Below are 55,184 nucleotides of genomic sequence, written 5' to 3' on the forward strand. Positions count from 1 at the left end.
AGGGCGGCAGAAAAAGCCCCATTCGGTTTTCCGCAAGATGCAGGCGAAGTCGCTTTCCTTCGAGCAGCTTTCGGATGTCTACGGTTTCCGCATTCTGGTGGACGATATTCCGGCCTGCTACCGGGCGCTGGGCATCGTGCACACCCGGTGGCGCGTGGTGCCGGGTCGCTTCAAGGATTACATCTCCACGCCGAAGCAGAACGACTATCGCTCCATTCACACCACCATCGTCGGACCCTCGCGCCAGCGTATCGAGCTGCAGATCCGCACCAAGCGCATGCACGAGATCGCCGAATTCGGCATTGCCGCCCATGCGCTCTATAAGGACGGGGAAAACGGGGAGGGCGACCTGCTCTCTCGGGAAAGCAACGCCTATTCCTGGCTGCGTCACACCATCGAATCGCTGGCCGAGGGCGACAGCCCGGAAGAATTCCTCGAACATACCAAGCTGGAACTGTTCCAGGATCAGGTGTTCTGCTTCACGCCCAAGGGCAAGCTGATTGCGCTGCCGCGCGGTGCGACCCCCATCGATTTCGCCTATGCGGTGCACACCAATATCGGCGACACAACGGTTGGCGCCAAGATCAACGGGCGGATCATGCCGCTCGTGACCCGGCTCAACAATGGCGACGAGGTGGAGATCATCCGCTCAGGCGTGCAGGTGCCGCCTGCCGCATGGGAAGAGGTGGTGGTGACGGGCAAGGCTCGTTCGGCCATCCGCCGCGCCACCCGCATGGCCATCCGCAAGCAATATTCCGGTCTCGGTTATCGTATTCTGGAACGCACCTTCGAGCGCGCCGGCAAGGCCTTCTCGCGCGAAGCGCTGAAGCCCGTGCTGCATCGCCTGGCGCAGAAGGATGTGGAAGACGCGATCGCTGCCGTTGGGCGCGGCGAGGTTTCCTCGCTCGATGTGCTGCGTGCGGTCTATCCGGATTATCAGGACGAGCGCGTTACGGTGAAGATGACCGGCGACGACGGCTGGTTCAACATGCGCAGCGCCTCCGGCATGGTCTTCAAGATCCCCGGAAAGTCGCGCTCCGTTCTGGAAGATGACGGCGCGGCCGAAATGCTGGATGGACCCGACCCGCTGCCCATCCGCGGCCTTTCCGGCAATGTCGACGTGCATTTCGGAGCGGCCGGCGCCGTTCCGGGTGACCGCATCGTCGGCATCATGGAAAAAGGCAAGGGCATCACCATCTATCCCATTCAGGCGCCGGCGCTGCAGCGTTTCGATGACGAGCCGGAGCGCTGGATCGATGTCCGCTGGGATCTCGATGAGGCGAACAAGTCGCGCTTCATGGCGCGGGTGATGATCAATGCGCTGAACGAGCCGGGCACGCTCGCCTCCGTGGCGCAATCGATCGCTACGCTTGATGTCAATATCCGAGGGCTCAACATGGTCCGCATCGGCACGGATTTTTCCGAGCTGGCGCTGGATGTCGAAGTCTGGGATCTCAGGCAGTTGAACCAGCTTCTGTCGCAGCTCAAGGATCTCGACTGCGTCTCGACCGTGACGCGTGCCTTCGATTGAGGCATTTTTGATCCTTTTAAGATACCGGAAGGCCGTTGTTATGCACTCAACGCATGGCAGCGGCCTTTTCCTGTCTCTGGTCGTGAAGGTGGTTTGCGACTATTTTCTCCTCAGAAATTGAAGAGAAGGAAACGCGGCGTGCCGGTGGATAAACACCGATGAGAAACGCCAGTTCCAAACCGAAAGGACCGAAAATCATGTTTACTCCGCTTCGCAAGATCGCCCGCGCCGTCCGTGGCAAGACCACCCAGGAACGCGAATTTGAATATCTCAGCGGTTCGGTATCGAATGTCGATCTCGAATTCCGCCAGCGCGAAATCGACCGCGGCCTGTTCCGCCGGTAATGCGCTCAGCGCATGGCAGCCAACCGCCATGCGTATGGGATAAGCAGGTGCAGCCGTTATCGGCCAGCGCCTTCCTCCATGTCGCAAAACTATGTGAATGCGCGCTTCAAGCGGGCGTCCACCGCTGTCCGGTCTAAATGATAGGACACGCTGCCTTTGCAATGAAGTTGACGGCGAGAGGGTGCGTATTTCCTCGACGTCATCCTTGGGCTTGTCCCAAGGATCTAATCACGTTGAATTAAATCAGTCGGTTGCAGATCCTCGGGACAAGCCCGAGGATTACGTCGGAGTGTCCGGCAAGGTTCGTATTCATCTGGTGACGCTGCGCAGACGCGCGTCGGCTGGATTCCGGCTCAGGGCCGGAATGACGGAAGCAGAGAATACGCCTGCAAAAGAAATCCTCCCGTCGTCTACGATGCTCTTGGCTCCGCCGGGGTGATGAAATAGACTGCCTCCATGCCGTTTCGCCGCCGTGAACCCGTTGGTTTTTCAGAGAAGATTCGTGACCTGTTCTGGCCGCGCACGGGTTTTTCCCGTTCGCTGCGCTATATGAAGCTGCGCCTGCTCAGGCTTTCCGCCTCTCCGCATTCCGTTGCCGCCGGTGTCGCCATCGGTGTGGGCGTGGCGTGGACGCCGTTTCTCGGCGTTCACATCATCATCGCCATGGCGCTCGGTTTCCTCTTGCGCGTCAATCTCGTGGCGGCGGCGCTCGGCACCACCTTCGCCAATCCGCTGACATTTCCGTTCATCTGGGCATCCACCTGGGAGCTGGGACACTTCATTCTCGGCCGTCAGAGCGCGGAAAGTGCCGCACATGTGGATTTCGTGGCGCTGTTCAGCCATCTTGAATTCCGGCAGATATGGACGCCGGTGCTGGAGCCCATGACCATCGGCGCGCTTCTTCCGGCCGGCATCAGCGCAATCATCGCCTATATCGCCGTTTATGGCCTCATCAGCGGTTTTCAGCGCCGCAAGATGGAAAATCTCGCGCATCGCGCCGCCAACAAGAATGCTTCTCTGGAGATGCTGAAATGATCATTGGATTGGGTAGCGACCTGATCGACATCCGCCGCGTTGAAAAGTCGATCGAACGTTTCGGCGAGCGCTTCACCCATCGCTGTTTCACCGATATCGAGCGCGCCAAATCCGATGGCCGCAAGAACCGCGCCGCTTCCTACGCCAAACGTTTTGCCGCCAAGGAAGCCTGTTCCAAGGCGCTGGGAACCGGCCTTGCGAATGGCGTCTTCTGGAAGGACATGGGTGTCATCAATCTGCCGGGCGGCAAGCCGACCATGAGGCTGACCAATGGGGCGGGGGAGAGGCTGGCGGCCATGCTGCCCGCCGGCCACCGCGCCAATATTCATCTGACGATCACGGACGATTTTCCCTATGCTCAGGCATTTGTGATCATAGAAGCCCTTCCCGTGATCGATTGAGGCCCCGGCCTTGCCGCATTGGCGCTCTATTTGCGGGCGTGTGACAGAAGCGCTTCCCTTCGGGCAGGAAAGGTTCTAGAGAAGTCGCAGAAATATGAAAGCCTTGCCGGCAGTGTGAAACCGCTCCACCGCCGCAGGCTCGACAAACAACGGCCCGGAAGCCTTCGTGAAGCCGAAGAAGCCGGGAAACAATCAGGCAGGTCTTTAAGTGTCGGAAAAAGCTGAAAAGAAGCAGAACGCCCTCTGGGAGAACGTCAAGGTCATCATTCAGGCGCTGCTGCTGGCCATGGTCATCCGCACCGTGCTGTTTCAGCCCTTCACGATCCCGTCAGGCTCGATGATGCCGACGCTTCTGGTTGGCGACTATCTTTTCGTCAACAAGTTCTCCTACGGCTATTCGAAATATTCGCTGCCCTTTTCTCCGAACCTGTTTTCGGGCCGCATTCTCGAATTCAGCAAGCCGAAGCGCGGCGATGTCGTGGTCTTCCGCCTGCCGCCCAATCCTGAGGTTGATTACATCAAGCGCCTCGTCGGCCTGCCCGGTGATCGCATCCAGGTGACGAACGGCGTGCTGTTCATCAATGGCCAGCCAGTACCCAAGCAGCCCGATGGCAACTTCACCTCCGATTACCGCGCCGATCCGGGCGCCAATGTGCCGGTCTTCCGCGAAACGCTGGATAATGGCGTCACCTACGACACGCTCGACCAGTCGCCCGATTCGCGCGGCGACAACACGCGCGAATTCGTGGTGCCGGAAGGCCATTATTTCATGATGGGCGACAACAGAGACAATTCTCTCGACAGCCGCTTCGATGTCGGCTTCGTGCCGGAAGAAAACCTGATCGGCCGCGCCAGCGTCATCTTCTTCTCGCTGGGCAACGACACGCCGTTCAGCCGCATTTGGGAATGGCCGGCCAACATGCGTTGGGACCGCCTGTTCAAGGTTGTGGGATGAGTAAGACCAAGCCGCTTTCCGCGGACGAAATCTCCCGTCTGGAAGCGTTGATCGGATATGAATTCAAGGACAAGGCCCGGCTCGACCGGGCCTTGACCCATGCCAGCGCCCGCTCCGCCGCGGCCGGCAATTATGAGCGGCTGGAATTTCTGGGGGATCGCGTTCTCGGCCTCTGCGTGGCGGAATTGCTGTTCTCCATTTTCCGTAACGCCACCGAAGGTGAACTCTCCGTCCGTCTGAACCAGCTCGTAAGCGCCGAATCCTGCGCCGCGATCGGCGACGAGATGGGGCTGCATAATTTCATCCGCACCGGATCCGACGTGAAGAAGCTGACCGGCAAGGCGATGCTGAATGTGCGCGCCGATGTGGTCGAAAGCCTGATCGCCACCATTTATCTGGATGGCGGGCTGGAAGCATCGCGCAAGTTCATTCTGAAATATTGGCAGGGCCGTGCGACGAGCGTGGATGCCGGTCGGCGAGACGCCAAGACCGAATTGCAGGAATGGGCGCATGCCAGATTTGCGACCACGCCCTCTTACCGGGTTGACGATCGCTCCGGACCGGATCACGATCCCCGCTTTACGGTGACTGTCGAAATTCCCGGCGTGAAGCCGGAAACCGGCGTCGAGCGCTCCAAGCGCGCGGCCGAGCAGGTGGCGGCTACAAGATTGCTGGAACGCGAAGGCGTCTGGCAGAAGGGCTCCACCCAGAACTGAGCGCCCGCCATAGGGTGCTAAATCGAGCGCATGGCGGACCGAGAAGGCCGCATGTTGAATACCTCTGACCTTGATGGATATCATGACCGATCACGAAAACCCCGCCATTGCAGGCGAAGACAACAACCTTCCGACCCGTTCCGGCTTCGTAGCCCTCATCGGCCCGACCAATGCCGGCAAGTCGACGCTGGTCAACAGGCTGGTGGGCGCCAAGGTCTCGATCGTCAGCCACAAGGTTCAGACGACGCGCGCGGTGATGCGCGGTATCGCCATCCACAAGAACGCGCAGATCGTTTTCATGGACACGCCCGGCATCTTCAAACCGCGCCGCAGGCTCGACCGCGCCATGGTCACTTCCGCCTGGGGCGGCGCGAAGGATGCCGATCTCATCCTGCTGCTGATCGACAGCGAGCGTGGTCTTAAAGGTGACGCCGAGGCCATTCTCGAAGGCCTGAAGGACGTTCCGCAGAAGAAGATCCTCTGCCTCAACAAGATCGACCAGGTGAAGCGCGAAGATCTTCTGAAGCTTGCCGCCGCCGCCAATGAGACGGTGGCGTTTGACCGCACCTTCATGATTTCGGCCACCAACGGTTCGGGCTGCGAAGACCTGATGGATTATCTGGTGGAGGCTCTGCCTGAAGGTCCGTGGTATTACCCGGAAGACCAGATTTCCGATCTGCCGATGCGCCAGCTCGCCGCCGAAATCACCCGCGAAAAACTGTTCCTGCGACTGCATCAGGAACTTCCCTACGCCTCGCATGTCGAGACGGAGAAGTGGGAGGAGCGCAAGGACGGCTCGGTACGCATCGAGCAGGTGATCTATGTCGAGCGCGACAGCCAGAAGAAGATTGCGCTCGGCAAGAACGGCGATGCGATCAAGGCGATCTCCACCGCGTCGCGCAAGGAACTGTCTGAAATCCTCGAGCAGCCGGTGCATCTCTTCCTGTTCGTCAAGGTGCGCGAGAACTGGGGCGACGACCCCGAGCGTTTCCGTGAGATGGGCCTGGAATTCCCCCGAAACTAAGGCTTCCCGGCATCCTCACTCATCCCTGTGCCTGTCACAGGGATCCAGCCAGCCCAAGTATTTGGGCTGGACGGGTTCTCTCGCCGCGCAGACGCGAGTCGGCTGGATTCCTGTGACAAGCACAGGAATGAGGGCGGAGCTGGCAGAGGGACCTGTGAACAAAGGTCGATCTGAATATCTTCACCCACCATCGGGAACCGAATACGTTCGGGCGGGTTGTTCCAAAACAATTGGGCGCAACCTTTTTTCGATGATGGATATTCATGTCGCCAAAAAAACCGAACGGAATTTCCACCACCCCGTGCCAGCAATGTCCCCTGCGTGACCTGCCGCATTTCCGAGACTTTTCCTCCTCCGAGCTGGACTTCGTCTCTCGTTTCAAGACGGGGGAACTCGCGGTGGAAGGCGGCTCCGTCATCCTGATGGAAGGCTCGCACAGCGCCCATCTTTACACCGTTCTGCAGGGCTGGGCTTTCCGTTACAAGACGCTGGAAGACGGCAGGCGGCAGATATTGAACTATGTCATGCCGGGCGATCTCGTCGGCCTGCAGGGCACGGTGATGGGGGAAATGCAGCATTCGGTGGAGGCCCTGTCGCCGGTCACCCTATGCGTCTTCGAGCGCTCGCGCCTCAACAATCTCTTCACCGACCATCCGACGCTTGCCTATGACCTGACCTGGATCGCCGCGAGCGAGGAACGCATGCTCGATAGCCACCTCCTCAGCATCGGCCGGCGCACCGCGCTGGAACGTGCGGCCTATCTCATCGCGTTTCTTTATCGCAAGGCGAAAGCGGTCAATCTCATCCCCGGCGAAACACCGATCCCGGTCACCCAGCAACACGTTGCCGACACGCTCGGCCTGTCCATCGTTCACACCAACAAGACCTTGAGAAAGCTGGTCGATCGCGGCCTCATCCGCTGGACGGACAAGGGTTGTCTGGTGCTTGACGATACCGGGTTGAGCAACATTGCGGGTTGGGAAAGCGACGAAAAGCGGCAAAGACCCTTCATCTGATCTTCTTTCGATATGTCTTTTTTAAATGACGGTGGAGCCGTAATTTGCGACTCCTGTCGTGATATCTCATTGGAGAATCGTGACGGAAACCGCAGCTTCTAGCCTTGCGGCGATATTTTAGGAAGAAGAAAACATATGGTGCCACAACGGGTTATCATCGTTGAGGATGAATATCTGGTGGCGCTTGATGTCGAAGCGGTTCTCCAGTCCATGGGGGTGGAAGCCGTCGTCATCGCCACGACGCTGGCGCAGGCGAGGCAGGCCGTCGAAGAGGAAGGCGCCGATTGCGTGCTTCTCGATGTCAGCCTTACCGACGGCAAGAGCTATGATTTTGCGCGCGGGCTGCGCGATGGGGGAATTCCCTTCGGTTTCGTCAGCGGCTATGGCGACACGACGGGTTTTCCGGATGATCTCATGCATGCGCCATTGCTCGGCAAGCCCTTCGGGGAAAATGAAATTATCGATTTCGTCCTCAACCTCGTCGGCACGGACGACGATGCGGTAAAAGAATAACGTTTCGCCGCCAGATCGGGTATGATCGGCCTTGAATCGAAATTCGGACGCGTTTCATGCAGTGGCAGGAAGAGGCAATCATTCTCGGCGTAAAACGCCATGGCGAGACGAGTGTCATCGCCGAGGTGATGACCCCTTCGCGTGGCCGCCATCTGGGGCTGGTCCGTTCCGGCCGTTCGCGCAGCATGCAGCCGGTTCTTCAGGCCGGAAACCGGGTTGATGTCATCTGGCGGGCGCGCCTTCATGATCATCTCGGTGAATTCCGCATCGAGCCGCTGCAATTGCGCGCCGCGCAGCTGATGGAAACGGCGACCGCGGTTTATGGTGTACAGGCCATGGGCGCTCTTCTCAGGCTTCTGCCGGAGCGCGATCCGCACCCGCATCTCTATCAGGCGCTCGATATCATTCTCGACAACCTCCATAATCCGGTCGATGCCGGGGAATTGTTCGTGCGCTTCGAACTGGCGGTGCTGAACGAACTCGGTTTCGGGCTTGATCTTACCGAATGTGCGGCGACAGGGCTGCGCACCGACCTCATCTATGTATCGCCCAAAACCGGCAGGGCGGTTTGCCGCGCGGCAGGTGCGCCCTATGCGGAGCGCATGCTGTCGCTTCCGGCTTTCTTGAGTGAAGGCCAGTCGAAGGCCGCCGATCCTGACAGCCTTGCGGCGGCTTTCCGCCTCACCGCCCATTTCCTCAACCGGCATGTCTACGATCCTCGTGGCCTCAACGAAAACGCCGCCCGCGACGGTTTCGTGCAGGCGGCGCTGAAGGCGCTTGAGGGCAGGGCGAATGAAGGCGGGGCGATGCCGCCCGCGCTCGATAAGGCTGTCTGACTAGGCCATTGCAGGCCGCGGGGCCGGCCGCTCCTGGATGGGCCAATGCACGATGGCCGCAAAAATCCCCATGCCGACGCCCAGCCACCAGACGAGATCATAGGAACCGAGCCTGTCGTAAAGGAAGCCGCCGAGCCAGACGCCGAGGAACGAGCCGATCTGGTGCGACAGGAACACGACGCCGCCGAGCATGCCGAGATGGCGCGTGCCGAACATGATCGCCACCAGCGCATTGGTGGGCGGCACGGTGGAAAGCCAGAGAACGCCCATGACGGCCGCAAAAATGATGACCGAAAGCGGCGATTGCGGCAGAAGCAGGAAGGCGGTGACGGCGACGGAGCGGGCGATATAGATATAGGCCAGCAGATAGGGTTTCGAATAACGCTGGGCAATGACGCCGGCGGCAAGCGACCCGATGATGTTGAAGAAGCCGATCAGCGCCATGGCGATGACGGCATAGCGCGGTTCGATGCCGATGTCCCCGAGATAGGCCGGGAAATGCGCGGTGATAAAGGCCACCTGAAAACCGCAGACAAAAAATCCGGTGGTCAAAAGCAGGTAGCTTTTATGGCCGAGCGCCTCCTTCAGCGCTTCGCCCGCGGTCTGCTGGAACTGCGCCTGCGACTGGCTGCCGGAGGAGGAATTGCCGCGCATGAAAAAGGCGAGCAGCGGCACGAGCATCATCATCGCGGCAAGCCAGACGAGGCTGTCCGACCAGCCATAGGTGGAGATCAGCCCCTGGCTGATCGGCGCAAACAGGAACATGCCGGCCGAACCCGCCGCCGTGCCGATACCGAAGGCGAGCGAACGCTGCTGCGGCGTGACATGGCGCGCAAAGGCCGAAAGGATGACGCTGAAGGAACCGGCGGCAATGCCGAGCCCGACAAGCACGCCGCCGCCGAAATGCAGCCAGAAGGGCGAGGTGCCGAAGGACATGCAGATGAGGCCGGCGGCATAAAGAAAGCCGGAGAGAACGAGCACGCGGCCCGTGCCGAATTTATCGGCGATGGCGCCGAAGAAGGGCTGGCCGAGACCCCAGAAGAGGTTCTGCAGCGCCATGGCGAGACCGAAGGTGGAACGGTCCCAGCCGGTATCGGCAAGCATCGGCAGCTGGAAAAAGCCCATGGCCGAACGCGGCCCGAAGGTCATGACGGCAATCAGTGACCCGGCGGCGATAATCACCCAGGGCATGGTCTGGCGCGTGGCTTGCAACATGAATATTCCCCCATCGCGGCGCCTCGCTCCAAAAAAGGACATGGCTTGCCGCGGATTCCGCTATGATGGGACGAATATTATCTTTTGTCAGTCGCTCCCACTAGCGACTTTTCTTGACGGCCACTATTCATGCGATTGATGGAATGCGGACGAAGAGACGACGATGAAACAGAATATCTACGACGATCCCGGGTTTTTCGAGCGCTACAGCGCCATGCCGCGCTCCGTGGAGGGGCTGCGCCAGGCCGGTGAGTGGCACGAATTGCGCGCCATGCTTCCGCCCCTGCAAGACAGGACCCTTCTTGATCTCGGTTGTGGTTTCGGCTGGCATTGCCGTTATGCCGCAGAACAGGGCGCGCGCCATGTTGTCGGCGTTGACCTCTCGGAAAACATGCTGCGTCGCGCCGCCGAGATAAATGGTGGGCCCGGCGTCGAATACCGCCGCGCCGCCATCGAAGACATCGATTTTCCGCAGGAAAGTTTCGATGTGGCGCTGAGTTCTCTCGCCCTGCATTACGTTCGCGATCTCGACGTGGCATTCGCGAAGATTTTTGCCGCGCTGAAATCCGGCGGCGACTTCATCTTTTCCATCGAACATCCCGTTTTCACGGCGCTGGAAAAACAGGACTGGTTTTATGGCGAGGATGGCGAAATCCTGCACTGGCCGCTTGATAACTACCAAAGCGAGGGCGTGCGCCATTCCAACTGGATGGTGGACGACGTGGTCAAATATCACCGCACGGTGTCATCCATCCTGAACGCGCTCATGGCTGCCGGCTTTACGATCACGCGGCTGGCCGAGCCGCGGCCGGACCCCGCCCTGCTGGCGGAACGGCCGGAAATGAAACACGAAGACCGCCGCCCTATTTTCCTGATCGTCGGCGCGCGTAAGCCGTGACGTAGCTCGTGCGTTGTATCGTCGGCGTGCACGAAGATTGAGATCGGTGCGTCAGGCTCGAAGCTTGCCGTTGTCCATAGTGCTCCGTCCTCTCCTCGTCTCCGTGCTTGTCACAGAGATCGAGCCAGCCCAAGTCCTTGGGCTGAAAAGGCCCCTCTCGCCGCGCCAACGCGCGTCGGCTGGATTCCTGTGACAAGCACAGGAATGAGGGAAGCGAGGGTTTGAAGGCAGGTTAAAACGCTGCCTGATGCACAGGGGATTCCGTTTGAACCGGCCCGGCTTAGCGCCGCTTGATCGACCAGCCTTCCGGCCGTTCCTCGACCACCTTTGCCACATCGCCGACGGACAGCTTGCCCTGGCTGCGCGGCGTCACGTTCCAGCCGAACAGCGGGCCGGGCACGCGCCGGTCGCCAGACATGCGGATGCGGCCCATGGCTTTCACGGGGGAGGGCACATCGCGCGAGCCGGTGGTCTGATCCTGCGTGGTCATGATGCAGCGGGCGCAGGGTTTGACGAGATCGAAGCGAATGCCGCCGATCTCGATGGCTGCCCAGCGGTCCTCAGCCCATGGCTCGTCCGTGTCAAGCACGATATTGGGCCGGAACCTCTCCATGCCGACAGCGTCCTCGCCATTGGCGCGCATATTGTCGTTCAGCGCGGCAAGTGAGGCCGTGGTGGTGACGAGGATCTGGTAACCGTCCGCAAAGGTGACGGGCGTTTCGTTGCCCGTCCATTCGAGGCTCGCAATACGTTTCGACGCATCATCGAAAAAGGCGAGCTTCACCTCGCGCCCGAGCCATGCCGAGAGCGCGCCATTGGTCTCGTCATCGGCGATATTGGCGCTGACGATCGATTTCCACACCGCCACATCCATGCGCTGCCCGGATGGCCGTGCGAAAATCTCATCTTCCCTGTCGCGCGCCAGCACCATGCCGCCATCCTCATGCCGGGCCAGAACCGTGGCGATGGCAGGCAATTCGCGCTGGGTGATGAAATGGCCCGAGGGGTCGGTGAGCATGGCGCGGCGGTCACCCGGCAGGCCTTCGGCCGAAACGGCGCTTTCGGAGAGGGGAATGCCGCGCGCGCTTTTCAGCGGATAGATGTTGAGTTCGGTCACACGCATCTCGGGTCTCCTCAGATCTCGTCGAGAAACAGGTCCAGCACCTGTCTCAGCCGCTCATCGCGGGCCTTGGCCATCTGCCGGCCTGTTTCGGTGCGAAAACCGTCGGCCAGCTTGAACAGCTTGGTTTCGAAATGGTCGATGGCAAAGGCGCGGTCGTCAAGCGGCCGGTTCTTTGCCAGCGGGTCTACCGGATCATAAAGTGCTGAGCCCATGCGCCCGGCAATATAAAAGCAGCGCGCCGCCCCCACCATGCCGATGGCATCCAGCCGGTCGGCATCCTGAAGGATTTTCGCCTCCAGTGTCTGCGGCTCGATATTGGCGGAAAAGCTGTGTGTGGTGATGGCGTGGGCGGCGGCGTCAACATCCGCCTGTTTCCAGCCGAGCCCCATCAGAATGCCGGATGCCTTTTGCGCTGCAAGCCGCGAGGCCTGCGCGCGCAGCGGCGAGTTTTTCTCCACCGCCACGCAATCATGCAGCAGCACGCTGGCGGCCAGCACGGTGCCATCGCCGCCTTCGCCCGCATGGATGCGCATGGCGTTGCGGAAGACGCGGTGAATATGGGCAAGATCATGCGAACCGTCGCCGCTGTCTGCGGCGTGCGGTATCAGCTCCTGCGCAAGCGCCGCATAGGGCGCGAAAGCCTCGGCCGCGATCATGCCTGCGGCTTCCGGGTGAGGATTTTCTGGTAGAACAGGCCGATGCCGATCAGCACTGCGCCGAGCCCGATGAAGGACAGCGCCCTGAGCACGCCTTCGAGATTGCTCATGTCGATCAGGAACGCCTTGGCAACAGAGATCAGCACGAAGGCGGCCGATGCCAGACGCAGGCTGCGGGCATTAAAGCGCGAGCCAAGCACGAGCAGCAGCACGCCGATCAGCAGCCAGACCACCGAATAGCTATAGGTCTCGCCCTGCAGGAAACCCTTCCAGTCGGCAATATTTTCGCCCTGCCAGAAGCGGCGCACCGAAAGCGTGGCCCAGGCAAAACCGAGTGCGGCGCCGGCCACCGCCAGCATGCTGACATAGGGCGGTGGACGTTTGCCCCGCGCGTAATAGGCAAGGCCGCCATAGGCGAGCGCCGGCAGGAGGTAACCGATCAGCAGCAGGTTGAGGAACGGGATGCCGCCGGTATTTTCGCCGGTGAAATAGGGGTTGAGCGTGAAGAAATGCATCGTCAGCACGTTGATGACCGCAATCACGCCGGCAATCATCGAGCCGTAGCGGAAGATGGGGCTGGGGCTCTTCAGATCGAGCGTCATCAACACGCCCGAGAAGCCGATGGTGAGCAGCGTATAGATCGACTGTTCGCCAAGCGTCGGCACGCTGTTATCCAGCGTGCCGCCATTCATCGCGTGGCGGACGAGGATGGCGACGGCGAGAAGTCCCATGACGCTGGCAATAGCCTGCAGGAAGTTCTTCGCCCTGACCCCCGGCCAGTCACGCAGCAGCCATGCCGAGGCGACGGCCAGCAGTGCGGGAATGCCGTAACCCGGAAGAAGCGCGTTGAAGACCGGCGTAAGCCCAAGATTTTGCGGCCCGACGATGGTGGGTTCCCAGGCGATGCGGCCGAGAACGGCAACGCTTGCCACGGCCATCACCCAGGGCAGAACTTCCCAGTTGCGGTAACGGCTGCCCAGCACATAGATGAAGCCGATGACCGAAAGCAGAACGGTTGTCACCAGCCCCTCCGTCAGCGTGTGCAGGCTGAGCGCGAAGGCGGCGAAGGAGCCGAGCACGAGGATGTTGAGCGGCTTGCGATAGGCCTCGTTGTTCTGCCGGTGCAGCCATTCGGCACCTGCAATCAGCACGAAGCCGAGGCCGAGGCCATAGGCGGCGTGCAGCCAGTCGCGGCCGAGATTGCCGTATTCGACAAAGCTTGCGGTGGCGAGCCAGACCGGGAATAACGCGGCGATACCGGCCCAGAGCTGGGCGAAATCCCCATCGTCAGCACCCTTGCGCTTCAGGAAGGAGAAGGCGGACAGCACGAAGACGGCCCCGAGGCCGAGCGCCATGGCGATTTCCGCCGTGTAGCCAACCGAAACGGGCGGAAGCGATACGGCCGTATTGTTGATGACGCCGATGAAGTCGAGACCCTGACGGGACATCAGCGATACCGCAGCCTGCGCGCCAAGTGCTGCGATAATAGCGGGCCACACCGCATAGTGGCGGGCGGCGCCAAGGGCGGCAAGGGCGGCGATAAGCGCTGAAACGATCAGCGCCGGATGAGTATCGACGCCGCCATCGGCAAAAAGGAAGCCGATTGCCGGCAGGATCACGGCCATCGAGACGGTGAGATTGAGGGCGAGCGACGGGCGTAACAGAAGCCGCATGGCGCGGACAGCGCGGCGCTCGGGCGCTGCGGTTTCGGCAGTTTCGGCAGGCGGCGTGTCGAATGCCTTGCCGGGCCAGAGGAATATTGTTCCCGCCAGCATGACGAGCAGGGCAAGTGTTGGCGGTTCGGCGCTGATCGTCTCGGAAAAGCCGATATAGCCGAGCGCCCAGAGGCCGAGCCCGGCATTGGCGAGAGAGGGAACGACGGTCCAGCCCTGCCTGCGCGCTGCCGCCGCCGTTGCCAGCCAGGAGACGGTGAGGAACACGAAGAGCGCCCAGATATTCGGCGTTTCGGTGGAAATCAGTGCCGGCGTCAGCATCGAACCGAGAAGGCCGAGACCGGCCAGCGCTTGCCCGTGCAGCAGCGAAAGCCCGATGGTGGCGAAGGCGACGAGGCCAAGCAGGCCAAAAGCCGTGCCGGGGCCGATATAGTCGTAAATGCCATAGGCCGCATAAACCACGCCGAACAGCGTCAACGCGCCGGCCGCCGTCAGCACGCCCGGTATCATGGCGTTGGAATAGGTGGTGGCGATGCCCGGCACCGCCTTGCGGCGGATCGCTTCGCCGGCAAGCCCGAGGAAGAGGCCGAAAATGGCGGCGAGCGAAAGCCGCACAGCCGGGCTGAGCAGCCCCGATTCGATCGAATATTTGACGAGGAAAATACCGCCGAGCGCGAGCGCCAGCCCGCCGGCCCAGACCGCCCAGCGCGCGCCGAGCAGGCTTTCGAAGCTTTCCTTCGTCGCCGGAGCGGATGCCGCCTCGCTGACAGGAGCGGAAGGTGCTTCCTCGCGGACGGCGTCTTCCGCCTGCGCCATGGCGGCGGCTTCCTGGGGTTCGGAGGCGTATTCAGCCTGGAAGGCTGCGTCTTCCGCAGGCGTCCTGCTTGGCTCTTCCGCCTCGAAATCCGGTTTTACCGTGGATTCCGCGCTCTCCGTTTGCGCCGCCGCAGGAGGCGTCACGCCCGCAGCCATCAGCCGCTTGAGGCTGTGAACCTCCCGTTCGAGCGACTTGATTCGGCTTGAGTTGCGGATGCTCGCGACCAGCGTGTAGATGAAGGCCGCGACGAGGGCGAGGATAAACAGCGGGATTTCCAAACGGACTCTCCAATTACGAAGCTGTTTTTAAAGCCCTTTTGGTGAATTTATGCAAGGCCCGGTTGATGACGGATGCGGCTGGCGAGGGAGTAAGCCGCTTGTTTCTTCTCCTCGCCGGGGAGAAGTCCGCGGCAGCAGGATGAGGGGGCAAGCTCTCAGTTTATCGCTGACGTCGCCCCCTCATCCGACCCTTCGGGCCACCTTCTCCCCGACGGGGAGAAGAAATTGGCGGCACCGGCTCGGCTCATGCGTATCGCTCGAAAATCAGGAAACATCCGCCAGCCAGTGCCGTGCCGCTTCGATATCGGCAAGCCCTAGCTCATGCCCGTCCTCAACCGTTTCCATTTGCGCCCTTGCTCCGCTCGCCGCCAGTCTGCCCTGCAATTCGTGCGCCCTGTCGAGATATTTGTCGCGCTCTCCCGCAACAAGCAGGAAATTGCGGCCGGAAAGATCGGTCTGCGGCCATGTTTCGAGAACCGGCATCGGGCGATAGAGAAGGGCGTCGCCCGCAAATTCGGGATAGAGCGCCGCAAAGGCCGCGTAGAAGTTCGCGCCATTGGAATGGCCGATAAACCGCAGTTTCGAGCGATCAAGACCATAAGCGCGGATTGCCCCCTCCACGAAGGCGGCAAAGGCTTCTGTTTCCGTGACGATATCTTGCTGGTCGAAGCTGAAATCGGGGAAACGGCGGAACCAGCGGGCGATCTCTTCTTCCGTGCTGCGGCCGCGCACGCCGAGAAGGGTGGCGCCCGGTGCTGCCCGGTGCGCCAGCGGCATCAGGCTCGTTTCGCTGCCGCCGGAACCGTGCAGCAGGATGATGGTGCTGCCATCCGGCTCCTCGGGCGTGTAGAAACGGTGCACGAAGGGCAGGTCGCGATAGATGATTCGTTCTTCGCCCGGCATTGCAAATTGCGGCAGGGCGACACGCACATCCGCCTCGTCCTTCATGAAGAGCGGCGGGATAAACAGTTTTTCCCCGAGCGATTCCAACGGTTCGTCCACTGTCATGCCCGGCCCGTCGGTCGCCATTTCGATCAGCACGCCGCCCGGTTCGCGGACATAGAGCGAGTGGAAATATTTGCGGTCATGGGCATTGGTGGTGCTGGAATTCAGCGATTTCAGCCCGGTTAGAACCGCGTTCAGCTCACCCATATCCTTCGCGCGGAAGGCGATGTGATCAACGGTGCCGGTGCCCGGCGCGCTGGACCAGAAGCCGGTGGCGTCGCGCACATCGATAATGTCGCCGCTGTCGGAAACGAGGCGGCGGATCGCGCCCGCCTGGCTTTCCTGCCGGTAACCGAAATGTTTCTCCAGAAACGCCACGGTTTCTTCCGGCACTTCGCTCAGCACCGTCGCGCCATAGATTCGGCGAATGGCGTCCTCGGCGGAAATATCGTCCGTCACATGCGGCGTGGCATCGGCAAAGGCGTGGGTGCCGACCAGCTTGACGATCAGGCCGTCAGGATCTTTCAGCCGGATCACCGGCGCGCCGAATTCGTCAGTCGGGCCTTCCGCGCGGATGCCGAATCTCAGCGCCCGCGTCAGCCAGAAGCCGATTGCAGCGGGATCGATCGCCACGGAAATTTCCAGCGTCTGGCCATAACCGACACGGCCCTGGCCGCCATCTTCCCAGACGAGAAATGTCAGGAGGGAGCCGGGCGAGGCGATGTCATCGCCATAAAGCAGGTGAAGCTGCATGGCGTCTTCGAAACCGGCCGTGCGCTTGGCCAGCCTCAAACCCAGAAAGCCGGCGTAAAAATCCACATTCGCCTGCACCTTCCGGGTAATCATGGTGATGTGGTGTATTCCCAGTGCAGAATTCATCTTGCCGTCCCGCCGTTTCGCCTGCTGTTCGTGGCCCTATTTGTCGCACGCTGCCCCTGATCCGCAACCCCGGCAAATGAGAACGCTGTGTTCTCTGCGTGAACGATATTGCTTTCGCTTCGTTGCATGCGCGATGGGCAGATTGCCGGCTTTTTGCCTGCCTTGTGACTGATTATGCATATAAAATAAGCATACAAAATAACGGCTATTTTGTATGCAATTTTATCTTGCCTTGAGAGTTGGAATTGGGTCTTATGCAACCAATCCAACAAAACCATCAGGGGGAACAGATGATTTTAACGCGCAGGTTGTTGACCAGAGCTCTGGCCATTACCGCCATCGGTGTAACCGCCGGATTTTCATTGCCGGCGGTAGAGGTACGGGCCGAAACGCCGGTGAAATTCACGCTCGACTGGAAGTTCGAAGGCCCCGCCGCCGGTTTCCTCCTGGCGCTCGACAAGGGTTACTTCAAGGCCGAAGGCCTCGATGTCACCATCGACAGCGGCAACGGCTCGGTGGAAGCCATTCCCCGCGTGGCGACGGGCGCCTATCAGATGGGTTTCGGTGACATCAACTCGGTAATGAAGTTCCTTGACGAGGATCCGAGCCAGAAGATCAAAGCCGTTTATATGGTCTATGAGCGCCCGACTTTCGCCGTGGTCGGCCGCAAGTCGCTGGGTGTCACCGGTGATCCGAAGTCGCTGGAAGGCAAGAAGCTCGGCGCGCCGCCGCCGGATGGCGCTTTCGCGCAATGGCCGGCCTTCAAGCAGGTCGCAGGTCTCGATGACAGCAAGATCAAGATCGAATCGATCGGGTTTCCGGTGCGTGAACCGATGCTTGCCAAGGGCGATGTCGACGCCGTTTTCGGCTTTGCCTTTTCGGTGATCCTCAATCTCAAGAAACAGGGCATCGCCGATGACGATATCTCGACTATCCTGATGGCCGAGCACGGCTTGAATCTTTATGGCAATGCGGTGCTGGTAAACACTGATTTCGCAGAGAAAAACCCGGATGCCGTGAAGGGCTTCCTGAAAGCGCTGGCCAGGGGCTTCGCCGATTCCGTCAAGAACCCCGAAGAGGGCGTGGCGGCCGTGCTCAAGCGCAACGAGACGCTCGACAGCGCCATCGAACTTGAACGCCTCAACATGGCCAACAGCATGAATATCAAGACGCCCTATGTGGTGGAAAACGGAATGGGCGGCGTTGATCCGGCCCGGCTTTCCGCCTCCGTCGAGACGCTGAAAGTTTCCCTCGGCCTGAAGGGCAACGTCAAGGCGGAGCAGGTGTTTGACGCGACCTACCTGCCGGCCAAGGAAGAGCGCATGCTTCCGTAATGGGCGGAGTGAGCGGGTGCGGCATGCTTCTTCTCCCCGCCGGGGAGAAGGTCGCGGCAGCGGGATGAGGGGGCAAGCTCTCGGTCTATCGCTGGCGCTGCCCCCTCATCCGACCCTTCGGGCCACCTTCTCCCCGGTGGGGAGAAGAAACAAGCTGCAACGCTGCAGGGTTCAACCGCCCGATCAGCAACTTAAAACGGGGACAGCAATGTCACATCTCGTGGAAATAGACAGTGTCGACATGCGTTACGGCGGCTCCGCCGGCACGCTGGCCGTATCCGGCTTGAACCTGACGGTCGACAAGGGTGAATTCGCCGCCGTGGTCGGTCCCTCCGGCTGCGGCAAGTCGACCCTGATGAAGCTGGTGACCGGGCTGCATATTCCGCAGAAGGGCAATGTCATCGTTGCCGGGCGGCAGGTCACGGAGCCGGTTTCCATTGTCGGCATGGCGTTTCAGAACCCGACGATGCTGCCCTGGCGCACGACGCTCGAAAATATCCTGCTGCCGCTGGAAATCGTCGAGAAACATCGCCGACGCCTGCGCGCCCATAAGGCGGAATATGTCGCGAAAGCTGAGCGGTTGCTGGAAATCGTCGGCCTGAAGGGTTTCGGTTCAAAATACCCGTGGCAGCTTTCCGGCGGCATGCAGCAGCGCGCCAATCTTTGCCGGGCCCTGATCCACGAACCGGAACTGCTGATGCTGGACGAGCCTTTCGGCGCGCTCGATGCCTTCACCCGCGAGGAATTGTGGTGCGTCATCCGCGACCTGCACGCCGCACAGCGTGTCACCATCATCCTCGTGACCCATGATTTGCGAGAGGCGGCATTTCTGGCCGACAAGATTTTCGTGATGAGTGCAAGGCCGGGCCGGGTGCTCGCGGAACACCGCGTGCCGTTTGCCCGCCCGCGCCAGCTCGATATCATGTATGATAAGGGTTTCAACGATATGGTGCAGGAACTGCATGGTGAGATCGCCCAGGCGAGGGTGGCGGCATGAGCGCGATTGTGGACAGCACCGTAACGGCCGAGCCGCGCAAGCCGTTGATCGCCCGCGTCAACTGGGTGAAAGCCGCTCCCTGGCTTTATACGCTGGCGCTTTTCGTGCTGTGGGAACTGCTCGTCCATGCGCTGAAAATGCCGCCCACCATTTTGCCGTCACCCGTAAGGGTTGGACAGGCCATCATGCAATATTGGTCGCCGATCTGGAAAAATTCGTTGCAGACGCTTTATACGACGACACTGGGTTTTGCCATTGCTGTGGCCGCCGGTCTCGCCATCGGTCTGTTCATCGGCTGGTCGAAAACCATCTATGCCGGGCTTTATCCGCTGATGATCGGCTTTAACGCCATCCCGAAAGTGGCGCTGGTACCGATCCTCGTCATCTGGTTCGGTATCGGCACGGTTCCTGCCGTGTTAACCGCCTTCCTGATCTCTTTCTTCCCCATCGTCGTGAATGTCGCGACCGGCCTTGCCACCATTGAACCGGAAACGGAAGATGTGCTGCGGGCGCTTGGCGCAAAGAAGATGGACATCATGCTGAAGGTCGGTATTCCGCGCTCCATGCCCTATTTCTTTGGCTCGCTGAAAATCGCCATCACGCTCGCTTTTGTCGGTTCGGTCGTGTCGGAAACCGTCGCTTCCAATTACGGCCTCGGCAACATGATGAGCTCGGCGCAGAGCCAGTTCAATGTGCCGCTCGTCTTTGCCGGCCTGCTGATGCTCGCGGTGGAAGGCATCGTCATGTATGCGATCATGGCCTGGCTTGAAAAGCGCATGACCGGCTGGGCGCATCGCTCCACCATGGGGCAATAAGGAAGGCAGCACGGGCATGAAGAATATGCCCGTGCCGGAATGTCATGCGTAGTTAATGCGCCGCCATTTCTTTCACGATATCGCCGCCGTCCATCAGGAAGGGATAATAGGTCGGCCAATTGGTCACCTCGTCCAGCAGCGCCTTGCGGTCAGCTCCCCAGTAGAGATGGTAATGGCCCGCCTTGACCGGGGCGATGGAGTGATCGCTGAACTGGATGAATTGCGGTGCAGCCTCATCGCCGCCGGTTTTCTTGAAGATGTAGCGGACGCCGCGATTGCCCTTCTTGTAGGTCAGGATTTCATGGCCGTCGCTGACATAGGTGCCTTCAGCGGGCTTGCCGTCCTTATAAAACGCCACACTGTCGCTCTTGATGACGATGCGGTTCACATCGGTCTTGTAACCGATGTCGTAATAAGCGCGGTATTCGGCAGCGGTCTTGTCACCGTGGGCCGCTTTTTCGGCCATGACGGGGTCCAGCGAGCCGTTCAGCAGGTAAGGATAGACCGACTGCCAGTCGCCTTCCCAGTCGGAAAGCGCGCGTGGTTTCACCTGCGCATCCTCGAAATAACCCTTGTAGATCTGCTTTTCAGCCTCGGTCATCTGGTGGCCGTGATCGTGTCCATGGTCGTGGCTATGGGCTGCGGATTTGTCGCCGCCGGCAGCCATTGCCGTGGTCGCCGCCAGCAGCATGGAACCAAGTGCGACAGCGCCGGTGACGCGGGTAAGTATCTTCTGCATTGTTTCGGCCCTCTCATATCCATAAAAGTAAGTTACGTAATAACATTACGTAACGAGCTATAGAGGCCACGTCAGCGGGATGCAAGTGTGTGCTCCAACGCAACGCAACGAAAAAGCGCGATGGCTCTTGCAGCCACCGCGCTTGAAAAGAGGGGGAGAGACGTGAGGTCTCAGGCAGGCTGCGCGTTTACTTCCGTCTTGCGCTCGTCGAAGGCAAGTTTCATGGCCTTCGTCACCTCGCGGGTCGTCGCGAAATAATTGTCGCTGCGCACCCAGTAGCGCAATTTGACGGTGGCGCTGTCGGCGCTGACCGAATCGACGAAGGTGACGGGGGCGGGGTCCAGCAAAACCCGGCTCTCAGAGCGCACGACTTTCATCAGCATGTCCTGTGCGGCCGTGAGATCCTCGTCAGTCTTGACCGTCAGGCTCAGTTCGTGACGGCGCGAGGGGAAACGGCTGTAATTGGTGATCGGCACGTTCCAGAGGGTGGAGTTGGGCGCAAGACGATAGAGCCCATCGCTGGTCTTGAGTTCGGTGGCAAAAAGCCCGATCTCGATCACCGTACCGTTGACCGTGCTGGTCTCGATATATTCGCCGACCCGGAAGGGCCGCAGCACCAGAAGCATGATGCCGGCGGCAATGTTCTGCAGCGTGCCCTGCAGCGCCAGACCAATGGCCAGACCGGCGGCGCCGAGGGCTGCGAGAATGGAGGCGGTCTGCACGCCGAACTGGCCAAGCACCATGACCAGCACGAGAATGAGAACCACATAGCGGATGGCGCCTGCGAAGAAGCCGGCGAGCGTCGCATCGAAGCCACGAATGCGCGACAGGCCCTGAAAGGCCCATCGCTGCAGGAAGGTGGCGGCCAGCCAGCCGATGATCAGCAGCAGAAGCGCACCAACGACCGAGAAGGAATATTGCACCGCAAGCGCGCTCGCCTGCTGCAACGCCGCCTGCGATGCGACGATGATATCCGTTGCCTGTTGTTCCATGAATTATCCTGTGATTTTCATTGCTCTTCAGGGTTGGTAACGACTGGACGCCATGAGGGTTCCGCCAAAATGGCCTCAGGCGCCAAGCGGCAGCACGAAGGGCACGTTACCATCCGTATCCGCGCCCCTGCCGATTTTTTTGATCGCTGCCACCAGCCTGCCGCCGCGTCCGAGCAGACGGTCGCCAATGGCGATGATGCGGGCATTCGGCGTGGAATAGGGTGAGACGGCGCGCAGGCGCAGCGCAAGCTCCATCTCATCCTGGTCAGGATAAAGGCTGAGCGCTGCGATGACGGCGGCGGCGGGCGAGCGCGAAACGCCCATCCAGCAATGGATGAGCAGCGGCGCGGACTGGTCCCATTCGCGGGCGAAATCGATCAGCTTCAGCACATGCGCATCATCAGGCGCGATGAGATCGGCGGTGCCCTTGAATGTGATGTCGTTCATGGCAAGCGTCAGATGCCGTTCTGCGGTAATGACGGCGGGGCGGTGAAAGGACTGCTCTTTGGCGATCAGTGTCACCATTTCGCGGGCCTTGTGCTTCACGGCCATCTCCGCGATCCGCGACAGCGGCGATACGACAATGGCCGTCATGTCGCGCTCCCCGTCCTGACCGCGCGCAGCGCCTCGATCGCTTCGAAACGTTCGATGAACAGCTTTTGCGCTTCGGTGGAGGGCAGGGGCGTCATGTCGAACATGTCACGGGTGATGCCGCGCGGCAGGCCGAAGAATTTCTGCGCCTCGGCGGTGGAAAAACCGGCAAGCTCCGTCGCCTCGAAAAAGGCGGCGACCGTATCGGCCTTCTTGATGCGGTCCTTCAAGTCGCGCGACGCATGCGGCGGCAGGCCGAAACGCAGATGCACGGCGGCTTCCAGCCGTTTTTCCACGGTCTTGTAACCACCGCCGACCACGGATTTGAACGGCGAGATCATGTCGCCGATGACATATTCCGGCGCGTCATGCAGAAGCGCCATCTGCATGTCATCAGGCGTCGCGCTTGTGCACATGCGGCAGAAGATGGTCTCGACGATGAGGCAATGCTGGGCGACGGAAAAGGCGTGGTCGCCGCGCGTCTGGCCGTTCCAGCGGGCTACACGGGCAAGGCCGTGGGCGATATCGACGATTTCCACATCGAGCGGCGACGGGTCGAGCAGATCGAGCCGCCGGCCGGACAGCATGCGTTGCCAGGCGCGCGGGCTTTTTGCGGGCGCCACTCTTAATCCTCCGCCCGAGCCGCGGGATCGGCCGCCGGGAAGGAAAGGCCGCTCCAGGCCGGCAGGGCCACGGTCACGGGGACAGTCCCGGCAAGAAGCGGCGTGCCCGAAGCAAGCGCGTCGGCAATGCGGTCGATCCGCACGATGGCAAGCGCCCTGTTGCCGCAAATGGTTCCTAGCGTGCCGACCGGTTTTCCATCAGCGGTAATCTCCGTCCCGCTGACGGGAAGTGCGCCTTCGGCCGAAACGGTGACGACGCGACGTCTTGCCGTGCCGCGGTGCTTCATGCGCGAGACGACTTCCTGACCGACGAAGCAGCCCTTCCTGAAGGAAACGCCGTCATTCACATCCATCAGAACATCATGGGGAAAAGCATCCTGCAGCGCATAATCCCGGCCGGATTCGGCAATGCCATGGTCAACGCGCAGCGCGTCATAAGCTGCAACATCGTCAGACGCCGATGCGCCGGGAATACGCAAAAGATCAACACCCGCCTTGGCGAAACGGCCGTCCTTGATGCCTGCCGCCGGGGCATTCCCGTTCCAGAAAACGCTCACGCCTTCGACCGTCTCGACTTTGAGGTCGACCGGTGCGCGAAGCTTGTACATGGTCAGGCGACGCAGCAGCGCGTCCTGTTCGGCGGCGCTCGTTTCGATCAGATAGTCCCCGCCGTCGCGCCAGATCAGGAAATCGAACAGGATCTTGCCCTGCGGCGTCAGAAGTGCTGCGGCCCGGGCCTCGCCTGCCGGCAGATTTTCGACATCTGCGGTGATGAGGTTGTTCAGAAACTCCTCGGCGCCGGTGCCGGAAACCCGGATCAGGCGGCGGTCGGCAAGAAAGGCGGAAGGCATGGCGTCACCGTTCGGTTCGTCGAGACTATGCAAATAGCAGGCAAGATGCAGATGCATTTGCCGGAATGCTCATTCCGCACAGTTAGGATTTTTGCCCGAGAACGGCAAGCGCTGCGATGCGATCAATCGCCGGCGGTGAAGAACTTCCACTTACCGTCAGGCGAAATGCCGACGCGATAAAAGCTGTAATTGCCAAATTCCTGCATGTCCGCCAGATCGCCCGCCGTGATGATTCGCAGAAGCTCCACCTTTTCCGGCGCAGTCAGCGTATTCAGCGGTTTTCCGGCAAAATAGGGGAAAACATAGGCTTCGTCAGGCGTGCCGGCATCGATATGGGCATAACCGGTCGACAGGAGATCGATGATGATCGCCAGCACTTCCAGCCCGTCCGGATCGCCGGAATAGCTTTTCAGCGCTGCAATCGGGTCTTCGCTGTCACTGCCGTCGATGCGGAACTGGTTCTGCCCGGCGGCGATGAAGGGCCGCAGCTTTTCGATATCGCCTGACGCGGCTGCGTCGATGATCTGCTGGCGCAGCTTGCGCACGGGTTCCGGCGCCTTGGAAAGGTCGTGCTCGATCACAACAGACATTTCAGGGGTGTTATCGGCAGGCTTGGAGGATTGCTGGTTTGCCTGGCCGGCGGAACGGTCCACCAAGGGGTCGGGCAGGGGAATGCCTTCCGAATCGCCTTCGATCTCGTCCGGCTCCGCAGGCTGGGCCTGCTGCGGCTCACCGCCATTCTCGGTCTTCGGCTCGCTTTCGGTGTTCTGCGCCGGCTTCAGCTCGGAAAGGGCAAAGGCGCGGCTCGGCACGCCAATCGGACCGGCGGTCAGGGCAAGCAGAATGGACAGCAGGGCGGAAGAGCGCAAAAGGCCCTTGCTCAGGCAAGACATGATAGACCCCGGCTTTACTGTATTACCCGCTGCGGCGAAAATTCGCCCTGAAGCATGCGCTGGCGCAGCGATTCCAGCATTGCTTCAGCGCCGGCCTCGCCATGGATACGGATGGTTTCGCGCATGGCCAGAGCGATGGCGGCATCGGCGATGATCTCCGGCTCGATGCCGTCGGCCATGCCGTCAGCCCATGCCTCGTTCTGGTGTTCCAGAGCGACCTGCATCTTTTCATGCACGATCATATCGTCGATTTCGTTACGGCTTGTCTGCATTTTTCATCCTCGACAGGGCGGGCAAGTCCTTACCACCCTGTTAACAACACTAGCAGCCTTTTATCAAAACGGCACGGCCTGCGGCGAAAAGAGGTTAACAATCCTCTAATTTCCGAACCTGGACGCGATTTCCTGCGCGAGTGTTGCCCCTTCGTTACGGTAGTTCTCTTCTGCCATGATGGCGGCGCGTGTGCAACTGGTGTGGATGGCCGCAAAGGAGCGGTATCCACGGTTGAATGCAGCCGTCATGCGCTGACGTCGTTCAGGTTCGTTGACCGTGTCCGCAGCCAGAAGATCGCTCATTGACCTGCGCCATTCCTCCGGTCCGGAAGAGGGGCACAGGGTTCTCAGATATTGCACCGCGCCCAGTATTTCCGACAGCCGTGCCAGCTTGTCGTCATAAGGAGCGGGCTTGGGCGGTGTCGCTTCCGCCGGACGTGCCTCGGAAGCCGGTTTTGAAGGCTGCGCAAAAGCGATTCCTTCTTGCCCTGATGTGGCAAGCATTGTCAGAAAAAGAGACAGGAAGATGGTTGGCCGTATCAAAATTCTATTCTGCCCCACACATACTCGTGAACTGTTGGCTCGTGACCATCCGGCGGGCGGATCAGTCCTAGATAATAGCGATTCTGGCTGACTGGCAATCATGCAAGCACGCGCTCGGCGCATTCGACGACGCTTTCGGGCGCCGGCAGAAGGCGGATTTCCGCCAATGTGTACCACCCGGCATCTGCCGCATCGTCACCCACAGTCACGATGGGATCGGCATCCGTCTCCACGGTGAAGACGGAGAGGAAATAATGGCTTGTCAGCACCCCCTCGGCGTCGCGGGAAGGAAGATCGTATGTCGCGAAAAGCTGCGGCCTGCGCGCCACGATGCCGGTTTCCTCGTGCAATTCGCGCAGCGCCGTTTCGGCCGGCGTTTCGCCGTCTTCGCCGCGACCGCCCGGAAAGGCGAACATGTCCTTCGAGGGCGGGTTGATGCGGCGCACGAGAAGCAGCCGGTCTCCGTTTCTGACAATGGCGGAGGAGGCGGCACGGGGCTTGATACGAAGGGTCATAAACGGTTTCGCTTGTTTCGGCCGTCTGCGGCCTGTCTATACTGGTATCGTGGCTCGGAAAAATCGATTCCGGTTTCCGAAGCGGGCGTTATAGTCCGGAACTGGTGCGATTGTGCATGCTAAAGACGGTGGAATGAAGGTCTATCTTATCTATGTCCTGGCGGCTCTTGCCGAAATTGCCGGCTGTTTTTCCTTCTGGGCCTGGCTGAAACTGAGCAAGACGGGATGGATATTGCTGCCCGGCATGCTGGCGCTGGCCGCTTTCGCCTGGCTTCTGACGCTGGTTCCGACGGAGGCGGCGGGCAGGGCTTATGCCGCCTATGGCGGGATTTATATCGCTGCTTCGCTTTTCTGGCTCTGGGGCGTGGAAGGGCATGCGCCGGACAGGTGGGATATTGCCGGCGGCGCGGTCTGCCTTGCCGGCGCCGCCATCATCCTGTTCGGACCAAGGGGGTGAGGGAAAAAACATGTGTGGACGTTTCGTGCTGAAGGCGACGCCCGAGGAGATCGCCGACTATCTCGATCTCATCGGCCTTGAGGATTTTCCCGCCCGTTTCAACATCGCGCCCACGCAGCCCATATTGATCGTGATGGAGGGGGAGCGGCAGGAGCGCGGCAGCAACCTGCCCAATCGCCGCGCCGTGCTGGTGCGCTGGGGTTTCATGCCGGGCTGGGTGAAGGACCCGAAGGATTTTCCGCTGCTCATCAACGCCCGTTCGGAAACCGCCATCGGCAAGGCCTCCTTCCGCGCCGCCATGCGCCATCGCCGCGTGCTTGTACCTGCGACGGGCTTTTACGAATGGCGACGCCCGCCGAAGGAGGAGGGGGGCAAACCGCAGCCCTATTTCATCCGTCCGAAAAGCGGCGGCATTGTCGCTTTCGCCGGCCTCATGGAAACCTGGTCCTCTGCCGATGGTTCGGAGGTCGATACCGGCGCGATCCTCACCACCGCCGCCAATGCCGCGATCGGCCGTATTCACGACCGCATGCCTGTTGTCATTGCGCCCGAGGATTTCAGCCGCTGGCTGGATTGCAAGACCCAGGAACCGCGCGAGGTCGCCGACTTGATGCGGCCGGTTCAGGATGATTTCTTCGAGATGATCCCGGTATCGGACAAGGTCAACAAGGTCGCCAATGTCGGTGCCGATCTCATAGAACCGGTGCCGGAAAGCGCGCCGCTGGCGAAGATCAAACCGGCGAAGGATGACGGGCAGATGTCATTGTTCTGAAGAATGGTCTGCGCATTTGCGCATAATAGTTTGAGCTGGAAGTCGCCGCATACCTCTTCTCCCCGCCGGGGAGAAGATGGCCCGAAGGGTCAGATGAGGGGGCTACGGAAGAGACATGCGGAGAGCTTGCCCCCTCATCCCGCTGCCGCGACCTTCTCCCCGGCGGGGAGAAGAAACAAGCGGCACGCGCTCGATCCCACACAAGACTATCTTGTTCAGAAAACTCAGCCGTTCAGCCCGATCTTCTGCAGGCCTTCCTGGATCATGATGTCGGAATAGACGCGGTTGCGGCCATTAGCCTTGGCGAGATAAAGGAGCTGGTCCGCCGCATTCAGCTGGTTGTCGAAGGGTTCGCCCTTTTCGATCTCCACGACTCCGAGCGAAATCGTCAGGGCGAGGCTGCTGCCGCTCAGCTGCCGGCCATTCTTTTCTACCTGTCCGCGCAGCTCTTCGCAGAACTGATAGGCGGCCTGCGCATCCAGCCCGCGCAGGAACACGGCAAACTCCTCGCCGCCGAGGCGGGCGGGAATATGACGGTGTTCGCCGCACATGTCGTGCAACAGATCGGCCAGCTTTTTCAACGCCCTGTCGCCGGCATCGTGCCCCAGCGTGTCGTTGATCTTCTTGAAATGGTCGATGTCGAGAATGGCGACTGCGCCGATCTCGTCATTGCCGTTGATGACATCCATCAGCGCCCGCGTGCGCTCGAAGAAGGAGCGGCGATTGGGCAGGCCGGTGAGGTGGTCACGTTCGGCCAGTTCACGCAGGCGTTTGAGCTGCTTCAACGTCTCGATATTGTTATCGATGCGACACTGCAATTCCTCCGGCACGAAGGGGCGGTAGACGAAATCCGAGGCGCCTGCCTTGAGGAAGCTTGCCGAAAGTAGCCGGTCGGTGGAGGACGATATGCCGATCACCCGCAAATCTTCGGATGAGCGGCTGTCGCGGATCCGGCGCGTCAGCTCATAACCGTCCATGTCGGGCATATGGTAGTCGGTGATGACAAGCTGGATCGCCGGGTCCTGCGACAGTATTTCCAGCGCCTGCTTGCCCGAATGGGCCTCGCTTACCCTGAAATTCTGCCGTTCCAGAATTTCCACGAGACCGGAGCGGGCCGTACGCACATCATCGACCACCAGAACGGAAAAAAGCTTGTTGCTCAAAATCCGCTGGACCGTTCTGACCACCGCATCGACGGTGCGATGGCCGTCCTTGACGATGTAGTCGATGATCTTCTTTTCGGCGTAGCGCTTGCGCGCCTCGTCATCCACCGTTGCGGTGAAAACGATCGCCGGCACCTTGTGCTCGGATAAAAGCGCGAGAATCTCGCCCTTCGGCGCATCGGGCAGATTGAGGCCCGTCAGCGCCAGCGTGAAACTATGGGCCTGCATGAGGGCGTCGGCTGCGGCCATGCTGTCGCAATGAACAACCTCGGCTTCCGTCTCTTCCGAAAGCCGCGTCTTCAGCAGCATGGAAAGAGCAACGGAATCTTCAATCAGAAGGATTTTATCCTGCATGGCCGTCCCAAGCCCCCCTGGCCTGTCTTCACAATCTTTCCCCAACGCCGAATATTCGTCATCCGCATTTCAGCGAATTCGAAAATTAGCTTATTCATTGTTGTGGAAAAAATGCGGAATAGAAAAGTTCTTTTGTATTCACTAATCTATACGTCGCTGTTCGTATAGCCTTCTTGTGGAAGGCGAGCTTTTTACTACACTTTCGTTGCGGCTTCGTTACAGAAGGCGGCCAGTTATCGTAAATAACTGACGAACCGCAGTTTCGCGGAACGCCGTATACAAAAACGGCGCCCGGAAAAGGCGCCGCATGCTTGTTGATCTTCCGTCCGCAACTCTCCGTTTTCCGGGCAGTCCGCAAAAACCGGGAAAATCAAAAAATCGAATATTTTCAGGCGGTTTTGGCAGCGGGGTTGCGCTTCAGCATCAGGGCTGCGGCCGCAACGGCCTTTAGTCCGAGCGGGCGGTAGTGGCTGTTGAGGTCGGGCTTCGCCTGCGGCTGCGCCTTCGTCTCGTTCGTCATTTCTCTCTCTCCACAATTCACGCCAATCGCCGTTGCGATGCGTGTGAGCCACTTCTTTCGCGGCTAATCTTGACGGATTCGAGGCGAAAAAAACGAAGCCGGCTTTTCAGGCTGCGACATTTTGCGTCACATCCTGCGCCGGCTTGCAGTGAGAAAAATAAACCTGCGGTTTTAAATGCCGCGATCGAGGCCGTTGCCGCCGTTCGCGTCGTCATGCGCGTCTTCCTCAATGGTCAGCGTGCCGTAGCGACGGTGCCAGAGGCGGGCGCTGATGGGAATGAAGACGAGATAGGCGGCGACGGTCAGAACCAGAACTTCCCAGGTGAAGCTCATCAGCATCGCCACATAGAGCACGACGACGAGGATCATCGGCAGCACCAGATCGCGGCGGATGCGGCTGGTGCCCGATTTTCCCGACCAGACCGGCAGGCGGCTGATGAGGAGATAACCGATCAGGACCGTATAGGCGGCAGCGACATAGGCGAAAGGCTTATCCGGCTCGACGCCGAGGAAGCCGAGATAGACAGGCAGAAGCACCAGCATGGCGCCCATCGGGGCCGGCACGCCCACGAAAAATTCATTCTGCCATGGCGCCTTGACCGGCCGCTCGATCATGACGTTGAAACGCGCCAGACGCAGGCCGGCGGCGATGACATAGATGAGCGCGGCGATCCAGCCGATGGAGCGCGCCTGATCGAGAAGGTAGGCATAGACCACGAGGGCAGGGGCGACACCGAAATTGACGATATCGGCCAGAGAATCCATCTGCTCGCCGAATTTCGACGTCGCTTTCATCATGCGGGCGATACGCCCGTCTATGCCGTCGAGAAAGGCTGCCAGCAGCACCATGCCGACAGCCAGCTCGAAGCGGCCCTCAATGGCGAGACGCACGCCGCTCAGGCCCGCACAGATGGCCAGAACGGTGATGAGATTGGGAACGACGAGGCGGAAGGGAATTTCCCTCAGCCGGGGTCCACGGCCGCTGTCGCTGCGGCCCTCGGGTTTGCCGTTCTGTTGCGGCTCGGCGATCGGCGTTTCCATGCGCATGCCCTTCCTGTTTCCGTCAGCCGCGGCGGCTGACGACCGGACCCTTGGCCGAGCCGAATTCGGCAAGCACGGTTTCACCGGCAATCGCCGTCTGGCCGACCGATACACGCGGCTCGAAACCTGCGGGAAGGAAGATATCGAGACGCGAACCGAAACGGATAAGACCGAAACGCTCACCGGCATCAACCGGTTCATTCGGCTTTACCCAGCAGACGATGCGGCGTGCAACCATGCCGGCGATCTGCACCACGCCGACCTTGCCATGCGAGGTCTCGATGACGAGGCCGTTACGCTCATTGTCTTCGGAAGCCTTGTCCACTTCGGCGTTCAGGAAGAGGCCGGGACGGTAGGCGACATTGACGATGCGGCCGCGCACCGGCGAACGGTTCACATGGCAGTTGAACACGTTCATGAACACCGAGATGCGCACCAGCGGTTCCTTGCCGAGTTCCAGCTCCAGCGGCGGAACGACGCTCTGCACGGCGGAAACCTTGCCGTCGGCGGGGCTGATGATGAGGTCGTCATCCTGCGGTGTCACGCGCTCGGGGTCGCGGAAGAAATAGGCGCACCAGGCCGTCAGCACGAGGCCGACCCAGAACAGCGGTTCGGCGATCCAGCCGAGCACCAGCGATGCGACGAAGAAGGCCGCCACGAAGACATAACCTTCCTTGTGGATCGGTACGATGGTGTTGCGAATGGTGTCGAACAGATTCATGAGATTCCTTGCTCCGGTTTTCGTCTGTCACGTCTTCATGTGGTCGTGATACGACACGCTCCACACGGCAATGCGACAAATTTTGCCTAGCTGGTTACAGCCAAACGCCCCGCGCGGCAATGGTGGGGTGCGTCCGTCGGCCCAGTTACCCCGGGTATAGCCATCAATGGGCGGGTTCGCCGCGGTCGATGACACCCAGATCGTCGGTTTCGCGAACATGGCGCAGCATTTCCTCCGCCCGGATCGCCTCGCGCTGGCGGCTCCACATCGAGGCATAGAGACCGTTCTGCGCCATCAGCGAGCTGTGCGTGCCGCGCTCGGCGATCATTCCTTCCTTCAGCACGATGATCTCATCCGCGCCGATGACGGTGGAAAGCCGGTGGGCGATAACCAGCGTCGTGCGGTTCTTCGAGACGATGTCGAGCGCACTCTGGATTTCCTGTTCGGTGTGGGTGTCGAGCGCCGAAGTCGCCTCATCGAGAATGAGGATCGGCGGCGCTTTGAGGATCGTGCGGGCAATCGCCACACGCTGCTTTTCACCACCGGAAAGCTTCAGGCCGCGTTCGCCGACCATGGTCGCGTAACCCTCCGGCAGCTTGCCGATGAAGGCGCTGATCTGCGCCGCATCCGCCGCTGCCGTTATTTCCTCTTCGGTAGCGGAGGGGCGGCCATAACGGATGTTGTAGGCAAGCGTGTCGTTGAACAGCACCGTATCCTGCGGCACCATGCCGATCACCGAGCGCAGGCTCTTTTGTGTCACGTCGCGAATGTCCTGCCCGTCGACGGTGACTGTGCCTTCCTGAATATCGTAGAACCGATAAAGCAGCCGCGAGATCGTCGATTTTCCCGCACCCGAAGGCCCGACGATCGCCACCGTCTTGCCAGCCGGCACGTCGAAGGAAACGCCCTTCAGGATCGGCCTTTCGGGGTCATAGGCGAAATGCACATCGCGGAAGGAGATAGCGCCCGGGCCGGCCGCGAGCGGTTTTGCATCCGGCCTGTCGGTGACTTCCGCCTCCACTTCCAGAAGGTCGAACATCTGTTCGATATCGGTCAGGCCCTGGCGGATTTCGCGGTAGACGAAACCGATGAAGTTGAGCGGCACGGAAAGCTGCAGCAGAAGCGCGTTGACGAAGACGAAATCGCCGATGGTCTGTTCGCCGCGCTGCACGGCAAGCGCCGACATCACCATCATGACGGTCGAACCAAGGCCGAAAATCACGCCCTGACCGAAGTTCAGCCAGCCGAGCGACGTCCAGATCGAGATCGCCGATTTCTCGTAGCGCTCCATGGCGACATCGAAACGCCGCGCCTCCATCTCCTCATTGCCGAAATATTTGACCGTCTCGAAATTCAGAAGCGAGTCGATCGCCTTGGTATTGGCGTCGGTGTCGCTGTCATTCATGGCGCGGCGAATGCCGATACGCCAGTTGCTGGCCCTGACGGTAAACCAGATATAGGCCCAGACGGTGATGACCGTGACCAGCACATAGGAAAAGCCGTAGGAGGCCCAGAAGATGATCGCCGTCAGCAGAAATTCGATGAAGGTCGGCGCGGTGTTGAGAATGGTGAAACGGACAATGGTTTCGATGCCCTTGGTGCCACGCTCGATAACCCGCGAAAGCCCGCCGGTCTTGCGCTCCAGATGGAAACGCAGCGAAAGCCGGTGCATGTGCACGAAGGTTCTGTAGGCGAGCTGACGCACCGCATGCTGGCCGACGCTGGCGAAGAGGGAATCGCGCAGCTGATTGAGCCCGACCTGGATCAGCCGCGTCAGATTATAGGCGATGACAAGTGCGACGGCGCCGAGCAGGAAGGCCGGGACCAGTCCCGCCATATCGAGCTTGCCATTCAGCGCATCCGTCGCCCATTTGAAGAAATAGGGAACGGCGATCAGCACCAGCTTGGCGACAACGAGGAATATCGTCGCCCAGACCACGCGCATCTTCAGATCCCAGCGGCCCTCCGGCCACATATAGGGCCATAGATTGATCAACGTCTGGGTCGGATTGCTGGAATCCGCCGAAATGGTTTTTTTGTTCGTGGCCATCATTCTCTCCGGTCACTGCCGGAAGCCGACAGCAGGACGGCGGCTCTGGTCAAGCCGCCGCGCGTGTCACAGATAGGGTCGTTGCGGGTTCACCGCAACGTTTCAAACGCTCAGGAGCCGCTCTTCAGCCGCTTGCGGTGAAGTTCTTCCGCATTCGGAAGGGCTTCCTTCGGCACGCCGAAAATCTGGCCGGGCTCGATCAGGTCGGGGTTTTTGATCTGTTCCTCATTGGCGAGATAGATCGTCGTGTAACGCACGCCCTGACCGTAAACGCGGCGGGAAATCTGCCAGAGCGTATCGCCGCGGCGGATGATGACGCTGTTCTGGCTTTCGGCCAGCGGCGCCTGCTCGAAGGTCTGCGGGCCTGCAGGGGCCGGAGGCGCCGGTGCGGTGATGTGCAGTTCGGAGAGCCGGCTTGCCAGCGAGGCGATGCCCTTGCCGATTGCCGCCACGTCGTTCGGCCATGCCTCGACCGATGTCAGCAACTGACGAGCCTTGGCGGTGATATCGCCCGCAAAGGCGGTGAAGGCCGGTTCGGTCGCGGCCGCTGTACGGAATTCCGAAAGCGACTTGAGGCCGATGACGACGGCGGAGCGGCCGGCAATGGCCTGATCGAGCGCCGGCGTCGCCTGATCCTTGTAGAGATTGGAGAGAATGCCGAACGCCTTGGCGACATCGGTGCGCAGCTTTTCGAAAGCGGCGCGGTCACTTGCCGTGCTCTGGTTTTCAGCCGCTGTCGCGCTTGTTGTCGACGAGGACGAAGTGGACGGCGCCTGCATGGCGACGGTTGCCTGATCGGTCTGCGGCCGCTCGAAGGGAACGCGCACGCGCACTTTCGCGGAGCCGTCGGCATTCAGTTCCTCGACGGTGATGATATGGCTGCCGACGGCGAGATCAACATCGCCTTCGATGACAAAATGACCGGAGGCTTCCGTGGTGGTCTTGCCGATTTCCGTGTCGTCGACCAGCGCGCGCACCGTCGAACCGGCGGGTGCGGAACCCGCGACGAAAATCTTCGATCCTTCGAACTCGACGGCGGTGACCTGAACGCTCGACGTCAGCGGAGCCGTACCGGCGAGCGGCGCGGAGGCGGTGTTGGCGCTGGTTTCAGGTGTTGCGGCAGGCTGTTGCGATGGCGCGGCTTGCGGTTGAAGCGCCGGAGGCGCTGCCTCCGGCATGGCCAGCACGCGGCTCGCCTTGCCGGGTTTGGCAACCATGGCCAAAAGTTCGCCCGCCTTGCCATCAGGCACGGAAACGGTCGCCACTTCCTCGGACTGCGTCGCCTTGCCGTTCGCGTCGGTTGAACGCAGCACGAGCTCGTGATCGCCCGGGGGAAGGGGATTGTCGAAAACGGCGGCGAAATCGCCGGTGCCGTCAATGGTCGTCTGGGCGATCACCTTGCCGTTGCTGAGGATTTCGAGCTTTGCGCCGGGCTGCGCCTTGCCTGCGATCACGGCCGAACCATCGGGCTCTACGCGCAGCACGTCGAAAGTCGGCGCGGCGGAAGAAGACTGTGCCGCATCGGCGGGCGCTGCGGCCGGCTTTGCCGGTTCGGGCGCACCATCGTCGGTGCCGGCGAAGACGCCCGCCAGACGACGCACCTGCGCCGCCGCCGCCGCAGCATTGTCAGGCAGGCCGCGCAGGAACGCCGTGGTGCGTTCGGCGGCGGTGCGGGCCGTGGTGATGAGCCGCGACGTCGTTTCATCGAGCGACTCGGGAATTTCGATATTCGTCAGTTCCTTGAGCGAGGTCTCGACCTTCTTGCGCGCCGCCGCGAAATCGGCGTCGGAGGGAACCTTGCTATCGGCGAAAAGAGTGGTCAGATCCTTGATCGACTGGGTGGCGGACGCCGCCAGACGTCCCACCTTATCGGCGATGTTGGCCGTCTCCTCAGCCGCATCGGAGAGGATGTCGCCCGCCTTGTCACTGCCCATTTCAACGCTGTTCTTCACCGCGTTGCCGGCCTCGTTGATGGCGTCGCCGATCGGTTTGCCGTCATTGGAAATCCGCGGCAGGACGAAAAAGATCATGAGCAGGGACGCAATGCCCAGCACGATCAGCGCCAGCAAACCGGCTTTATTGTTTTTCATCCTGGAATCTCCGGGTATTTCAAGCTTTTCACACGAGTTGAGATTGCTAGCGTCTTACCTTGCGCCAGACAAGCGGCGAGTGGCCAAAAGGCCATATTTGCAAGGGATTTCCCAAATTTTCTTGACGTGCCGCATCGCACATAGTTCCTTCCCTTCATGACGGACAAAAATACACCGATTCGATCCATCTGCGTTTATTGCGGCTCCCAGCCCGGACGTGATCCCGCCCATATGGAAGCAGGCCGCGCGCTTGGGAAATCCATTGCCGAAAACGGCATTCGCCTCGTTTATGGCGGCGGCACCAAGGGCGTCATGGGCGCGGTTGCCAGCGGCGTTCTTTCCAATGGCGGCGAAGTAACCGGCATCATACCGGAATTTCTGGTCGATATGGAGGCAACGCGCCATTCTCTCGGACAATTGAACGAGCTTGTCATCACCAAGGACATGCATGAGCGCAAACATATGATGTTCGAGCGCTCGGATGCCTTCGTGACGCTGCCGGGCGGTGTTGGTACGCTGGAAGAGATCGTTGAGATCATGACCTGGGCGCAGCTTGGCCGTCACGCCAAGCCGATGGTCTTCGCCAACATAAACGGCTTCTGGAACCCGATGCTGGAACTGCTGCAGCACATGCGCGACCAGGGCTTCATCCACCGCGCCCACCTTCTCAACCCGCTTGTTATCGACGAGGTGAAGGACATCGTGCCCGCCATCATCGACCGGGCGCTGGCGCAGCAGAACCCGGAAGGCGATCCTTCGGTGATTTCCCGCCTCTAGGCGTAACGGTTGTTAACGGCCGCTTGCGCGGCTCGTTACAATTTTAAATGTATATTAATACAGATTTAACGGCGGCGTCGCCCCGCCCGCTCTTTCCATGGCCCCGCGAATGATCTTGTGCCAGCCTCAATAAGGCGTTGGTTGTCGCGGAATTCGTTTCGCCGCCATAAGGGTGGGTGTCATCGGGAAATGATTGCTTTTGTGGTGCGGCTCAAAAGCCGGGCGCATTTCATTATCAGGAGAAATCCCGGGGAGGGCAGTGATGCGATCCTCGGTTCCGCCGCCCGCCGCAGGGTCGATGCGCGCATGAGGCTCGGCATCCTGATCGCCGCCTTTGTCGTCATCTATGGCGTTGTCGCCGCGCGTCTCGTCCAATACGGTCTTGCCGAACCGGTGGCGACCGCATGGATCAACACCGGCGCCAATGCCGTCGCTTCCCGGCCGGATATTGTCGATCGCAACGGCATGCTTCTGGCGACCGATCTCAACATGGTCTCGCTTTATGCGGATCCGCGCAGGATCGTCGATCCGGACGAGGTGGTGGAAAAGCTCGCAACCGTCATCCCCAATCTCGACTGGCGTGAAACGCACCGCAGATTGCGTTCGGATACCGGCTTCCAATGGCTGCGACGCCAGCTGACGCCCCGGCAGCAGGCGGATATTCTCAATCTCGGCATACCGGGCATCGGTTTCCGGCCGGAAAAACGAAGGTTTTATCCGGGTGGCCCCACCGCCTCGCATATTATCGGCCACGTCAATGTCGACAATCAGGGGCTCGCCGGCATGGAGCGTTACCTCGACCAGCAGGGGCTGGCCGATCTGCGCGCCGTCGGTCTTGCCAGCGGCGCGCCGCTGGAGCCGGTGCGGCTCTCCATCGATCTCAGGGTACAGAACATCGTCCGCGAAGTGGTCGTGAAGGCGAAAAGTGCCTATCAGGCCGAAGCCGCCGGTTCGGTGATCCTCGATGTGGAGACGGGCGAAGTGCTGGCCATGGCCTCCGTGCCGGATTACGATCCGAACGAACCTTCCCGCACCCTTGCCGATGGCAGCATCGACAGGGAGTATGAAAAGGGCTGGTTCAACCGCATGAGCAACGCCACCTTCGAGATGGGCTCCACCTTCAAGAGCTTCACGCTGGCCATGGGGCTGGATGCGGGGGCGATCACGCTGGGTTCGGTGGTCGATGCGTCGCGGCCGATCCGCATGGGCGGCTTCACCATCAAGGATTTCAAGGGCCGGAACCGGCCGCTCTCCATTCCGGAGGTGTTTCAATATTCATCGAATATCGGCACGGCGGCGGTGGCCGACAAGGTCGGCGTCGAAGGACATCAACAATTCCTGACGAAACTCGGGCTCCTTAGCAGAATGGACACGGAAATGCCCGGTGTGGCCACGCCCACCCAGCCGAGAACATGGAAGAAGATCAATTCCGTCACCATCTCCTTCGGCCACGGCGTCGCCACCACCCCGTTGCAGACGGCGGTGGCCGCTGCCGCGCTGATTAATGGCGGAAACCTGATTTCGCCGACCTTCCTGCCGCGTTCGAAAGAGGCTGCGGTATCGCTGGCGAGCACCGTCATCAAAGACAAGACCAGTGAGGATATGCGTTACCTGTTCAACTGGAACGGCATCAAGGGCTCCGGCCGTGGCGCGCAGGTGGAGGGATTTCATGTGGGCGGCAAGACCGGGACCGCCGACAAGGTGATCAACGGCCGTTATGCCAAGGATATCAATTTCAACGCCTTCGTGGCCGGTTTTCCCATGCACAAGCCGAAATATGTCGTGCTGACGATGATCGACGCCCCAAGAACCGGCGTGAATGGCGGGCGTACGGCGGCCTCGACAGCAGCCCCGATGACGCGTGAAATCATAGCCCAGACGGCGGGCCTTCTCGGCGTCAAACCGCGTTTCGGGTATGATGCGAACCCGCAATTGCTGGTGGATTACTGACTCCTACTTCCCTTATTCCTGTGACAGGAACAGGAACAGGAACAGGAACAGGAATGAGGAAAGATGGAAATCCCGGCGTCGTGGGTCCTAACGCTTGAGCCGCAGCAGGCTTGAGCCTGTATAGATCGCCAGCGCCACCCAGATCATCGCAAAGGCGGCCATCCGCACCATGTCGAAGGGTTCCTTGAAGACGAAGATGGCGATGAGGAAGATCATCGTCGGTGCGATATATTGCATGATGCCGATGGTCGATAGCCGCAGCAGTTTTGCGCCATTGCCATAGAGGATGAGCGGAACGGCGGTGATGAGCCCGCTTGCCGCCAGAAGCCATGTATCGGCGGAGTTGCCGCCCATGAAATGCGCCTGTCCGCTGAAGGCAAGCCAGATCATGACCAGCACGGCGGGGATGGATAAAAGCATGACTTCCAGCAGGAAACCCTGTGTCGCGCCAATCGGCAATGTCTTGCGGAAAAAGGCGTAAAAACCCCAGGACACCGTGAGTGCGATGGACACCCACGGCAGGCTGCCCGCATGCCAGGTGAGGATGGCCACCGCCAGCGCGACAAGACCGATGGCGGCGATCTGCGCCGGATAGAGTTTTTCCTTCAGAAGCACTGCCCCGAGGAAGATGCTGAACAGCGGATTGATGAAATAACCCAAAGCCGCATCGAGCGCGCGGCCGGCACCGATCGCCCAGATATAGACACCCCAGTTGATGCTGATCAGAGCGGCCGTAAGGCTCGCCATGGCTAGCATTTTCGGGTTTTTCAGCGCCGCCCGGATTTCCGTCGTCCGCCCGATCGCTATGAGCACGGCAGCGGCGATCGGCACCGACCAGACGACGCGGTGAACGATGACCTCGATCGGCGAAATATGCGCAACCGCCTTCATGTAGAAGGGAAGGAACCCCCACAGCAGATAGGCGGAAAGCGCGAAAGCAAAACCGCGCGCGCTATCGCCGCCCTCTTGGGCCGGGAGCGTTTTATCGAGTGCCATGGGAGTACCGCCAATTATTAGGGATTGCCCTTCATACCGGATCGGCGTGGCGCGAGCCAATTCATTTCCGTGAAGCGTCCATGAGAAAAACTGCATGAATAAAAGGCGGTTTGCCCTTGAAACGGGCTGCGGTCGTAACCGGCCGGATGATTGCCGCTGGAAAACCAGCGTGAATCATTCTCTCATCCGGCCGGTCCAAGGCTCTGAAAGGACTGGCTATTTTCCAGCGAAACGGTCGTTGGCGCGGATCAGCTGATCAAGAATGCCCGGTTCGCTCATTGCATGTCCCGCCGCCTCGATGATGTGGAAATCCGCCTTCGGCCAGGCCTTGGCCAGCTGCCAGGCATATTTCAGCGGGCAGGGCATGTCATAACGCCCATGCACGATGACGCCGGGGATGTCCCTGAGCTTGCCGGCATCACGCAGCAATTGCCCTTCCTCCAGCCAGCCGCCATTGACGAAGAAATGGTTTTCGATGCGCGCGAAAGCGATGGCGTATTTATCCTCGCCGAAATCCTCGACACGGTCGGCGTCAGTGACGAGCGCGATGGTCGCCCCTTCCCATTGGCTCCATGCCTTGGCGCATTCGAGCTTCTTCGCCTCGTCGGTCCCCGTGAGATAGCGGTTATAGGCCTGCATCATCTCGCCGCGCTCGGCTTCGGGAATAGGCGCGATGAAATTTTCCCAGCGGTCGGGATACATTTCGGAAACGCCGAACTGGTAGTACCAGTCCAGTTCCGGTCTGGTGACGGTGTAGATGCCGCGCAGAACCAGTTCGCTGACGCGCTCGGGATGGGTTTCGGCATAAGCGAGCGCCAGCGTCGAGCCCCAGGAGCCGCCGAAAACCAGCCATTTCTCGAAACCGCAGAGCGCGCGCAGCCTTTCGATATCGGCAACCAGATGCCATGTGGTGTTGGCTTCAAGCTCCGCATGCGGCGTGGAGCGGCCGCAGCCGCGCTGATCGAACAGGATGACGTCGTAAAGTGCCGGATCAAAAACCCGTCGATGCGTCGGGTTCACCCCGCCGCCCGGGCCGCCATGCAGGAAAACCGCCGGTTTTGCACCGCGTGTGCCCACCCTTTCCCAATAGATCGTGTGGCCGTCGCCGACATCAAGCATGCCGGTCTCGAAAGGTTCGATCTCGGGGTAAAAGCCGCGCAATTCTTCGGTCATGTCTTAGTTTCCTTCGGGTGGCCATTTGGCCGTGTCGTGATCCGGATGCTGATAGGAGGTGATTTCCGCCTCGTCGACGCCCTGTTCCACGGCCGGCTTGCCGAAGAGCTGCTCGATCCACGGCATGCGCTTGTGGAAATTGACCTGCACCTGCGGTTCGATGCGCTCCGGCTCGTCAAAAGCGCCGATGGCGATCTCCACGCCGCCGTGATAATGATAGGTCAGCGGCGTGCCGCATTTGTTGCAGAAACCGCGATGAATTTTCGCCGAGGAGCGGAAGAGGGCAGGCTGGCCGCGCGTCCAGATCAGATGCGCCTGATCGGCGCTGACCAGCGCGCCGAAGAAATTGCCGAAATGTTTCTGGCACATGCGGCAATGGCAGATGGAAGCCCGGCCGAGCTTGCCCGCATGGAAACGCACGGCGCCGCACTGGCAACCGCCGGAAAATCCCGCTTCGCTCATTATCTGTTCTCCGGTGGCCAGTTTTCGGTGTCGTGGTCGGGGTGCTGATAGGAAACGAGATCGGCGAGATAGTCCACCTGCGTCAGGTCGTCCTCGGTGGCAACGGCGGGCAGCGTGTGAAGGCTGTCGACAAAATCGATCTTGCGTTCCACGCCCCACTGAATGGTGGGTGGCAGCGCGGCGGGATCGTCGAAGGCCCCGGCCGCCACCGCTACGCCATCAGGCGCCTCATAGGTGAGCGGGGTTCCGCATTCGGGGCAGAAACCGCGCTTGACGACACTGGAGGACTGGAAGCGTTTCGGCTCTCCCCGGGTCCATTCAAATTCCACGCCGCGCACCGAAACCAGCGGCGCGTAATAGGCCCCGAAAGCCTTCTGGCACATGCGGCAATGGCAGATGGAACTGTCTTTCAGCTCTCCGATGGCGCGAAAACGGATCGCGCCGCACTGGCATCCGCCGGTATATGTCGTCATGGTCGGTCCTCCTTCACCGTTCGGATAATGTGGAGACAGACATTGTCGATGTCTCTGAGGATATCCTCGTTCCAGAAACGGAGGACTGTCCAGCCGAGTTCCTCAAACGTCCGTGTTCTCTGCTGGTCGTAGGCTGCCGCAGCGGCTTCCGCATGTTGAAACCCATCCAATTCGACGATGATCTTATGCGAGGGGCAAGCGAAATCAACGATATATCCGGAGACTGGCAGCTGGCGTCTGAAAGACATGCGGTCAAGGCGGTGAGCGCGGACAGCGTTCCAGAACTTTAGTTCTGCGTCGGTCATGGCCTTTCGCATCTGCCGGGCATGTGACCGATGTTGAGGATTAACCTTGGCGTGGGGCACGGGATGCTCGCGGCTTGATGGGGTGCCGCGAGATTGGAGTATGGCGTGGGTGAAAGCAAGGGCGTATCGTGGGGCTCACCCCCCTCTGCCCTGCCGGGCATCTCCCCCTCAAGGGGGGAGATCGATCTGTGGCTCGGCCTTGCCCATCTCGACGCTTAAGAGTGAAGTTGAGGTCGTGCTTCTAGCTGATCTCCCCCCTTGAGGGGGAGATGCCCGGCAGGGCAGAGGGGGGTAAGGTCGCTAGCCGCAACGCTAAATTACCGCTTCAACTCCCACGTCGTCGTCCGCTCCCCGGTCTCCTTGTCCTTGCCATCCTTCAGCTGAATGCCCTTCTCGGAAAGCTCGTCACGCAAACGGTCCGCTTCCGCAAAGTTCTTCGCCTTCAGCATTTCCAGCCGCAGCTCAACCAGAGCATTGACGGCGGCAACGATGGCCTCGTCCATTTCCGTCTTCTTCGGCAGGACACCGAGCAGGGCAGCACTCGCCGCAAAGGCGGGCAGCCTCGACGGATCGGTATTGGCGGCATGCGCCAGCGCATGCAGCGCCTGAACGGCGGCAACCGTGTTGAGATCGTCGGCGAGCGCTTCGAGCACGGTTTCGTCCGGCGCGGCATCGGAGGCTTCCGCCGCCGGCCACTTGGCGAGCAGGCGTTCGGCCTCTTCCAGACGCTTCACCGAAAAATCGATCGGCTCGCGATAATGCGTCATCAGCATGGCAAGGCGCAGAACCTCGCCGGGCCATTTCCGGCCGCCGAATTTCTCCGTGTGCAGCAATTCGTAGATTGTCACGAAGTTGCCCTCGGACTTCGACATCTTGCGGCCTTCCACCTGCACGAAGCCGTTATGCATCCACACATTGGCCATGACATGCGTGCCGTTGGCGCAGCGTGATTGCGCAATTTCGTTCTCATGATGCGGGAAGATGAGGTCAAGTCCGCCGCCGTGAATATCGAAGACTTCACCGAGGTAGCGACCGGCCATGGCCGAGCATTCGATGTGCCAGCCCGGACGGCCACGACCCCAGGGGCTTTCCCAGCCCGGTTCATTATCCGAGGACAGTTTCCACAGCACGAAATCGCCAGGGGTCTTCTTGTGAGCTTCCACCGCCACGCGCGCGCCGGCCTGCTGCTCGTCCAGCGGCCGCTTGGAAAGCTGGCCGTAATCCGCCATCGAGCGGGTGTCGAACAGCACCTCGCCGCCTGCCGTATAGGCATGGCCGCGGGCGATCAGCTTCTCGATGAGGTCGATCATTTCCGCAATGTAGTCGGTGGCGCGCGGCTCGACGGTCGGCGGAAGGCAGCCGAGCGTGGCCACATCCTCATGGAACTGGTCGGCGGTCTTTTTTGTCACCGCATGGATGGCGTCGTTCAGCGGCAGATGCGGATAATCCCGCAGCGCCCGCGCGTTGATCTTGTCATCGAGATCGGTGATGTTGCGGGCATAGGTCACATGGTCTTCGCCAAAGACGTGGCGCAGCAGCCGGTAGAGAACATCGAACACGATGACCGGGCGCGCATTGCCGATATGGGCAAAATCATAAACGGTCGGGCCGCAGACATACATGCGCACATTGTCAGCGTCGATCGGCGCAAATTCCGCTTTTTCGCGTGTGAGTGTATTGTGAAATTTCAGGCGCAAGGACATGCGGCAGTTCCCTAAAGGCAGAATATTATCCTGGCCGGAACGTTTATCTTTCTTGACCTTGCGGGAGACGAAAACGATCTGGCCGGTGGCGAACCAGCAAAAAAAATCTCAGCAGCAGGTGCAGATCATCGTTCTCATATCTTGCTTTATGGCGCGGCGGTGCGGCCCGGTCAAGAGCAACCGTGGTGACCAAATCGTCGCTCCGAGCGGAAAATATTCACTCCGGCTGGCGGTAGTCCACGAATTTTCCCTCGCGCACGAGGAAGAGTTTGCCTGTTTCGGTCAGGTCGGGCGAGGCGAGCGGAAGAATGGCCGCAGCCACCTCCGATGGATGCGGCACGGTGGCCGGATCCTCGCCGGGCATGGCCTGGGCGCGCATGGCGGTGCGGGTGGCGCCGGGATTGATGCTGTTGACGCGAAGGGCGCTCTTTTGCGTCTCCGCCGCCCAGGTGCGAGCCAGCGCTTCGACTGCCGCCTTGGAGGTGGAATAGACACCCCAGAAGGGGCGACAGCTATGGGCGGCGCCCGAGGACAGGATGAGTGCGCGGCCGGCATCCGACTTCAGAAGCAGCGGCTCGACCGAGCGGATCAGCCGCCAGGTGGCGGTGACGTTGATGTTCATGACCCTTTCGAAGACTTTCGCCTCGATATGGCCGACCGGCGAGATGACGCCGAGAACGCCTGCATTGGCGACGAGAATATCCAGTTTTCCCCAGCGCTCGAAAATATTCGCGCCCAGCGCATCGATGGCTTTCATGTCGGAGAGATCGAAGGGAACGAGCGTCGCCGTGCCGCCGACGGCCTTGATGGCGTCGTCCAGCTCCTCAAGGCCGCCCACCGTGCGGGCGCAGGCGATGACATGCGCGCCGGCCTTGGCAAGTTCCAGCGCCGTGAAATAGCCGATGCCGCGCGACGCGCCGGTAACGAGAGCGATGCGGCCCTTGAGATTGATAGTCATGGTCTCCCCCGAATTGATTGCGCTTCCTTCTACGAAGCGCGGCTGGCCTTTCGCAAGCGATCATATCGTCGCATGCGCTTGCCTGAACAAAAGGCAAGAAAAAAGCGGCCCCGGAAGCCGGCGGCCGCTTCTGATCTGGAAAATCAGCCGTTGCTGGCCAGCATGGAAATCTTGCTGCCCATGGCCTCGCCGTTCTGGTCGAGAAGGCGGGTGGGATAGTCGCCGGTGAAATAATGGTCCGTGAACTGCGGACGCGCCGGGTTGCGGTTTTCACCGCCAACGGCGCGATAAAGCCCGTCGATCGACAGGAAGGCGAGCGAATCGGCGCCAATGAATTTCGCCATCGCTTCGACATCGGCATATTGGTTGGCAAGCAGCTTGTCGGCGTCAGGCGTGTCGATGCCGTAGAAATCCGGATGGAAGATCATCGGGCTGGCGACGCGGATATGCACTTCCTTGGCGCCGGCCTCGCGGATCATCTGCACGATCTTTACCGAAGTCGTGCCGCGCACGATGGAATCGTCCACCAGCACCACGCGCTTGCCTTCGATCATCGCCCGGTTGGCGGAATGTTTGAGCTTGACGCCGAAAGCGCGGATCTGCTGGGTCGGCTCGATGAAGGTACGGCCGACATAATGGTTGCGGATGATGCCGTATTCGAAGGGAATACCGCTTTCCTGCGCAAAGCCGAGGGCTGCCGGCGTGCCGCCATCGGGAACCGGAACCACGACATCGGCTTCCAGCGGCGCTTCCTTGGCAAGGTTCATGCCCATATTCTTGCGCGTCGTATAGACGTTGCGGCCGCCGACGACGGAATCGGGACGGGCGAAATAGACATATTCGAACAGGCAGAGACGCTCCGGCTGCGGCTTCGACGGCTTGCGCGCATCGATGGTGATCGAGCCGTCAGGCTGGATTTCGCAGATGATGACTTCGCCATTTTCAACGTCGCGGACGAATTTCGCACCGATGATATCGAGAGCGCAGGTTTCCGAGCAGAAGATCGGCTTGCCATCAAGCTCGCCCATCACCAGCGGGCGGATGCCGATCGGGTCACGCGCGGCAATCAGCTTGGTGCGCGTCATCGCCAGCATCGAATAACCGCCTTCCATCTGCCTGATAGCGTCGATGAAACGATCGGCGGTCGAAGAATGGCGCGAACGGGCGATGAGGTGAAGGACGACTTCGGTATCGGAGGTAGACTGACAGATCGCGCCGGTGGCGATGATCTGGCGGCGCAGCGTCAGGCCGTTGGTGAAATTGCCGTTATGGGCAATGGAAATGCCGCCTTCTTCCAGCTCGGCAAACAGCGGCTGCACGTTGCGCATCGCCACTTCACCCGTCGTGGAATAGCGGGTGTGGCCAATCGCGATGGAGCCGGGCAGGCGGGCAAGGGTTGCCGGATCGGTATAATGATCGCCGACGAGACCCATATGGCGTTCCTGATGGAAGCGCTTACCGTCGAAGGAAACGATACCGGCTGCTTCCTGGCCGCGATGCTGAAGCGCATGCAGGCCGAGAGCGGTCAGCGCCGAGGCATCGGCATGGCCGAGAATGCCGAACACGCCGCATTCTTCATGCAGCGTGTCGCCGTCGATCTCTTCCTTGAAAGTGGCCCCAGGGAACGGGGAATGCGAAAGCGGCTCAATCATCCGGCTTGCCCTTGCTCTCTACCGAGAAAAAAAGAAAGACCTCTCCGGTGAGTATTTCCCCCGGTCGGTCCGTCTGTGTCGTGCTTGATATTTAGCACAAATAGCGCGCCTTGCATGCATTGCAAGGCGCGACACTGTGTCAATTATTCGTTGCCGGCAGATTTGTTGCCGGCACATCTTCCGCAGGCGCCTGCGTGGTCGTCGGTTCCTGCGGCTTTCCGAGGATGCGGGCGCGGATCTGCGGCTCGATATCGTCAGGCAGCACCGCCTCCAGCTTGCCCACCAGCCCGTCGAGGAAAGGCTTGGACTTCGCCTGCGTCACCCATTCCGGCTGCGTCTTCACATCCACCAGCCAGTTCCAGAAGGCGACCGCGACGACCAAAAGCAGAATGCCGCGTGCTGCGCCGAACAGGAAACCAAGCGTGCGATCCAGCGCGCCGATGCGGCTGTCGATGATGAAATCGGCAATGCGCGAGGTGATGAAGGAAATCACGATCAGCGAAACGAGGAAGACCACGCCAGCCGAACCGGCAATGGCGATCTTGTCGTCATCGGTATAGTTGCGCGCATAGGGCAGCAGGACCGGATAAAGATAATAGGCGGCGGCGACCGAACCGGCCCAGCTCGCGATCGACAGAATCTCGCGGGAAAAACCGCGTACCATCGCAAGAATGGCGGAGAAAAGAACAACGGCGATGACGATGCCGTCGAAAATTGTAATGGGCATATACCAACTCCGGAGGTGCGACGCCTTGTCAGACGCTGCCTTGCCAATTTTGCGATCCTCTTACACCACTGTTTCCCTTGGCGAAAGGATCAATATTCGTCGTCCTCAACCTGTTTGAACCGGTTGCCGGAGCCGGCGATGCGGGCCACGAGGTCCGGAAGGCTTTCGATTTCCGTCCAGCGCCCTTTGCCGCCTTTCGGCAATTCAGCCGAAGCAGAAGGCAGAAGTGCGGCGGAAAAGCCGAGTTTTTCAGCTTCTTTCAATCGCTGGCCCGTATGCGAGACCGGCCGCACCGCGCCCGACAGGCTGATTTCGCCGAAATAGACGCAATCGGCGGGCAGGGCAAGACCGGCAAGCGAGGAAACGAGCGCAGAGGCAATCGCCATATCGGCGGCCGGTTCGGAAATGCGGTAACCGCCGGCGACATTCAGATAGACGTCGTGCTGGCCGAGCTTCACGCCGCAATGGGCCTCCAGCACGGCAAGGATCATGGCGAGCCGCGAACTGTCCCAGCCGACCACGGCGCGGCGCGGCGTGCCGAGCGAGGTGGCGGCGACCAGCGCCTGTACTTCGACCAGGATCGGGCGTGTGCCCTCCATCCCGGCGAAGACGGCTGCGCCGGGCGATTTTTCGTTGCGCTCGCCCAGAAACAGTTCGGAAGGGTTGGAAACCTCGCGCAATCCCTTGTCCGACATTTCGAACACGCCGATCTCATCCGTCGGTCCGAAGCGATTCTTGACGGTGCGCAGGATGCGGTAGTGGTGGCCGCGGTCGCCTTCGAAATAAAGCACGGCATCGACCATGTGCTCCACCACGCGTGGACCGGCAATCTGGCCTTCCTTGGTGACATGGCCGACCAGCACCATGGTCGCTCCCGTCTGCTTGGCAAACCGGATCATCGCCTGCACGCCGGTGCGCACCTGCGTCACCGTGCCGGGGGCGGAATCGGCCGTGTCGCTCCAGAGCGTCTGGATGGAATCGATGATGATGAGATCGGGACGTTTGCCCTCGGAAACCGTCGCCAGAATATCCTCGACATTGGTTTCGGCGGCCAGCAGCACATCCGTCTCGGCCGCACCCAGCCGCTGGGCGCGCAGGCGCACCTGCGCCACAGCTTCTTCGCCCGAGACATAGACGATGCGATGCCCGCGACGCGAAAGGGCGGCGGCCGCCTGCATGAGCAGGGTCGATTTGCCGATGCCGGGATCGCCGCCGATCAACACCGCCGAACCGCGCACGAAACCGCCGCCGGTCGCACGGTCGAGTTCGCTGATGCCGGTCGGAATGCGCGGCGCTTCCTCGATCTCGCCGGAAAGCGAGGTGAGGGTCACAGGCCGACCCTTCTTGGGTGTCTTGCCCGGCCCGGAGCCGATGCCGCCCATCGGGTCTTCCTCGACGATGGTGTTCCATTCGCCGCAGCCTTCGCATTTTCCCGCCCAGCGGGTATGAACCGTGCCGCAGTTCTGGCACACGAATTGGGTCTTGGCTTTGGCCATCTTGTGTCAGTTTTCTTCTTGTTTGAAATGGTCGGCGGAGATGTCTTGATGGTCGTGAAGCACGGGCATGACGGTAAGCTCGCTATCGCTGACACGAAAGAAAATCACGCGCTCCCGGTACGCAATACTGCGAATCCCAACGCCGTATCCGCTTCTTGCAACGCCAGTCAAACCAAGTGCCGCCGTCGATTCGATTTTATTGTAGATATCAAGAACGAGGCGATCCGCAGCAAGGGGATTTTCAGTCTCGATATAGGCATGATCATCAACGAGATCGCGCCTCGCCCTGGTGGTCCATACAGGGATCCGAATCTTAATGATCGATCCCCGTTTTTTGTTGCGCAGCAACGCGTTTGATATCGCTCAGAAAGTCGTCCTGGGAGGCATAACGGTGAACCCGTCCGGCTTCTGCATCATCAATGCCCTCCTGAATCAGCAATTTAAGGGCGGCTCTCTTGCCTTCGTCACTACTCAGCAATTGCAGGCTCGCATGAATAACGGCGTCCGCATCGCTGTAGATGCCCGCGGCCACCTGTTCTTCGATGAACTTCTCGTCCTGCTCGCTCAAATGGATTTCGGGCATTTCGATCTCCTTTTGTTCTCTTCTAGCACAGGTCGCCGCCGCTTTCCAAGGGCTAAAGGCGCGGCTCAGTCGTCGGCCATCAGATATTGCCGCTCGTAACGCAGGCCAAGCCCCGTCAGCATCTCGTAACCGATGGTGCCGGCCGCCCGTGCGGTCTCGTCTACCGGCACATTGGGGCCGAAAAGCTCGATATAGTCGCCGGCGCGGATGGCATTGGCCGGAACATCCGTCACGTCGAAAATGGTGAGGTCCATGGTCACGCGGCCAGCTACCGGCACCTTGTGGCCGTTGACCACGCCATAGGCGCCGCCATGGCCCATTTCGCGCAGCGGAATGCCGGAGCCGGAAAGCGAACGCTGATATCCATCCGCATAACCGACGGATGCGATGGCGAGGCGGCTTGCCCGTTTCAGCAAGAAGGTGCCGCCATAACTCACGGTCTGGCCTTCGCCCGCTTCGCGAATCTGGATGATCCGCGCTTCGGCGATGGCGACGGGCCGCATCGGGTTTGCCATGCCGTTGACCGCTTCGCCGCCATAAAGGGCGATGCCGGGGCGGGTGAGGTCGAAATGATAGTCGGGACCGAGGAAGATACCGGCGGAAGCCGAGAGACTTGATTCAATACCTTCGAAGGCGTCGCTAACCCTGCGGAATGATTCGAGCTGGACTTTGTTCATCGGCGAGGAGGGGGTGTCGCCACAGGCGAGGTGCGACAGCACCAGAACCGGGTCGAAACTCGCCGGCCTTGTCACGTCGTCGGCCAGAAACAAGGCGTCGTCGAGCGGCAGTCCGAGACGGTTGAAGCCGGTATCCACATGCAGTGCGCAGGGGTGGTCACCACGCTCGGCAACCGTCGCCATCCAGAAGGAAAGTTGCTCCTCGGAGGCCAGAACCGGCACCAGGTCATTGTCAAAGACCTGGCGTTCCTGACCCTGCCATATGCCCGATAGTACGAAGATACGTGCCTCCGGGGCATAGGAACGCAGGGTCGCACCCTCGGCCACAGTCGCCACGAAGAAATCGCGGGCGCCGGCGTGGTAAAGCGTTGCGCCGCAATCCTCGATGCCGAGACCATAGGCATCGGCCTTGACGACAGCCGCCGTCCGCGCCTTGCCGGAACGCTTTTTCATGTCCCGCCAATTATCGGCGAGAGCGCCGAGATCGACGGTCAGCCTCAGCGGCGCGTGCTCGAAAGCATCGGTTTCGTTTTCGGGAAAGCTATCTTCGAAGTCGTCTGTCATGCCATGCGTCCGGTTGATCTTGAACCGGTTGGGACCCTAGCACTTTTGTTCAAGACGGTAAGGACGGAATGCTCTAAACTTCGCTCATGCACAATGTTTCGCAGGAACAGGCCCTTGATTTCATGCCCGTCGCCACGACGGAAACGACGCGTTTCTGGCGTGACCGGCGTTTTGGCGGCATGGAGTGCCTGAGCGCGACTTTTCTCACCCACGAATATTCGCCGCACGCGCATGACACGTTTTCCATAGGCGCGATCGAAAGCGGCTCGCAGATTTCCACCATCCAGGGCACCACCGAACAGACGGGGCCGGGGCATCTTTATCTCATCAATCCGGATGAGATTCACGATGGCGCACCGGGCGGCGGTGGTTATCGTTACCGGATGATCTATCCCGATACGGAACTGCTGCGCGACATCATCGAAGATGTGACGGGCAGGGTTTTCCACGGCACACCATCCTTCCCAAGATTCCTGCCGCGCGATCCGCAGATGGCGGCCGCCTTTCAGATGGCGCACCGGCGGCTGGAGGAGAAATCCGGCGCTCTTGAGGCGGATGAGGGCATGTTCTCTGTTCTGGCGGCCTTGTTCGGCAAGCACGGCAGCGCCATCCTTCTGCCGGTCGAGACCCGCGAGAAAACGGCGGTTTACACCGCCCGCGACTATCTTTCCGACAATTACGAGACCGATATCGGCCTTGAGGAACTCGCCTCCATCGCCGGCCTCAGCCGCGCCCACCTCATCCGCGCATTCCGGAAAGAGTTTCACATCACCCCGCATGCCTATCTGACGGATGTGCGCATCCGCAGGGCGCGCCGGCTTTTGCGCGCTGGTGAGATGCCGGCCGAGGTTGCGGCGCTGTGCGGTTTTGCCGATCAGGCGCATTTCACCCGGCATTTCAAGGCCCGCACCGGCGTCACGCCGGGGCAGTTCCGGGTCGCTTGAGTTTAAAGTATTTCCAGGAAAGTGGGCCCCGGTTTTCCGTTCGTAAATGCGACAGGACAAAAACGGCCTTCCAGCAGCGAATAATATCACTTTCGTTCAAGACCGCAGGATATCGCAAGCGTAGTCCCTTTCTTTCAAAAGGGAGAATGCGATGTCCATATCGGGAAGAAGCGGCGAATTCGGCGCGGGATTGAGGGCGGCTGCCCCGTTGCTCGTCGCCATGGTGCCGATCGGCGTGGTGTTCGGTGCGGTCGCCATCGGCAAGGGCCTGTCGCCGCTGGAAGCTTCGCTGATGTCGCTGCTGGTCTTTGCCGGCGGCTCGCAATTTGTGGCGATGGATTTATGGACCCATCCGGCAAGCTGGAGCGCGCTTGGATTTGCGGCGCTGCTGGTCAATCTGCGACATGTGCTGATGAGCGCCTCCATCGCCGGCAAGCTGGATGATTTCAGGGGCTGGCGGAAATATGCGGCCATGCTGGTGCTGACAGATGAATCCTGGGCGCTGTCGGAGTTCCGCGTCATTGCTGGCCGATTGACGGCGGGTTTCTTCACTGGAGCTGCATTGTCAATCTATCTCGTCTGGAACCTCGCAACCCTTGCCGGCGCGCTGCTGGGTTCGGTCATGGGGGACATGTCGGCCATCGGTCTGGATTTCGCCTTTCCGGCTGTCTTCATCGTGCTGCTCATGGGCTTCTGGAAGGGCAGGGAAACCGGCTTTGTGCTTCTGGCAAGTGCCTCCGCGGCCTGTCTCACCCATGCGTTCGTTCCTGGCGCCTGGTATATCGCCGCCGGCGCGCTGGCGGGACTTGCCGTTGCCGCCTTCGGTCATGAGGAAGCGGCGGAGCAGCCGGCATGACGCTCGATCCGAACACGCTGCTCACAATCCTTGCCATGATGGCGGCAACCGTCGCCACGCGTCTTGGCGGCCTGCTGCTGGTCAGCCATTTTACCCTGACGCCGCGCCTTAAAAAGGCGCTCGGCGTGGTGCCTCCCGCCGTTCTGATGGCCGTGGTCACCCCGACGGCGCTTGCGACCGGGCTGGCCGAAACCATTGCCTGCGCGCTAACCGCCATCGCGGCGCTGCGCCTCAGCCTCCTGCCAGCCGCCGCGCTTGGTGTTGCGGCCGTGGCGCTGCTGCGCGGGATCGGATTGTGAGACAATGCCGTCAACCCGTTGAAAATATTCCTCCCTCGGGAACGGAGCGCGCGGGATGGTGCGCAAACCTGCTCCACGCGGAATATTGAATGTGAACGGACGACCATAGCCCAGGCTTGAGCGAAGGCTTCCAAGTCGTTATCCAATGCCTGCCGTATCTTTCATGCAGCGCCGGGCGGGAGAGAGTGATGACGGGCAATCGTGAAGTTGCATTCGGACCGCTTTCCCGGATCTATTCCGAGGACCTGAAGACGTCATGGCCGTCTATCACTTTCTTGCTGCTGACGATCCTGCTCGGGTCTGTTCTCGCAACCGCCGGGCCTTATGTGTTTTCCCGTTTGATCGACGATCTGCCGGACGCGCCGCTGCAATGGATGCTCGGTTTTTCGCTCTATGCGGGCCTGACGGCGCTGGCGACGGGTATCCAGCGCTCCACGCAATATATGTCGGTGATCCATTCGGAGCGGCTGGAATATGTCGCGACAACGCGCTTCTTCGAGCGCATCGTCCATAAACATCCGTCGTTCTTCAACGATCACAATCCGGCGGAAATTCAGGCCGCGCAGACACGGGGCGCTTCGGCCGCCTCGGCGATCATGCAGATTGGCCTTATTTATTTCGTGCCGGGCATCGCCACGTTCCTGTTCAGCACCCTGTTGCTGGGAACGGTCCTCAGTGCGGATCTGGTCGCCATCGTCATTGTATATGGCGCGGCCTTCATCGCGCTTACGCTCGCCTCGAACCGCCTGACCACGCCGTTTCTGGAAAAGGCCATCGAAGCCGGGCAGGAGAATGCCGGTTTTGTCGGAAACGCCATCGGCATGATCGAGCCTTTGCGGCATACCGGCAGCACGGCATGGATGAAGCGTCGTTTTGCGGATAATGCGGGCTCGATCTATCATAACTGGCGGCTTTATTCCCTGCGCCGGATCGGCTTCGTCTTCACCATCTCGCTCGCACTCGCCATGCAGATGGTCATCGGCTTTTATCTGCTGTTGCCGCGTTACGAGGCGGGAGCCCTCTCGATAGGCGATATCGTTCTCTTCAACACCCTTCTGCTTCAGCTCAACATGCCTTTTGAACTGATCGGGCAATCGATCAGCGAGGCGGTCCGTTCCTTCGCCCATTTCGCGCCCTATGCCCGCATGTGGAATGCGCCGGAAGAGGAGGAACCGCCCGATGCCAACCCGCTGCGGCTATCGGGCAAAGCGATAGAATTCGACGATGTGGGTTTTCGCTACGAAAACGGTCGCGGCGTCGAAGGCGTTTGTTTCACTGCAACGCCGGGGCGTCTGACCTTCATCACCGGCGAGACCGGTTCCGGCAAATCGACACTCTTCCGGCTCCTGCAGAAAACCATAGCGCCGCAATCGGGTCGCATCAGCGTCGATGGCACCGATCTGACTACAATCGGCCGCGACGACTGGTTTGCCGTTGCTGGCATCGTTCCGCAGGAGGTGCAGTTGCTGAACGACACGCTGCGCAGCAATATCGTGCTCGGGCGAGTGCTGGATGAGGAAAAACTGCGCCGCTCGGCCGAGCGCGCCGCCATTCTTGACCGGATAGAGGCGATGCCGGAGGGTTTCGATACGATTGTCGGTGAAAGGGGCCTGAAGCTTTCCGGCGGCGAGCGCCAGCGGGTTGCGATTGCCCGTGCGCTTTATGGCGAACCATCCATCCTGTTGCTCGATGAGGCAAGCTCGGCTCTGGACGAGGAGACGGAGCGGGAAATCATGGACCAGTTAAGGCGGGTCGACAGCGATATCACCATCATCGCCATTACCCACCGCCAGAGCAGCATCCGCGCCGGAGATCAGGTCATCGCCTTGCCGAGCGGGGCAATCAATGAATCGGACTCTGAAGTGCCAGTTCCAAGCCATTGAAAAACCTCGCCCCACCCTGGAACAGGACGGGGCGAGGCTTTTCAGCAATAGCCGGCGTGGCTGCGCGTCAATGCTCTTCGTACTGGCTGAAGCTTGGATCGGCGAGATCGGTAAATCGGGTGAATTCGGACTGGAAGGCGAGCTTCACCGTGCCGGTCGGTCCGTGACGCTGCTTGGCGATGATGACGTCGGCCGTGCCTTTCACCTTGTCGAACAGGGCTTCCCATTCAGTATATTTGGGATCGGAAATATCGCGCGGCTCCATGTTCTTGACGTAATATTCCTCGCGGAACACGAACAGCACCACGTCGGCGTCCTGCTCGATGGAGCCGGATTCACGAAGGTCGGAAAGCTGCGGGCGCTTGTCTTCGCGGCTTTCCACCGCACGGGAGAGCTGTGACAGCGCGATGATCGGAACATTGAGTTCCTTGCCCAGCGCTTTCAGACCCGTGGTAATCTGGGTGATTTCCTGCACGCGGTTTTCGCCGCTCTTGCCGGAGCCGGTCATCAGCTGAACGTAGTCGACCACGAGAACATCGAGGCCGCGCTGGCGCTTCAGGCGGCGGGCGCGGGCGGAAAGCTGGGCAATCGAGATGCCACCGGTCTGGTCGATGTAAAGCGGCACCTTCTGCATCATCTGGGAGCAGGCGACGAGCTTTTCGAAATCGGCCTCGGTAATGTCACCGCGGCGGATTTTCGAGGAAGACACTTCCGTCTGCTCGGAAATGATACGGGTGGCGAGCTGTTCTGACGACATTTCGAGCGAGTAGAAGCCGACGACGCCGCCGTTCTTGGCCTTGTACGACCCGTCCGGCTGCACTTCCTGCTCGTAAGATGCGGCAATGTTGTAGGCGATGTTGGTCGCAAGCGAGGTCTTGCCCATACCCGGACGACCCGCAAGCACGATAAGGTCGGAACGCTGCAACCCGCCCATGCGGGCGTCGAGCGAATGAATGCCGGTGGAAATGCCCGAGAGATTGCCGTCGCGCTCGAAGGCCGCCCCCGCCATATCGATCGCCAGCGCCACGGCATCGTTGAACGACTGGAACCCGCCATCGTAACGGCCGGTTTCCGCCAGTTCGAACAGGCGGCGTTCGGTATCTTCGATCTGCGCCTGCGGCGGCATGTCGAGCGGGGCGTCGTAGGCGATGTTGACGACATCCTCGCCGATCTGGATCAGCGCACGGCGCAGCGCCAGATCATAGATCGCCCGGCCGTAATCTTCCGCGTTGATGATCGATACGGCTTCCGCCGCCAGACGTGCGAGGTACTGCGCCACGGTCAGATCGCCGATCTTGTCGTCGGCGGGCAGGAAGGTCTTGATCGTCACCGGATTGGCGGTCTTGCCCATGCGGATGATATCGCCCGCCACCTCGAAGATCTTTCGGTGCAGCGGCTCGTAAAGATGCACCGGCTTCAGGAAGTCCGACACGCGGTAATAGGCGTCGTTATTGACGAGGATGGCGCCGAGCAGCGCCTGTTCAGCCTCGATGTTGTTCGGCGCCTCGCGGTAATGCG

The 55,184-nt window shown here is 60.5% G+C and carries 57 protein-coding genes (2 of these 57 only partly in view); 22 read left to right on the forward strand and 35 right to left on the reverse strand.

What is annotated here, in order from left to right; genetic code table 11:
• Positions 1 to 1,531, forward strand: partial view of a RelA/SpoT family protein gene (locus WDZ78_RS12365; protein ID WP_026363476.1) — the 3' portion only. The gene continues 704 nt to the left of window position 1, outside the view; 1,531 of the gene's 2,235 nt are visible here — the last part of the coding sequence; its start codon lies off the left edge, out of view; it ends in the stop codon at positions 1,529 to 1,531.
• A gap of 46 nt (positions 1,532 to 1,577) precedes the next feature.
• Here WDZ78_RS12365 and WDZ78_RS12370 read toward each other — a convergent pair whose 3' ends face one another.
• The gene (locus WDZ78_RS12370; RefSeq protein WP_020009552.1) at positions 1,578 to 1,730 is read right to left on the reverse strand and encodes a hypothetical protein; all 153 of its coding nucleotides are present in this window, start codon (positions 1,728 to 1,730) and stop codon (positions 1,578 to 1,580) included.
• Between WDZ78_RS12370 and WDZ78_RS12375 the strand changes: the two genes are divergently transcribed.
• From WDZ78_RS12375 to recO, 9 genes are all read left to right on the forward strand, one after another.
• Positions 1,729 to 1,875, forward strand: coding sequence for a hypothetical protein (locus tag WDZ78_RS12375; protein ID WP_003496944.1), 147 nt, complete (start codon positions 1,729 to 1,731; stop codon positions 1,873 to 1,875). The two genes, WDZ78_RS12370 and WDZ78_RS12375, sit on opposite strands and share 2 nt — an antisense overlap.
• Positions 1,876 to 2,331: 456 nt before the next feature.
• The gene (locus WDZ78_RS12380; protein WP_020009551.1) at positions 2,332 to 2,910 is read left to right on the forward strand and encodes a DUF2062 domain-containing protein; all 579 of its coding nucleotides are present in this window, start codon (positions 2,332 to 2,334) and stop codon (positions 2,908 to 2,910) included.
• Complete coding sequence (acpS, locus tag WDZ78_RS12385; protein ID WP_020009550.1) at positions 2,907 to 3,311, forward strand: holo-ACP synthase; 405 nt, start codon at positions 2,907 to 2,909, stop codon at positions 3,309 to 3,311. Before WDZ78_RS12380 ends, acpS begins: the two co-directional genes overlap by 4 nt.
• A 208-nt stretch (positions 3,312 to 3,519) precedes the next feature.
• Entirely contained in the window at positions 3,520 to 4,266 is a 747-nt protein-coding gene (gene lepB, locus WDZ78_RS12390) for a signal peptidase I (RefSeq protein ID WP_425673167.1), read from the forward strand.
• Positions 4,263 to 4,982 (forward strand): ribonuclease III, encoded by a 720-nt coding sequence (gene rnc / locus WDZ78_RS12395; protein WP_425673168.1) that lies wholly within the window; start codon positions 4,263 to 4,265, stop codon positions 4,980 to 4,982. The genes lepB and rnc overlap by 4 nt, the downstream gene beginning before the upstream one ends.
• Before the next feature lie 73 nt (positions 4,983 to 5,055).
• The gene (gene era / locus WDZ78_RS12400; RefSeq protein ID WP_020009547.1) at positions 5,056 to 6,006 is read left to right on the forward strand and encodes a GTPase Era; all 951 of its coding nucleotides are present in this window, start codon (positions 5,056 to 5,058) and stop codon (positions 6,004 to 6,006) included.
• 263 nt (positions 6,007 to 6,269) lie between these two features.
• Positions 6,270 to 7,022 (forward strand): Crp/Fnr family transcriptional regulator, encoded by a 753-nt coding sequence (locus WDZ78_RS12405; RefSeq protein WP_020009546.1) that lies wholly within the window; start codon positions 6,270 to 6,272, stop codon positions 7,020 to 7,022.
• 135 nt (positions 7,023 to 7,157) lie between these two features.
• Positions 7,158 to 7,535 (forward strand): response regulator, encoded by a 378-nt coding sequence (locus tag WDZ78_RS12410; RefSeq protein ID WP_020009545.1) that lies wholly within the window; start codon positions 7,158 to 7,160, stop codon positions 7,533 to 7,535.
• A 56-nt stretch (positions 7,536 to 7,591) separates the two neighbouring features.
• Positions 7,592 to 8,371, forward strand: coding sequence for a DNA repair protein RecO (gene recO / locus WDZ78_RS12415; protein WP_020009544.1), 780 nt, complete (start codon positions 7,592 to 7,594; stop codon positions 8,369 to 8,371).
• On the opposite strand, the gene WDZ78_RS12420 is transcribed toward recO, so the two are convergent.
• Positions 8,372 to 9,586, reverse strand: a complete 1,215-nt coding sequence (locus WDZ78_RS12420; RefSeq protein ID WP_020009543.1) for an MFS transporter — start codon at positions 9,584 to 9,586, stop codon at positions 8,372 to 8,374.
• A 163-nt stretch (positions 9,587 to 9,749) separates the two neighbouring features.
• Here WDZ78_RS12420 and WDZ78_RS12425 point away from each other — a divergent pair, with 163 nt between their 5' ends.
• Positions 9,750 to 10,484 carry a class I SAM-dependent methyltransferase gene (locus WDZ78_RS12425; protein ID WP_425673169.1) on the forward strand — a complete coding sequence of 245 codons (735 nt, stop codon included), beginning with the start codon at positions 9,750 to 9,752 and terminating at the stop codon, positions 10,482 to 10,484.
• Positions 10,485 to 10,764: 280 nt separating this feature from the next.
• Here the strand turns inward: WDZ78_RS12425 and WDZ78_RS12430 are convergent, their stop codons facing one another.
• The 4 genes from WDZ78_RS12430 to WDZ78_RS12445 all read right to left on the reverse strand — a co-directional run bounded on the left by WDZ78_RS12430 (position 10,765) and on the right by WDZ78_RS12445 (position 16,855).
• Positions 10,765 to 11,607: an MOSC domain-containing protein gene (locus WDZ78_RS12430; RefSeq protein WP_425673170.1), complete on the reverse strand. Its 843-nt coding sequence runs from the start codon at positions 11,605 to 11,607 to the stop codon at positions 10,765 to 10,767.
• 11 nt (positions 11,608 to 11,618) lie between these two features.
• On the reverse strand, positions 11,619 to 12,263 hold the full coding sequence (locus WDZ78_RS12435) for an HD domain-containing protein (protein WP_425673171.1): 645 nt from the start codon (positions 12,261 to 12,263) through the stop codon (positions 11,619 to 11,621).
• A complete protein-coding gene (locus tag WDZ78_RS12440; protein ID WP_425673172.1) occupies positions 12,260 to 15,031 on the reverse strand; it encodes a DUF2339 domain-containing protein in 2,772 nt (923 codons plus the stop codon). The genes WDZ78_RS12435 and WDZ78_RS12440 overlap by 4 nt, the downstream gene beginning before the upstream one ends.
• A 264-nt stretch (positions 15,032 to 15,295) precedes the next feature.
• Positions 15,296 to 16,855 (reverse strand): VOC family protein, encoded by a 1,560-nt coding sequence (locus WDZ78_RS12445; RefSeq protein ID WP_425673173.1) that lies wholly within the window; start codon positions 16,853 to 16,855, stop codon positions 15,296 to 15,298.
• A 290-nt stretch (positions 16,856 to 17,145) separates the two neighbouring features.
• Here WDZ78_RS12445 and WDZ78_RS12450 point away from each other — a divergent pair, with 290 nt between their 5' ends.
• From WDZ78_RS12450 to WDZ78_RS12460, 3 genes are all read left to right on the forward strand, one after another.
• On the forward strand, positions 17,146 to 18,189 hold the full coding sequence (locus WDZ78_RS12450) for an ABC transporter substrate-binding protein (protein ID WP_026363473.1): 1,044 nt from the start codon (positions 17,146 to 17,148) through the stop codon (positions 18,187 to 18,189).
• Positions 18,190 to 18,397: 208 nt separating this feature from the next.
• The gene (locus tag WDZ78_RS12455; RefSeq protein WP_026363472.1) at positions 18,398 to 19,186 is read left to right on the forward strand and encodes an ABC transporter ATP-binding protein; all 789 of its coding nucleotides are present in this window, start codon (positions 18,398 to 18,400) and stop codon (positions 19,184 to 19,186) included.
• Positions 19,183 to 20,001 carry an ABC transporter permease gene (locus WDZ78_RS12460; protein ID WP_425673174.1) on the forward strand — a complete coding sequence of 273 codons (819 nt, stop codon included), beginning with the start codon at positions 19,183 to 19,185 and terminating at the stop codon, positions 19,999 to 20,001. The genes WDZ78_RS12455 and WDZ78_RS12460 overlap by 4 nt, the downstream gene beginning before the upstream one ends.
• 52 nt (positions 20,002 to 20,053) lie before the next feature.
• On the opposite strand, the gene WDZ78_RS12465 is transcribed toward WDZ78_RS12460, so the two are convergent.
• The 9 genes from WDZ78_RS12465 to WDZ78_RS12505 all read right to left on the reverse strand — a co-directional run bounded on the left by WDZ78_RS12465 (position 20,054) and on the right by WDZ78_RS12505 (position 26,020).
• Positions 20,054 to 20,740, reverse strand: a complete 687-nt coding sequence (locus tag WDZ78_RS12465) for a metal-binding protein ZinT (RefSeq protein WP_087743688.1) — start codon at positions 20,738 to 20,740, stop codon at positions 20,054 to 20,056.
• Between the two features lie 170 nt (positions 20,741 to 20,910).
• Positions 20,911 to 21,732, reverse strand: coding sequence for a mechanosensitive ion channel family protein (locus WDZ78_RS12470; protein WP_425673175.1), 822 nt, complete (start codon positions 21,730 to 21,732; stop codon positions 20,911 to 20,913).
• A 75-nt stretch (positions 21,733 to 21,807) separates the two neighbouring features.
• Positions 21,808 to 22,326 carry a tyrosine phosphatase family protein gene (locus tag WDZ78_RS12475; protein WP_425673176.1) on the reverse strand — a complete coding sequence of 173 codons (519 nt, stop codon included), beginning with the start codon at positions 22,324 to 22,326 and terminating at the stop codon, positions 21,808 to 21,810.
• Positions 22,323 to 22,946: a YfbR-like 5'-deoxynucleotidase gene (locus tag WDZ78_RS12480; protein WP_425673177.1), complete on the reverse strand. Its 624-nt coding sequence runs from the start codon at positions 22,944 to 22,946 to the stop codon at positions 22,323 to 22,325. Before WDZ78_RS12480 ends, WDZ78_RS12475 begins: the two co-directional genes overlap by 4 nt.
• A 2-nt stretch (positions 22,947 to 22,948) precedes the next feature.
• Positions 22,949 to 23,797, reverse strand: a complete 849-nt coding sequence (locus WDZ78_RS12485) for a YgfZ/GcvT domain-containing protein (RefSeq protein ID WP_425673290.1) — start codon at positions 23,795 to 23,797, stop codon at positions 22,949 to 22,951.
• Positions 23,798 to 23,919: 122 nt separating this feature from the next.
• Positions 23,920 to 24,690, reverse strand: coding sequence for a hypothetical protein (locus WDZ78_RS12490; RefSeq protein ID WP_425673179.1), 771 nt, complete (start codon positions 24,688 to 24,690; stop codon positions 23,920 to 23,922).
• Between the two features lie 14 nt (positions 24,691 to 24,704).
• The gene (locus tag WDZ78_RS12495) at positions 24,705 to 24,962 is read right to left on the reverse strand and encodes a hypothetical protein (protein ID WP_003501987.1); all 258 of its coding nucleotides are present in this window, start codon (positions 24,960 to 24,962) and stop codon (positions 24,705 to 24,707) included.
• Between the two features lie 105 nt (positions 24,963 to 25,067).
• The gene (locus WDZ78_RS12500; protein WP_425673292.1) at positions 25,068 to 25,505 is read right to left on the reverse strand and encodes a TIGR02301 family protein; all 438 of its coding nucleotides are present in this window, start codon (positions 25,503 to 25,505) and stop codon (positions 25,068 to 25,070) included.
• Positions 25,506 to 25,603: 98 nt separating this feature from the next.
• Positions 25,604 to 26,020 (reverse strand): NUDIX hydrolase, encoded by a 417-nt coding sequence (locus WDZ78_RS12505; RefSeq protein WP_020009527.1) that lies wholly within the window; start codon positions 26,018 to 26,020, stop codon positions 25,604 to 25,606.
• Between the two features lie 133 nt (positions 26,021 to 26,153).
• Here WDZ78_RS12505 and WDZ78_RS12510 point away from each other — a divergent pair, with 133 nt between their 5' ends.
• A complete protein-coding gene (locus WDZ78_RS12510; protein ID WP_020009526.1) occupies positions 26,154 to 26,477 on the forward strand; it encodes a YnfA family protein in 324 nt (107 codons plus the stop codon).
• Between the two features lie 10 nt (positions 26,478 to 26,487).
• The gene (locus WDZ78_RS12515; RefSeq protein WP_425673180.1) at positions 26,488 to 27,249 is read left to right on the forward strand and encodes an SOS response-associated peptidase; all 762 of its coding nucleotides are present in this window, start codon (positions 26,488 to 26,490) and stop codon (positions 27,247 to 27,249) included.
• A gap of 224 nt (positions 27,250 to 27,473) precedes the next feature.
• On the opposite strand, the gene WDZ78_RS12520 is transcribed toward WDZ78_RS12515, so the two are convergent.
• From WDZ78_RS12520 to WDZ78_RS12545, 6 genes are all read right to left on the reverse strand, one after another.
• Complete coding sequence (locus WDZ78_RS12520) at positions 27,474 to 28,766, reverse strand: GGDEF domain-containing response regulator (protein ID WP_020009524.1); 1,293 nt, start codon at positions 28,764 to 28,766, stop codon at positions 27,474 to 27,476.
• A 388-nt stretch (positions 28,767 to 29,154) separates the two neighbouring features.
• The gene (locus WDZ78_RS12525; protein WP_425673181.1) at positions 29,155 to 29,286 is read right to left on the reverse strand and encodes a hypothetical protein; all 132 of its coding nucleotides are present in this window, start codon (positions 29,284 to 29,286) and stop codon (positions 29,155 to 29,157) included.
• Between the two features lie 171 nt (positions 29,287 to 29,457).
• The gene (gene pssA, locus WDZ78_RS12530; RefSeq protein WP_020009523.1) at positions 29,458 to 30,327 is read right to left on the reverse strand and encodes a CDP-diacylglycerol--serine O-phosphatidyltransferase; all 870 of its coding nucleotides are present in this window, start codon (positions 30,325 to 30,327) and stop codon (positions 29,458 to 29,460) included.
• Positions 30,328 to 30,349: 22 nt separating this feature from the next.
• The gene (locus tag WDZ78_RS12535) at positions 30,350 to 31,048 is read right to left on the reverse strand and encodes a phosphatidylserine decarboxylase (RefSeq protein WP_003520681.1); all 699 of its coding nucleotides are present in this window, start codon (positions 31,046 to 31,048) and stop codon (positions 30,350 to 30,352) included.
• A gap of 163 nt (positions 31,049 to 31,211) precedes the next feature.
• Positions 31,212 to 33,098 (reverse strand): ABCB family ABC transporter ATP-binding protein/permease, encoded by a 1,887-nt coding sequence (locus WDZ78_RS12540; protein WP_425673182.1) that lies wholly within the window; start codon positions 33,096 to 33,098, stop codon positions 31,212 to 31,214.
• Positions 33,099 to 33,208: 110 nt separating this feature from the next.
• Complete coding sequence (locus tag WDZ78_RS12545; RefSeq protein ID WP_425673183.1) at positions 33,209 to 35,188, reverse strand: LysM peptidoglycan-binding domain-containing protein; 1,980 nt, start codon at positions 35,186 to 35,188, stop codon at positions 33,209 to 33,211.
• A 156-nt stretch (positions 35,189 to 35,344) separates the two neighbouring features.
• On the opposite strand from WDZ78_RS12545, the gene WDZ78_RS12550 reads away from it, so the two are divergent.
• A complete protein-coding gene (locus WDZ78_RS12550) occupies positions 35,345 to 35,965 on the forward strand; it encodes a TIGR00730 family Rossman fold protein (RefSeq protein WP_425673184.1) in 621 nt (206 codons plus the stop codon).
• A 189-nt stretch (positions 35,966 to 36,154) separates the two neighbouring features.
• Positions 36,155 to 37,915 carry a peptidoglycan D,D-transpeptidase FtsI family protein gene (locus tag WDZ78_RS12555; protein WP_425673185.1) on the forward strand — a complete coding sequence of 587 codons (1,761 nt, stop codon included), beginning with the start codon at positions 36,155 to 36,157 and terminating at the stop codon, positions 37,913 to 37,915.
• An 87-nt stretch (positions 37,916 to 38,002) separates the two neighbouring features.
• On the opposite strand, the gene rarD is transcribed toward WDZ78_RS12555, so the two are convergent.
• The 13 genes from rarD to alr all read right to left on the reverse strand — a co-directional run bounded on the left by rarD (position 38,003) and on the right by alr (position 49,684).
• On the reverse strand, positions 38,003 to 38,911 hold the full coding sequence (gene rarD, locus WDZ78_RS12560; protein ID WP_020009517.1) for an EamA family transporter RarD: 909 nt from the start codon (positions 38,909 to 38,911) through the stop codon (positions 38,003 to 38,005).
• 216 nt (positions 38,912 to 39,127) lie between these two features.
• Positions 39,128 to 40,084 carry a prolyl aminopeptidase gene (gene pip, locus WDZ78_RS12565; RefSeq protein WP_425673186.1) on the reverse strand — a complete coding sequence of 319 codons (957 nt, stop codon included), beginning with the start codon at positions 40,082 to 40,084 and terminating at the stop codon, positions 39,128 to 39,130.
• Between the two features lie 3 nt (positions 40,085 to 40,087).
• On the reverse strand, positions 40,088 to 40,546 hold the full coding sequence (locus tag WDZ78_RS12570; RefSeq protein ID WP_425673187.1) for a GFA family protein: 459 nt from the start codon (positions 40,544 to 40,546) through the stop codon (positions 40,088 to 40,090).
• The gene (locus tag WDZ78_RS12575) at positions 40,546 to 41,019 is read right to left on the reverse strand and encodes a GFA family protein (RefSeq protein ID WP_020009514.1); all 474 of its coding nucleotides are present in this window, start codon (positions 41,017 to 41,019) and stop codon (positions 40,546 to 40,548) included. The genes WDZ78_RS12570 and WDZ78_RS12575 overlap by 1 nt, the downstream gene beginning before the upstream one ends.
• Positions 41,016 to 41,324, reverse strand: coding sequence for an endonuclease domain-containing protein (locus WDZ78_RS12580; protein WP_026372540.1), 309 nt, complete (start codon positions 41,322 to 41,324; stop codon positions 41,016 to 41,018). Before WDZ78_RS12580 ends, WDZ78_RS12575 begins: the two co-directional genes overlap by 4 nt.
• A 317-nt stretch (positions 41,325 to 41,641) precedes the next feature.
• On the reverse strand, positions 41,642 to 43,027 hold the full coding sequence (cysS, locus tag WDZ78_RS12585; RefSeq protein WP_425673188.1) for a cysteine--tRNA ligase: 1,386 nt from the start codon (positions 43,025 to 43,027) through the stop codon (positions 41,642 to 41,644).
• 217 nt (positions 43,028 to 43,244) lie between these two features.
• Positions 43,245 to 43,985, reverse strand: coding sequence for an SDR family NAD(P)-dependent oxidoreductase (locus WDZ78_RS12590; protein ID WP_020009511.1), 741 nt, complete (start codon positions 43,983 to 43,985; stop codon positions 43,245 to 43,247).
• 143 nt (positions 43,986 to 44,128) lie between these two features.
• On the reverse strand, positions 44,129 to 45,637 hold the full coding sequence (gene purF / locus WDZ78_RS12595; protein ID WP_020009510.1) for an amidophosphoribosyltransferase: 1,509 nt from the start codon (positions 45,635 to 45,637) through the stop codon (positions 44,129 to 44,131).
• Between the two features lie 139 nt (positions 45,638 to 45,776).
• Positions 45,777 to 46,364, reverse strand: a complete 588-nt coding sequence (locus WDZ78_RS12600) for a CvpA family protein (RefSeq protein ID WP_425673189.1) — start codon at positions 46,362 to 46,364, stop codon at positions 45,777 to 45,779.
• A gap of 89 nt (positions 46,365 to 46,453) precedes the next feature.
• Positions 46,454 to 47,860 (reverse strand): DNA repair protein RadA, encoded by a 1,407-nt coding sequence (gene radA, locus WDZ78_RS12605; RefSeq protein ID WP_003502040.1) that lies wholly within the window; start codon positions 47,858 to 47,860, stop codon positions 46,454 to 46,456.
• A 6-nt stretch (positions 47,861 to 47,866) separates the two neighbouring features.
• The gene (locus WDZ78_RS12610) at positions 47,867 to 48,208 is read right to left on the reverse strand and encodes a type II toxin-antitoxin system RelE/ParE family toxin (protein ID WP_425673190.1); all 342 of its coding nucleotides are present in this window, start codon (positions 48,206 to 48,208) and stop codon (positions 47,867 to 47,869) included.
• Entirely contained in the window at positions 48,174 to 48,443 is a 270-nt protein-coding gene (locus WDZ78_RS12615; protein ID WP_127757618.1) for a type II toxin-antitoxin system ParD family antitoxin, read from the reverse strand. Before WDZ78_RS12615 ends, WDZ78_RS12610 begins: the two co-directional genes overlap by 35 nt.
• 65 nt (positions 48,444 to 48,508) lie before the next feature.
• On the reverse strand, positions 48,509 to 49,684 hold the full coding sequence (gene alr, locus WDZ78_RS12620) for an alanine racemase (protein ID WP_020009507.1): 1,176 nt from the start codon (positions 49,682 to 49,684) through the stop codon (positions 48,509 to 48,511).
• An 86-nt stretch (positions 49,685 to 49,770) separates the two neighbouring features.
• On the opposite strand from alr, the gene WDZ78_RS12625 reads away from it, so the two are divergent.
• The 4 genes from WDZ78_RS12625 (at position 49,771) to WDZ78_RS12640 (ending at position 53,666) form a co-directional block, all read left to right on the forward strand.
• Entirely contained in the window at positions 49,771 to 50,628 is an 858-nt protein-coding gene (locus WDZ78_RS12625; RefSeq protein WP_020009506.1) for an AraC family transcriptional regulator, read from the forward strand.
• A gap of 151 nt (positions 50,629 to 50,779) precedes the next feature.
• Entirely contained in the window at positions 50,780 to 51,484 is a 705-nt protein-coding gene (locus tag WDZ78_RS12630) for an AzlC family ABC transporter permease (RefSeq protein ID WP_026363466.1), read from the forward strand.
• On the forward strand, positions 51,481 to 51,783 hold the full coding sequence (locus WDZ78_RS12635) for an AzlD family protein (RefSeq protein WP_425673192.1): 303 nt from the start codon (positions 51,481 to 51,483) through the stop codon (positions 51,781 to 51,783). Before WDZ78_RS12630 ends, WDZ78_RS12635 begins: the two co-directional genes overlap by 4 nt.
• A 188-nt stretch (positions 51,784 to 51,971) precedes the next feature.
• Positions 51,972 to 53,666, forward strand: coding sequence for an ABC transporter ATP-binding protein (locus tag WDZ78_RS12640; protein ID WP_425673194.1), 1,695 nt, complete (start codon positions 51,972 to 51,974; stop codon positions 53,664 to 53,666).
• Between the two features lie 67 nt (positions 53,667 to 53,733).
• Here the strand turns inward: WDZ78_RS12640 and WDZ78_RS12645 are convergent, their stop codons facing one another.
• Positions 53,734 to 55,184, reverse strand: the 3' portion of a protein-coding gene (locus tag WDZ78_RS12645) for a replicative DNA helicase (RefSeq protein WP_003502052.1). 46 nt of this gene lie beyond the right edge of the window; only the last 1,451 of its 1,497 coding nucleotides appear in the window; its start codon lies off the right edge, out of view — the gene reads right to left on this strand; it ends in the stop codon at positions 53,734 to 53,736.

Origin of the sequence: Agrobacterium sp. M50-1 (assembly GCF_049843495.1) — a bacterium.
Taxonomy (GTDB): domain Bacteria; phylum Pseudomonadota; class Alphaproteobacteria; order Rhizobiales; family Rhizobiaceae; genus Agrobacterium; species Agrobacterium radiobacter.

Excerpts from the sequence above, each read along its gene's own strand:
- WDZ78_RS12375 (WP_003496944.1), top strand. The coding sequence starts at position 1,729 with ATGTTTACTCCGCTTCGCAAGATCGCCCGCGCCGTCCGTGGCAAGACC.
- WDZ78_RS12370 (WP_020009552.1), bottom strand. The coding sequence starts at position 1,730 with ATGATTTTCGGTCCTTTCGGTTTGGAACTGGCGTTTCTCATCGGTGTT.
- WDZ78_RS12380 (WP_020009551.1), top strand. The coding sequence starts at position 2,332 with ATGCCGTTTCGCCGCCGTGAACCCGTTGGTTTTTCAGAGAAGATTCGT.
- acpS (WP_020009550.1), top strand. The coding sequence starts at position 2,907 with ATGATCATTGGATTGGGTAGCGACCTGATCGACATCCGCCGCGTTGAA.
- rnc (WP_425673168.1), top strand. The coding sequence starts at position 4,263 with ATGAGTAAGACCAAGCCGCTTTCCGCGGACGAAATCTCCCGTCTGGAA.
- era (WP_020009547.1), top strand. The coding sequence starts at position 5,056 with ATGGATATCATGACCGATCACGAAAACCCCGCCATTGCAGGCGAAGAC.
- WDZ78_RS12405 (WP_020009546.1), top strand. The coding sequence starts at position 6,270 with ATGTCGCCAAAAAAACCGAACGGAATTTCCACCACCCCGTGCCAGCAA.
- WDZ78_RS12410 (WP_020009545.1), top strand. The coding sequence starts at position 7,158 with ATGGTGCCACAACGGGTTATCATCGTTGAGGATGAATATCTGGTGGCG.
- recO (WP_020009544.1), top strand. The coding sequence starts at position 7,592 with ATGCAGTGGCAGGAAGAGGCAATCATTCTCGGCGTAAAACGCCATGGC.
- WDZ78_RS12420 (WP_020009543.1), bottom strand. The coding sequence starts at position 9,586 with ATGTTGCAAGCCACGCGCCAGACCATGCCCTGGGTGATTATCGCCGCC.
- WDZ78_RS12425 (WP_425673169.1), top strand. The coding sequence starts at position 9,750 with ATGAAACAGAATATCTACGACGATCCCGGGTTTTTCGAGCGCTACAGC.
- WDZ78_RS12430 (WP_425673170.1), bottom strand. The coding sequence starts at position 11,607 with ATGCGTGTGACCGAACTCAACATCTATCCGCTGAAAAGCGCGCGCGGC.
- WDZ78_RS12435 (WP_425673171.1), bottom strand. The coding sequence starts at position 12,263 with ATGATCGCGGCCGAGGCTTTCGCGCCCTATGCGGCGCTTGCGCAGGAG.
- WDZ78_RS12445 (WP_425673173.1), bottom strand. The coding sequence starts at position 16,855 with ATGAATTCTGCACTGGGAATACACCACATCACCATGATTACCCGGAAG.
- WDZ78_RS12450 (WP_026363473.1), top strand. The coding sequence starts at position 17,146 with ATGATTTTAACGCGCAGGTTGTTGACCAGAGCTCTGGCCATTACCGCC.
- WDZ78_RS12455 (WP_026363472.1), top strand. The coding sequence starts at position 18,398 with ATGTCACATCTCGTGGAAATAGACAGTGTCGACATGCGTTACGGCGGC.
- WDZ78_RS12460 (WP_425673174.1), top strand. The coding sequence starts at position 19,183 with ATGAGCGCGATTGTGGACAGCACCGTAACGGCCGAGCCGCGCAAGCCG.
- WDZ78_RS12465 (WP_087743688.1), bottom strand. The coding sequence starts at position 20,740 with ATGCAGAAGATACTTACCCGCGTCACCGGCGCTGTCGCACTTGGTTCC.
- WDZ78_RS12470 (WP_425673175.1), bottom strand. The coding sequence starts at position 21,732 with ATGGAACAACAGGCAACGGATATCATCGTCGCATCGCAGGCGGCGTTG.
- WDZ78_RS12475 (WP_425673176.1), bottom strand. The coding sequence starts at position 22,326 with ATGACGGCCATTGTCGTATCGCCGCTGTCGCGGATCGCGGAGATGGCC.
- WDZ78_RS12485 (WP_425673290.1), bottom strand. The coding sequence starts at position 23,797 with ATGCCTTCCGCCTTTCTTGCCGACCGCCGCCTGATCCGGGTTTCCGGC.
- WDZ78_RS12490 (WP_425673179.1), bottom strand. The coding sequence starts at position 24,690 with ATGTCTTGCCTGAGCAAGGGCCTTTTGCGCTCTTCCGCCCTGCTGTCC.
- WDZ78_RS12495 (WP_003501987.1), bottom strand. The coding sequence starts at position 24,962 with ATGCAGACAAGCCGTAACGAAATCGACGATATGATCGTGCATGAAAAG.
- WDZ78_RS12505 (WP_020009527.1), bottom strand. The coding sequence starts at position 26,020 with ATGACCCTTCGTATCAAGCCCCGTGCCGCCTCCTCCGCCATTGTCAGA.
- WDZ78_RS12510 (WP_020009526.1), top strand. The coding sequence starts at position 26,154 with ATGAAGGTCTATCTTATCTATGTCCTGGCGGCTCTTGCCGAAATTGCC.
- WDZ78_RS12515 (WP_425673180.1), top strand. The coding sequence starts at position 26,488 with ATGTGTGGACGTTTCGTGCTGAAGGCGACGCCCGAGGAGATCGCCGAC.
- WDZ78_RS12520 (WP_020009524.1), bottom strand. The coding sequence starts at position 28,766 with ATGCAGGATAAAATCCTTCTGATTGAAGATTCCGTTGCTCTTTCCATG.
- WDZ78_RS12525 (WP_425673181.1), bottom strand. The coding sequence starts at position 29,286 with ATGACGAACGAGACGAAGGCGCAGCCGCAGGCGAAGCCCGACCTCAAC.
- pssA (WP_020009523.1), bottom strand. The coding sequence starts at position 30,327 with ATGGAAACGCCGATCGCCGAGCCGCAACAGAACGGCAAACCCGAGGGC.
- WDZ78_RS12535 (WP_003520681.1), bottom strand. The coding sequence starts at position 31,048 with ATGAATCTGTTCGACACCATTCGCAACACCATCGTACCGATCCACAAG.
- WDZ78_RS12540 (WP_425673182.1), bottom strand. The coding sequence starts at position 33,098 with ATGGCCACGAACAAAAAAACCATTTCGGCGGATTCCAGCAATCCGACC.
- WDZ78_RS12545 (WP_425673183.1), bottom strand. The coding sequence starts at position 35,188 with ATGAAAAACAATAAAGCCGGTTTGCTGGCGCTGATCGTGCTGGGCATT.
- WDZ78_RS12550 (WP_425673184.1), top strand. The coding sequence starts at position 35,345 with ATGACGGACAAAAATACACCGATTCGATCCATCTGCGTTTATTGCGGC.
- WDZ78_RS12555 (WP_425673185.1), top strand. The coding sequence starts at position 36,155 with ATGATTGCTTTTGTGGTGCGGCTCAAAAGCCGGGCGCATTTCATTATC.
- rarD (WP_020009517.1), bottom strand. The coding sequence starts at position 38,911 with ATGGCACTCGATAAAACGCTCCCGGCCCAAGAGGGCGGCGATAGCGCG.
- pip (WP_425673186.1), bottom strand. The coding sequence starts at position 40,084 with ATGACCGAAGAATTGCGCGGCTTTTACCCCGAGATCGAACCTTTCGAG.
- WDZ78_RS12570 (WP_425673187.1), bottom strand. The coding sequence starts at position 40,546 with ATGAGCGAAGCGGGATTTTCCGGCGGTTGCCAGTGCGGCGCCGTGCGT.
- WDZ78_RS12575 (WP_020009514.1), bottom strand. The coding sequence starts at position 41,019 with ATGACGACATATACCGGCGGATGCCAGTGCGGCGCGATCCGTTTTCGC.
- WDZ78_RS12580 (WP_026372540.1), bottom strand. The coding sequence starts at position 41,324 with ATGACCGACGCAGAACTAAAGTTCTGGAACGCTGTCCGCGCTCACCGC.
- cysS (WP_425673188.1), bottom strand. The coding sequence starts at position 43,027 with ATGTCCTTGCGCCTGAAATTTCACAATACACTCACACGCGAAAAAGCG.
- WDZ78_RS12590 (WP_020009511.1), bottom strand. The coding sequence starts at position 43,985 with ATGACTATCAATCTCAAGGGCCGCATCGCTCTCGTTACCGGCGCGTCG.
- purF (WP_020009510.1), bottom strand. The coding sequence starts at position 45,637 with ATGATTGAGCCGCTTTCGCATTCCCCGTTCCCTGGGGCCACTTTCAAG.
- WDZ78_RS12600 (WP_425673189.1), bottom strand. The coding sequence starts at position 46,364 with ATGCCCATTACAATTTTCGACGGCATCGTCATCGCCGTTGTTCTTTTC.
- radA (WP_003502040.1), bottom strand. The coding sequence starts at position 47,860 with ATGGCCAAAGCCAAGACCCAATTCGTGTGCCAGAACTGCGGCACGGTT.
- WDZ78_RS12615 (WP_127757618.1), bottom strand. The coding sequence starts at position 48,443 with ATGCCCGAAATCCATTTGAGCGAGCAGGACGAGAAGTTCATCGAAGAA.
- alr (WP_020009507.1), bottom strand. The coding sequence starts at position 49,684 with ATGACAGACGACTTCGAAGATAGCTTTCCCGAAAACGAAACCGATGCT.
- WDZ78_RS12625 (WP_020009506.1), top strand. The coding sequence starts at position 49,771 with ATGCACAATGTTTCGCAGGAACAGGCCCTTGATTTCATGCCCGTCGCC.
- WDZ78_RS12630 (WP_026363466.1), top strand. The coding sequence starts at position 50,780 with ATGTCCATATCGGGAAGAAGCGGCGAATTCGGCGCGGGATTGAGGGCG.
- WDZ78_RS12635 (WP_425673192.1), top strand. The coding sequence starts at position 51,481 with ATGACGCTCGATCCGAACACGCTGCTCACAATCCTTGCCATGATGGCG.
- WDZ78_RS12640 (WP_425673194.1), top strand. The coding sequence starts at position 51,972 with ATGACGGGCAATCGTGAAGTTGCATTCGGACCGCTTTCCCGGATCTAT.